At 39.7% G+C, this 57671-nt stretch carries 54 protein-coding genes and 1 riboswitch (1 of these 55 only partly in view); of the genes, 22 read left to right on the top strand and 32 right to left on the bottom strand.

What is annotated here, in order from left to right:
- Positions 1-106 precede the first annotated feature (106 nt).
- From BVH02_RS07375 to BVH02_RS07385, 3 genes are all read right to left on the bottom strand, one after another.
- Complete coding sequence (locus tag BVH02_RS07375) at positions 107-1678, bottom strand: Rne/Rng family ribonuclease (protein ID WP_086500764.1); 1572 nt, start codon at positions 1676-1678, stop codon at positions 107-109.
- Positions 1679-1859: 181 nt separating this feature from the next.
- The gene (locus BVH02_RS07380; RefSeq protein ID WP_086500765.1) at positions 1860-2687 is read right to left on the bottom strand and encodes a tetratricopeptide repeat protein; all 828 of its coding nucleotides are present in this window, start codon (positions 2685-2687) and stop codon (positions 1860-1862) included.
- An 18-nt stretch (positions 2688-2705) separates the two neighbouring features.
- The gene (locus BVH02_RS07385) at positions 2706-3014 is read right to left on the bottom strand and encodes an HU family DNA-binding protein (RefSeq protein ID WP_086500766.1); all 309 of its coding nucleotides are present in this window, start codon (positions 3012-3014) and stop codon (positions 2706-2708) included.
- Positions 3015-3159: 145 nt separating this feature from the next.
- Between BVH02_RS07385 and mutY the strand changes: the two genes are divergently transcribed.
- The 5 genes from mutY (at position 3160) to BVH02_RS07410 (ending at position 12533) form a co-directional block, all read left to right on the top strand.
- Positions 3160-4233: an A/G-specific adenine glycosylase gene (mutY, locus tag BVH02_RS07390; RefSeq protein ID WP_086500767.1), complete on the top strand. Its 1074-nt coding sequence runs from the start codon at positions 3160-3162 to the stop codon at positions 4231-4233.
- Between the two features lie 47 nt (positions 4234-4280).
- Positions 4281-4748, top strand: coding sequence for a single-stranded DNA-binding protein (locus BVH02_RS07395; RefSeq protein WP_086500768.1), 468 nt, complete (start codon positions 4281-4283; stop codon positions 4746-4748).
- 70 nt (positions 4749-4818) lie between these two features.
- Positions 4819-6168: a gliding motility-associated protein GldE gene (gene gldE, locus BVH02_RS07400; protein WP_086500769.1), complete on the top strand. Its 1350-nt coding sequence runs from the start codon at positions 4819-4821 to the stop codon at positions 6166-6168.
- 394 nt (positions 6169-6562) lie between these two features.
- Positions 6563-11053 (top strand): glutamate synthase large subunit, encoded by a 4491-nt coding sequence (gene gltB / locus BVH02_RS07405; RefSeq protein WP_086500770.1) that lies wholly within the window; start codon positions 6563-6565, stop codon positions 11051-11053.
- 1 nt (position 11054) lies between these two features.
- Positions 11055-12533, top strand: coding sequence for a glutamate synthase subunit beta (locus tag BVH02_RS07410; protein WP_086500771.1), 1479 nt, complete (start codon positions 11055-11057; stop codon positions 12531-12533).
- Between the two features lie 235 nt (positions 12534-12768).
- Here BVH02_RS07410 and nhaA read toward each other — a convergent pair whose 3' ends face one another.
- The 3 genes from nhaA to BVH02_RS07425 all read right to left on the bottom strand — a co-directional run bounded on the left by nhaA (position 12769) and on the right by BVH02_RS07425 (position 16565).
- Positions 12769-14094, bottom strand: a complete 1326-nt coding sequence (gene nhaA / locus BVH02_RS07415) for a Na+/H+ antiporter NhaA (protein WP_086500772.1) — start codon at positions 14092-14094, stop codon at positions 12769-12771.
- 623 nt (positions 14095-14717) lie between these two features.
- Positions 14718-15140: a DUF4890 domain-containing protein gene (locus BVH02_RS07420; protein ID WP_086500773.1), complete on the bottom strand. Its 423-nt coding sequence runs from the start codon at positions 15138-15140 to the stop codon at positions 14718-14720.
- A 93-nt stretch (positions 15141-15233) separates the two neighbouring features.
- Positions 15234-16565: an NAD(P)/FAD-dependent oxidoreductase gene (locus tag BVH02_RS07425; RefSeq protein ID WP_086500774.1), complete on the bottom strand. Its 1332-nt coding sequence runs from the start codon at positions 16563-16565 to the stop codon at positions 15234-15236.
- 134 nt (positions 16566-16699) lie between these two features.
- On the opposite strand from BVH02_RS07425, the gene BVH02_RS07430 reads away from it, so the two are divergent.
- Together BVH02_RS07430 and yjjX are read left to right on the top strand one after the other, a co-directional pair.
- On the top strand, positions 16700-17407 hold the full coding sequence (locus BVH02_RS07430; RefSeq protein ID WP_086500775.1) for a YebC/PmpR family DNA-binding transcriptional regulator: 708 nt from the start codon (positions 16700-16702) through the stop codon (positions 17405-17407).
- Positions 17408-17432: 25 nt separating this feature from the next.
- Positions 17433-17999 (top strand): inosine/xanthosine triphosphatase, encoded by a 567-nt coding sequence (gene yjjX / locus BVH02_RS07435; protein ID WP_086500776.1) that lies wholly within the window; start codon positions 17433-17435, stop codon positions 17997-17999.
- A 201-nt stretch (positions 18000-18200) separates the two neighbouring features.
- Here the strand turns inward: yjjX and BVH02_RS07440 are convergent, their stop codons facing one another.
- A complete protein-coding gene (locus tag BVH02_RS07440) occupies positions 18201-19187 on the bottom strand; it encodes an NTPase (protein WP_086500870.1) in 987 nt (328 codons plus the stop codon).
- Positions 19188-19256: 69 nt separating this feature from the next.
- Here BVH02_RS07440 and BVH02_RS07445 point away from each other — a divergent pair, with 69 nt between their 5' ends.
- Together BVH02_RS07445 and BVH02_RS07450 are read left to right on the top strand one after the other, a co-directional pair.
- A complete protein-coding gene (locus BVH02_RS07445; RefSeq protein WP_086500777.1) occupies positions 19257-20186 on the top strand; it encodes a M28 family peptidase in 930 nt (309 codons plus the stop codon).
- Positions 20187-20302: 116 nt separating this feature from the next.
- Complete coding sequence (locus BVH02_RS07450) at positions 20303-22030, top strand: chloride channel protein (RefSeq protein WP_223271838.1); 1728 nt, start codon at positions 20303-20305, stop codon at positions 22028-22030.
- A gap of 432 nt (positions 22031-22462) precedes the next feature.
- Here the strand turns inward: BVH02_RS07450 and mtgA are convergent, their stop codons facing one another.
- Both mtgA and BVH02_RS07460 read right to left on the bottom strand, forming a co-directional pair.
- Complete coding sequence (gene mtgA / locus BVH02_RS07455) at positions 22463-23164, bottom strand: monofunctional biosynthetic peptidoglycan transglycosylase (protein WP_086500779.1); 702 nt, start codon at positions 23162-23164, stop codon at positions 22463-22465.
- A gap of 9 nt (positions 23165-23173) precedes the next feature.
- Positions 23174-23968, bottom strand: a complete 795-nt coding sequence (locus tag BVH02_RS07460; RefSeq protein WP_086500780.1) for a class I SAM-dependent methyltransferase — start codon at positions 23966-23968, stop codon at positions 23174-23176.
- A 263-nt stretch (positions 23969-24231) separates the two neighbouring features.
- On the opposite strand from BVH02_RS07460, the gene BVH02_RS07465 reads away from it, so the two are divergent.
- Positions 24232-24696: a MaoC family dehydratase gene (locus BVH02_RS07465; RefSeq protein ID WP_086500781.1), complete on the top strand. Its 465-nt coding sequence runs from the start codon at positions 24232-24234 to the stop codon at positions 24694-24696.
- Between the two features lie 72 nt (positions 24697-24768).
- On the opposite strand, the gene BVH02_RS07470 is transcribed toward BVH02_RS07465, so the two are convergent.
- The 6 genes from BVH02_RS07470 to BVH02_RS07495 form a co-directional block, all read right to left on the bottom strand.
- On the bottom strand, positions 24769-25050 hold the full coding sequence (locus tag BVH02_RS07470; protein WP_086500782.1) for a hypothetical protein: 282 nt from the start codon (positions 25048-25050) through the stop codon (positions 24769-24771).
- A complete protein-coding gene (locus tag BVH02_RS07475) occupies positions 25047-26087 on the bottom strand; it encodes a serine hydrolase domain-containing protein (RefSeq protein WP_086500783.1) in 1041 nt (346 codons plus the stop codon). The genes BVH02_RS07470 and BVH02_RS07475 overlap by 4 nt, the downstream gene beginning before the upstream one ends.
- 72 nt (positions 26088-26159) lie before the next feature.
- Positions 26160-28592: a TonB-dependent receptor domain-containing protein gene (locus BVH02_RS07480; RefSeq protein WP_086500871.1), complete on the bottom strand. Its 2433-nt coding sequence runs from the start codon at positions 28590-28592 to the stop codon at positions 26160-26162.
- 206 nt (positions 28593-28798) lie between these two features.
- Complete coding sequence (locus BVH02_RS07485; RefSeq protein ID WP_086500784.1) at positions 28799-29410, bottom strand: superoxide dismutase; 612 nt, start codon at positions 29408-29410, stop codon at positions 28799-28801.
- Positions 29411-29514: 104 nt separating this feature from the next.
- The gene (locus BVH02_RS07490; RefSeq protein WP_086500872.1) at positions 29515-29958 is read right to left on the bottom strand and encodes a nucleoside deaminase; all 444 of its coding nucleotides are present in this window, start codon (positions 29956-29958) and stop codon (positions 29515-29517) included.
- A 12-nt stretch (positions 29959-29970) separates the two neighbouring features.
- Positions 29971-31101, bottom strand: coding sequence for a hypothetical protein (locus BVH02_RS07495; RefSeq protein WP_086500785.1), 1131 nt, complete (start codon positions 31099-31101; stop codon positions 29971-29973).
- 239 nt (positions 31102-31340) lie between these two features.
- Between BVH02_RS07495 and BVH02_RS07500 the strand changes: the two genes are divergently transcribed.
- Positions 31341-32450, top strand: a complete 1110-nt coding sequence (locus tag BVH02_RS07500) for a Na/Pi symporter (RefSeq protein ID WP_086500786.1) — start codon at positions 31341-31343, stop codon at positions 32448-32450.
- Here BVH02_RS07500 and deoC read toward each other — a convergent pair.
- Both deoC and BVH02_RS07510 read right to left on the bottom strand, forming a co-directional pair.
- The gene (deoC, locus tag BVH02_RS07505) at positions 32447-33106 is read right to left on the bottom strand and encodes a deoxyribose-phosphate aldolase (protein ID WP_086500787.1); all 660 of its coding nucleotides are present in this window, start codon (positions 33104-33106) and stop codon (positions 32447-32449) included. The two genes, BVH02_RS07500 and deoC, sit on opposite strands and share 4 nt — an antisense overlap.
- Positions 33099-34307: an NAD(P)-dependent oxidoreductase gene (locus BVH02_RS07510; protein ID WP_086500788.1), complete on the bottom strand. Its 1209-nt coding sequence runs from the start codon at positions 34305-34307 to the stop codon at positions 33099-33101. Before BVH02_RS07510 ends, deoC begins: the two co-directional genes overlap by 8 nt.
- A 128-nt stretch (positions 34308-34435) precedes the next feature.
- Here BVH02_RS07510 and BVH02_RS07515 point away from each other — a divergent pair, with 128 nt between their 5' ends.
- A complete protein-coding gene (locus BVH02_RS07515) occupies positions 34436-35014 on the top strand; it encodes a methyltransferase family protein (RefSeq protein WP_086500789.1) in 579 nt (192 codons plus the stop codon).
- Between the two features lie 42 nt (positions 35015-35056).
- Here the strand turns inward: BVH02_RS07515 and BVH02_RS07520 are convergent, their stop codons facing one another.
- From BVH02_RS07520 to BVH02_RS07530, 3 genes are all read right to left on the bottom strand, one after another.
- Complete coding sequence (locus BVH02_RS07520; protein ID WP_086500790.1) at positions 35057-35659, bottom strand: trimeric intracellular cation channel family protein; 603 nt, start codon at positions 35657-35659, stop codon at positions 35057-35059.
- 177 nt (positions 35660-35836) lie between these two features.
- Positions 35837-36454, bottom strand: a complete 618-nt coding sequence (locus BVH02_RS07525) for a class I SAM-dependent methyltransferase (protein ID WP_086500791.1) — start codon at positions 36452-36454, stop codon at positions 35837-35839.
- Positions 36441-37343: a patatin-like phospholipase family protein gene (locus BVH02_RS07530; RefSeq protein WP_086500792.1), complete on the bottom strand. Its 903-nt coding sequence runs from the start codon at positions 37341-37343 to the stop codon at positions 36441-36443. The genes BVH02_RS07525 and BVH02_RS07530 overlap by 14 nt, the downstream gene beginning before the upstream one ends.
- Positions 37344-37403: 60 nt before the next feature.
- Between BVH02_RS07530 and BVH02_RS07535 the strand changes: the two genes are divergently transcribed.
- The 7 genes from BVH02_RS07535 (at position 37404) to BVH02_RS07560 (ending at position 42330) form a co-directional block, all read left to right on the top strand.
- Positions 37404-37826, top strand: a complete 423-nt coding sequence (locus BVH02_RS07535) for a VOC family protein (protein WP_086500793.1) — start codon at positions 37404-37406, stop codon at positions 37824-37826.
- A 10-nt stretch (positions 37827-37836) separates the two neighbouring features.
- Complete coding sequence (locus BVH02_RS07540; protein WP_086500794.1) at positions 37837-38898, top strand: aminotransferase class I/II-fold pyridoxal phosphate-dependent enzyme; 1062 nt, start codon at positions 37837-37839, stop codon at positions 38896-38898.
- A 286-nt stretch (positions 38899-39184) separates the two neighbouring features.
- Positions 39185-39328: a hypothetical protein gene (locus tag BVH02_RS21375; RefSeq protein WP_158093865.1), complete on the top strand. Its 144-nt coding sequence runs from the start codon at positions 39185-39187 to the stop codon at positions 39326-39328.
- 42 nt (positions 39329-39370) lie between these two features.
- Positions 39371-39643: a hypothetical protein gene (locus tag BVH02_RS07545; RefSeq protein ID WP_086500795.1), complete on the top strand. Its 273-nt coding sequence runs from the start codon at positions 39371-39373 to the stop codon at positions 39641-39643.
- A gap of 33 nt (positions 39644-39676) precedes the next feature.
- Positions 39677-39943, top strand: a complete 267-nt coding sequence (locus BVH02_RS07550; protein WP_143244190.1) for a hypothetical protein — start codon at positions 39677-39679, stop codon at positions 39941-39943.
- A 33-nt stretch (positions 39944-39976) separates the two neighbouring features.
- Positions 39977-40909 (top strand): polysaccharide deacetylase family protein, encoded by a 933-nt coding sequence (locus BVH02_RS07555; protein ID WP_086500797.1) that lies wholly within the window; start codon positions 39977-39979, stop codon positions 40907-40909.
- A 23-nt stretch (positions 40910-40932) separates the two neighbouring features.
- The gene (locus BVH02_RS07560) at positions 40933-42330 is read left to right on the top strand and encodes a hypothetical protein (protein ID WP_086500798.1); all 1398 of its coding nucleotides are present in this window, start codon (positions 40933-40935) and stop codon (positions 42328-42330) included.
- Here the strand turns inward: BVH02_RS07560 and BVH02_RS07565 are convergent.
- The 5 genes from BVH02_RS07565 to BVH02_RS07585 form a co-directional block, all read right to left on the bottom strand.
- Entirely contained in the window at positions 42327-44615 is a 2289-nt protein-coding gene (locus tag BVH02_RS07565) for a DUF5916 domain-containing protein (RefSeq protein WP_223271837.1), read from the bottom strand. The two genes, BVH02_RS07560 and BVH02_RS07565, sit on opposite strands and share 4 nt — an antisense overlap.
- A gap of 7 nt (positions 44616-44622) precedes the next feature.
- Complete coding sequence (locus BVH02_RS07570) at positions 44623-45054, bottom strand: secondary thiamine-phosphate synthase enzyme YjbQ (protein WP_086500799.1); 432 nt, start codon at positions 45052-45054, stop codon at positions 44623-44625.
- 46 nt (positions 45055-45100) lie between these two features.
- Entirely contained in the window at positions 45101-45511 is a 411-nt protein-coding gene (locus tag BVH02_RS07575; protein WP_086500800.1) for a hypothetical protein, read from the bottom strand.
- Positions 45512-45582: 71 nt separating this feature from the next.
- A complete protein-coding gene (locus tag BVH02_RS07580) occupies positions 45583-45951 on the bottom strand; it encodes a TfoX/Sxy family protein (RefSeq protein ID WP_086500801.1) in 369 nt (122 codons plus the stop codon).
- A gap of 246 nt (positions 45952-46197) precedes the next feature.
- Complete coding sequence (locus BVH02_RS07585; RefSeq protein WP_086500802.1) at positions 46198-47043, bottom strand: fumarylacetoacetate hydrolase family protein; 846 nt, start codon at positions 47041-47043, stop codon at positions 46198-46200.
- Between the two features lie 160 nt (positions 47044-47203).
- Positions 47204-47300, top strand: a riboswitch (TPP riboswitch).
- Positions 47301-47436: 136 nt separating this feature from the next.
- On the opposite strand from BVH02_RS07585, the gene BVH02_RS07590 reads away from it, so the two are divergent.
- The 3 genes from BVH02_RS07590 (at position 47437) to BVH02_RS07600 (ending at position 50520) form a co-directional block, all read left to right on the top strand.
- Complete coding sequence (locus tag BVH02_RS07590) at positions 47437-49824, top strand: TonB-dependent receptor (RefSeq protein ID WP_086500803.1); 2388 nt, start codon at positions 47437-47439, stop codon at positions 49822-49824.
- A 172-nt stretch (positions 49825-49996) separates the two neighbouring features.
- Positions 49997-50248: a hypothetical protein gene (locus tag BVH02_RS07595; RefSeq protein WP_086500804.1), complete on the top strand. Its 252-nt coding sequence runs from the start codon at positions 49997-49999 to the stop codon at positions 50246-50248.
- Complete coding sequence (locus BVH02_RS07600; RefSeq protein WP_086500805.1) at positions 50245-50520, top strand: Txe/YoeB family addiction module toxin; 276 nt, start codon at positions 50245-50247, stop codon at positions 50518-50520. The genes BVH02_RS07595 and BVH02_RS07600 overlap by 4 nt, the downstream gene beginning before the upstream one ends.
- A 51-nt stretch (positions 50521-50571) precedes the next feature.
- Here the strand turns inward: BVH02_RS07600 and BVH02_RS07605 are convergent, their stop codons facing one another.
- From BVH02_RS07605 to BVH02_RS07635, 7 genes are all read right to left on the bottom strand, one after another.
- The gene (locus BVH02_RS07605; protein ID WP_086500806.1) at positions 50572-51057 is read right to left on the bottom strand and encodes a hypothetical protein; all 486 of its coding nucleotides are present in this window, start codon (positions 51055-51057) and stop codon (positions 50572-50574) included.
- Between the two features lie 43 nt (positions 51058-51100).
- A complete protein-coding gene (locus BVH02_RS07610; RefSeq protein WP_086500807.1) occupies positions 51101-51733 on the bottom strand; it encodes a YceI family protein in 633 nt (210 codons plus the stop codon).
- Positions 51726-52346: a dioxygenase family protein gene (locus BVH02_RS07615; RefSeq protein ID WP_086500808.1), complete on the bottom strand. Its 621-nt coding sequence runs from the start codon at positions 52344-52346 to the stop codon at positions 51726-51728. Before BVH02_RS07615 ends, BVH02_RS07610 begins: the two co-directional genes overlap by 8 nt.
- 75 nt (positions 52347-52421) lie before the next feature.
- On the bottom strand, positions 52422-53243 hold the full coding sequence (locus BVH02_RS07620; RefSeq protein ID WP_086500809.1) for a LytR/AlgR family response regulator transcription factor: 822 nt from the start codon (positions 53241-53243) through the stop codon (positions 52422-52424).
- A gap of 5 nt (positions 53244-53248) precedes the next feature.
- Entirely contained in the window at positions 53249-54316 is a 1068-nt protein-coding gene (locus BVH02_RS07625; protein ID WP_086500810.1) for a Fic family protein, read from the bottom strand.
- Between the two features lie 248 nt (positions 54317-54564).
- Positions 54565-55701 (bottom strand): amidohydrolase family protein, encoded by a 1137-nt coding sequence (locus tag BVH02_RS07630; protein ID WP_394363982.1) that lies wholly within the window; start codon positions 55699-55701, stop codon positions 54565-54567.
- Between the two features lie 89 nt (positions 55702-55790).
- Positions 55791-57671: the 3' portion of a M14 family zinc carboxypeptidase gene (locus tag BVH02_RS07635; protein WP_086500875.1), read on the bottom strand. Its footprint extends 675 nt past the window's final position; the window shows 1881 of its 2556 coding nt (coding positions 676-2556); the start codon falls outside the window, past its right edge; it ends in the stop codon at positions 55791-55793.

Consider the following 57671-nt stretch of genomic DNA (forward strand, 5'->3'; position numbering starts at 1 on the left):
CAAAAATCTAGGCAAATTCACAAGTCAAATAAAACGCTGCAACTATAAGTAAACTTTGTGAGCTTTGCGGTTAAAAACCTTTTATAAAGCACAAAAAAAAGCGAGACTATTCAGTCTCGCTTTTTACTAGTAGTTCGATTTCTTCTCCAGATTCATCTAAGAATCTGTATTCCGTCACGGGTAGAGAAGAATCTTTGATCAGTTTTACCCACTTATTATACTTGAAAAACCACTTAACTCTTCGGCTAAATACGCCTGTAGTGAAGTATGCGTGCAGGTAGGGATGCAGCCCAATTTGTATTTTACTCAAATTCTGGATAGTAGCCATGTGATCCAGATCTTTTTCCAGCTTGTCGGCTACCAGGATAGAAGCCTGGATTTTGCCGGTGCCGTTGCATGAAGGGCAAGTTTCTTTGGTCACGATATTGACCTCAGGCCTTACTCGCTGTCTAGTGATCTGCATGAGCCCAAATTTGCTCAGGGGCAAGACAGTATGCTTCGATCTGTCAAATTTAAGCTCGTGATTCATCGCTTCGAATATGGCTTTTTTATTCTCTGCCTTTTTCATGTCGATAAAATCGACCACGATGATTCCTCCCATATCTCGGAGGCGGAGCTGTCTACCAATTTCTTTAGCAGCAACCAGATTGGTTTTTAAAGCCGTTGATTCCTGGTCACTTTCCTGATTGGACTTATTACCACTGTTCACGTCAATGACGTGCAGGGCTTCTGTATGCTCGATGATCACATACCCTCCTTGCGGAAGGCTGACCGTCTGTCCAAATAGGCTTTTGATCTGCTTTTCTATTCCAAAACTTTCAAATAGCTTAGCTTTACCGTTGTGAAGCTTGACAATTTTTTCTTTTTCAGGAGCTATTGTCCTGATGTAGGATCTGATCTGATCGTAAGTAGATTCTTCTTCTACGGTGATTGCGTCGAATGATTCGTTGAGCAGGTCTCTCACAAGTGAGGAAGCCATACTCATCTCTCCGATAATTTTGTCGCGACTCTTGGCTTTCATCAATTTCCCCATGCCTTCTTCCCAACTGCTGAGAAGATTGCGAAGGTCTTTATCTAAGTCACTAACGGACTGACCTTCTGCCACTGTACGGATAATTACTCCGAAATTGGCTGGTTTGATAGAATTGATGAGTCTCAAGAGACGTTTTCTTTCCTCGTTGCTTCTGATTTTCTTGGATACGTTGACCGAATCCGAAAAAGGAACCAATACGAGGTAGCGACCTGGCAGAGAGAGCTCACAGGATAGTCGAGGCCCCTTCGTAGAGATGGGTTCTTTAACGACCTGAACCAGTATTTGCTGGTTTTTCGCCAGCGGATTGGAGATTTTTCCAATCTTGTCGATTTCAGATTCGTTCTCAAAACCCTTCAAATTATAATTGCCGTAGTTATTGTTGCGCACCATTTTGGTGAACTTCGTCAGGCTGTTGAAATTTGCCCCGAGGTCCTGGTAATGAAGAAAGGCGTCTTTCTCATAACCTACGTCAATGAAAGCTGCATTGAGCCCATTGACGATTTTGCGGACCGTACCGAGATAAATATCTCCAACTTTGAACTGATTGTCCATTCCTTCGGAATGCAACTCAACCAGACTTTTATCTTGAAGGAGGGCAATTCGACTTCCGTTTTGAGCAGAATCGATTAACAATTCCGTACTCAAAATTTCGTCTTATTATTATGTAAATGAACGTGTACTCAAATGACAATAAGAAGAAGTGTATTACTTCTTCTTATGTCTGTTTTTTCTTAGTCTCTTCTTACGCTTGTGCGTAGCGATCTTATGTCTTTTTCTTTTCTTTCCGCAAGGCATAGTCTTTGGATTTAGTAGTGATACAAATAAATTATAGCTTGTTGAGATAGCTTTCGATGCTTTCTAGGACGATTTCATCTTCGGTCATCAATTTCACTTTCTCAAACTGGGCTTTCGCTTTGTTGTTTTGTTTGGCTTCGAAATAGCTAATAGCTAGATAAAACTGCCCCTGAAAATTATTCGGATGATATTTAATCAATTCCTCGAATCGCTCAGCGGCACGTTTGTACTGGCCTGATTGCATAGATAGCAGCCCCATGTTAAATAGCCCATCCTGATTCTGAGGATCCTGCTCCAAGACTTCTCGTAGCATAGTGATTCCCTGCATAGGGTTGGGCGAAGAAACATAAGTCATCGCTATTTTGGTTTTCAAATCCAATCGGGTGGGATCTTTATCCAACACCAGGTTTAAATACTTTCGGGTCTGTTCGGCAGTATTAGATACTTTCTCCGGATCTAGCGCAAAACTGAATGCTTCATAATAAGCTTTTCCTGCCTGCTCTGCTAGCTCCATGTCTGACTGCTGATCAGCTGCCAAACTTAGATAATATCCTGCACTATCGTACTTCCCAAGTTCTTGATAGATCGCAGAAATTTCTTCCGTGGAAGATTTTACTTCTTCTTTTGAAGAATTCTCAGCGATCTGAAGCTTCAGTGTATTTATCTGCAGCCTTTGATCAGGACTTAACTCAGCATCATGCATCGCTATTGCGTCTGTGGAAGAAACGGAGCTAGATTCATTTTCCTGAGAAACTGTATCCGCCTTACTTTCATTATCCACCACCACAGTAGGAAGGACATACAATCCTACGACTGTAATTAACCCTAGTACAATAAGAATGAGTTGAGATCTTTTCATTTCAAAAACTCTTCAGGATTAGTCTTGATGAGCTAGTTCCTTGATTTTTTTACTGTTTTTGATCTTCTCTACAAACACCTTAGACGGCTTGAAGGCCGGAATATAGTGCTCGTCGATAACGATAGCTGTGTTTTTGGAGATGTTTCGGGCGATTTTTTTAGCTCTCTTCTTATTGATGAAGCTACCAAATCCTCTCACGTAGATATTGTCTCCGTCTGCCATGGAATCCTTCACTACTTTGAAGAATGCCTCAATGGCTTGTGTAACATCATCCTTTTGGATGCCTGTTTTGTCCGAAATCTTAGTGATTACTTCTGCTTTTGTCACTGTAATATTAATTTAGAAATTACGAAATAAGCTTAACAACCTATTAACCAAGTGTTTTTGGGACTGCAAATGTAAGACAACCATTGTAATTAAAAAACTTATTCATAAAAATTAGCGTGATTTGTATGATAGATTTAAATTGACTATGGAGCTCAAAACCACTGAATATCAGGCATTTTCGCATCAAATAATAACTTGGTACAAAGAAAATCCAAGAGAATTACCTTGGAGAGGAACGCTTGATCCATACAAAATTTGGCTCTCAGAAATCATTCTTCAGCAGACTCGCGTCGCCCAAGGCTTACCTTATTATTATGCTTTTGTAGAGACTTACCCTACGGTAAAAGATCTCGCTTTGGCTACAGAAGAAGAAGTTCTACGGCTTTGGCAAGGTTTGGGCTATTATAGCCGAGCTAGAAATCTGCATGCTTGCGCAAAAAGTATCTGGTTCGAAATGAACGGAGAATTTCCTAAAACCTATGATGAACTACTCAAATTAAAAGGAGTAGGTAGCTATACCGCGTCGGCAATTGCAAGTTTCGCCTACGGTGAAGTAAAAGCGGTGGTAGATGGAAATGTGTTTCGCGTACTAGCCCGATACTTTGGCATTGAAACCGATATTGCTAGTTCTAAAGCAAAGAAGGAATTCGAATCCTTAGCAAATCAAATCATCCCTCCTGACCAACCCGGAGAGTTTAACCAAGCAATGATGGATTTTGGTGCCCGATTATGCACTCCCAAAAATCCAGGATGTGAATTTTGCCCTTTGAACAAATCTTGTTTTGCTTTGACACATACTATGGTTTCGGATCTACCACTTAAAATCAATAAGGTGAAAATTAGAGAGCGACATTTCCACTATTATGTAATTAAGTGTGGAGAGAAGTCGGTGTGGAAAAGAAGAACTGCTGGTGATATCTGGGAAGGCTTATTTGATTTTCCTCAAATCGAAACTCTTGCTGACCAAACAAGCCAATCGCTTCATATCCCACTTAAAAATCCAGAACGTATTCATGCACATCCCAAGAAATACCGACATATTCTGTCGCACCAACGATTAAATGCTGTATTCTCAGAGGTTGAAATAAATGAGGAAAATTTGGATAAACTTGAGGAATGGTGCGAAAATGAAGGCTTTATGTTGGTGGCAGAAGACAAAATTGAATATTTGGCAAAGCCAAAGTTGATTGTGAACTTTTTGAACGATCAAGGGATTTGAGTACCTTCAAGTTGTCGGATTTTTTCAAACTTTAAACAAACAAAACTATGGCAGGAGTAAATAAAGTAATCTTAGTGGGAAATCTTGGATCAGATCCAGAGATTAAGTATTTGGAAGGTGACAATGCTGTGGCCAATTTCAGCATTGCTACTACTGAAGCATATAAAAATCGAAATGGCGAACGCGTAGAGCAAACGGAATGGCATGACTTAGAAATGTGGGGAGCGCAAGCCAAAATCGCAGAACAGTACCTAAAGAAAGGCAGCCAGATCTATGTAGAAGGTAAACTCAAAACTGATAAATGGCAAGATGAGCAAGGTCAAAATCGCTACCGTACTAAGATCAGAGTGTTGAGTTTCACCATGCTGGGCGGCAAACCTGATGGAGCAACAAGCGGAAGTCCAAGTGCTACACCGCAAGCTACTCAACAAAAGCCAGCCTCAGCAGCACCTACCGCAGCGCCAAAAGCACAAGAAATGGTAACAGATGCAGAAGATGATGATCTTCCATTTTAATAATCCATTCCCCTGGAAGGTACTTTCAGGGGAATTTTTTAATTTTGCGATAACCTTTGCGGTTTAATACATGGACGATCCCTATCCGAGTTACCATTTACTCGCTCAAATTAGCTCACCCTCGGTAAGCTATCTGATTTTAAATGGATTGCTTTTTATATTATTATTGTTAGGCTCTGCACTAGTTTCTGGTTCAGAAGTTGCATTTTTTTCCCTATCAAATGAAGACCTAGGGAGAATCGAAGAGGAGAATACACCCCGCGGCAAAAAAGTTTTAGGCCTCGTTGAGTCGCCAAAAAAACTTCTCAGCACCATCCTCATATTGAATAACCTAATCAATATTGGAATAGTCACACTTACTACGTTTGTGGCCTGGTCAATTTTTGGAGCAAATGCCACTGGAATTGTTATAATCTTAGTTCAGACGATAGGAATTACTTTTGCCATTGTATTCTTTGGAGAAATTGTACCAAAAGTCTACGCCAACAAAGCAAAAGTCGAATTCAGCCTTATCATGGCACCTACTATCACTTTTTTCAGCACATTACTAAAACCTTTCTCACTATTCTTAATGGCTTTCAGTAATCTTCTAGAAAAGCGTATAGAAAAGAAAGGATACTCTCTTTCTGTAAATGAGCTTAATCAAGCCTTGGATTTAAGTACTGAAGACGCTCCAAATGAAGAACGCGAGATTCTTCGGGGTATCGTAAACTTCGGAACTCTTACTGTGAAGCAAGTCATGCAAAGTCGTATGGATATCACTGCGATAGATATGGAAATGGATTTTCACGAGTTGATGGATAAAATCAATAAAAGTGGCTACTCCAGAATTCCTGTATATGCAGAGACTATTGACAGCATTCAAGGCATATTGTATATTAAAGATCTTCTACCATTCATAGAGCGGGATGAAGATTTCGCATGGAATGAATTAATCCGAAAAAGTTTTTTTGTCCCTGAAAACAAAAAAGTAGACACCTTATTAAAAGACTTCCAGCTAAAACGCGTACACATGGCGATCGTAGTGGATGAGTACGGAGGTACTTCAGGATTGGTCACATTGGAGGATTTAATCGAAGAGATCATCGGCGAGATCAACGACGAGTTTGATGATCACGATGATATTTTCTTTCAGGAAATTGATCCCTCCACATTTATTTTTGAAGGTAAAGTCTCTTTGAATGATTTCTGCAAAAAGCTAGAATTAGACTCTCAGTTATTTGAAGATGTGAAAGGAGAAAGCGAATCTCTAGGAGGCCTGCTACTAGAGCTCAATACCAAATTTCCTAAGAACGGCACAAAAATTATGTTTCAAGATTTCGTATTTACTATTCTAGCTGTGGACGCTCGTAGGATCAAAAAAGTTAAAGTTCACATATACTCTTTGGATAAGGATGCGCTAGGTCCTCATACGGATTGAAACTAAGTAGAATTATTTTCTATTTAATTTTTAGTAATTTTCAGAATAATATTCTTCTCCTTAGATTTTAAGTAACATATAAAAGAGGAATGACTAGAATTCACGAAAAAAAATAATTTTTTTTTAAAAATAATTTTCCCTAATCCGAAAATTACAAAAACCACAGATTTTTTTTAAGTTTTACCTAGAAAAACACCCTATTTCTTCAGATACTGCTATAATTTTTAAGGGGCAGTTATATTTTTCACACCAAAATGGCTATTGCCAAAATTATAAAAAAGTCAAATTTCATAAAAAATAAGGCATTAAAGTAGCTGTTTTGTTGCCGAAATTTTAATAGGACAAAATTTTTCTGTAATTTTTGGAAAATTTGAACCTAATAAATTCTATAAAAATGCAAGAAGGATTGTATCGATCGGAGTTCGAACATGACTCCTGCGGTATAGGTGCAGTTGTCGATCTGAGTGCAGTTCCATCTCACGAGACGATTAGTGATGCCTTATATATGCTAAGTAATATGGAGCACCGTGGTGGTCGTGGATCTGATCCTAAGACTGGCGATGGAGCTGGCGTATTAATTCAGGTACCGCATCAATTTCTAAAGGACATAACGGCACGCACAGAAATCGAGCTTCCTGAAGCTGGATCCTATGGTGTAGGAATGACCTTTTTCCCAAAGAATAAGCAATTATTTCAACGCTCAAGAGAGCTTCTCAATCAGCTGATTGAAGAACTTGACTTTGAATTGATCGGCTATAGATCAGTACCAGTGGATGAAACAGTGCCTGGCTCTGGAGCATTAGAGGTGATGCCCAATATTGAGCAACTCTTTGTCAAGCACAAAAAAGGACTCACGGGAATTGAACTGGAGCGTAAGCTCTATGTACTTAGAAACTACTCAACTTCGGAAATCAATACGAAAATTCCGGGTGTGAATCAGTCCTTCTATTTTGCAAGTTTGAGCAGCCAGACACTTATTTATAAAGGACAGTTGCGAACTGATCAGGTTTTAGCTTTTTACAAAGACCTTCAGAATTCGAAAATTGAGTCTGCATTTGCCATAGTTCACTCCCGATTCTCTACCAATACATTTCCTAACTGGAGATTAGCTCAGCCTTTCCGTTTTCTTTCCCATAATGGTGAGATAAACACGATAAAAGGAAATCTGAATAAAATGAAGTCGAAGGAAAACCTCATGAAATCTAAGTATTTCACAGATGAGGAGCTTTCCCGATTGATGCCTATCACCGATAAGTATAAGTCGGATTCAGCGAATCTTGATGCGATGGTAGAGTTATTGACTCTGAGCGGAAGATCTCTTCCTCACGCCATGATGATGCTCGTGCCAGAGGCTTGGCAGGATAATGAAGTGATGGATCGGGATAGAAAGTCTTTCTATAAATTCCACGCATCGCTCGTGGAGCCATGGGATGGCCCTGCTGCTTTGTTATTTACAGATGGGAAATCTGTAGGTGCTACTCTGGATAGGAACGGTCTTAGACCACTGAGGTATTTTATCACGCAGGATAAGCGACTTATTCTTTCTTCAGAAGCTGGAGCTTTGCCGATTAGAGAAGCTACGATTATAGAAAAAGGCAGAATTAGCCCAGGTCGAATGATATGGGCAGATTTGGAAAAAGGCCGCGTATTATTTGATGAAGAAGTAAAAGGGGAAATCTGCAGCAAGCAGCCCTATGAGCAATGGGTAGCAGATCAGCGAATTAAACTTCGCCTAGAGGACGCACCTAAAAAGCTGACTCATCCCTATTCTACCAAGCAAATAAAAAAACAGCAAACCATATTTGGATACACATCCGAGGAGCTGAAAGTAGTATTGAGCCCGATGGGAAATACTGCATATGAAGCAATTGGCTCTATGGGAGCGGATACTCCACTGGCCGTTCTTTCTAAAGAAAGCCAGCATATCGCTAATTACTTCAAGCAGCTATTTGCACAGGTAAGTAATCCCCCGATTGATCCTATCCGAGAGAGATTAGTGATGTCACTTTTCACCCGACTAGGTCAAGGATACAATATCCTAGAGGAAAGTCCAAAACATACGCGTCAAATCCATATTTCCCAACCAGTTCTTCTCAATGAAGACTTGGAAAAGATTACTAATATGGAAGGGCAAGGGTATAGATGCGCTACGCTCTCAAGTCTTTTCACAGCAGACCACAAGCCTGGAAGGCTTCTGGAAGCACTTGACAAGATCTGCGATGAAGCAGAAAAAGCGATATCAGAGGGAAAAAATATTATCATTATTTCTGACCGAAATAGCACAGTAGAAAATGCACCAATCCCATCACTACTAGCGATAGGAGCGGTCCACCATCACTTAGTCAAAAAGAAAATTAGAACGAGTGCAGGTTTAGTGCTGGAATCCGGAGATATCCGTGAAACACATCATTTCGCTACAGCAATTGGTTATGGAGCATCGGCTATCAATCCTTACATGGCCTTGGAGTCTCTTCTCGATTTGTTTGAGCAGGGCAAGTTGCCAAATGCCACAAACCAGCATGACCTATTCGAAAATTATCAATCTGCAATCGGCAAGGGACTATTAAAAGTTCTTTCCAAAATGGGAATCAGCACACTTCAGTCTTATCAAAGTGCTCAGATTTTTGAAGCCCTGGGATTAGGTCCTGAGGTCATTGATAGATGTTTCAAGGGTACAATTTCTAGAATATCTGGTATTTCCTTTGACGAATTGGCCGAAGAGGTTTTAATACGTCATAGAGCAGCATACGCCACGGATTCACCTATCCTAGAGCAAGGAGGCGTATACCAGTGGAAAAGAAAAGGAGAAAAACACCTTTTCAATCCTGAAACAATCCACCTACTTCAGAAGTCAACACGTCTGAATGATTTCGGTATGTATAAAAGATTTGCATCCAAAATCAACGAACAGAGTAAAGACGCGCTGACTTTGAGAGGCTTATTTGAATTCAAAAAAAGGATCTCAGTTCCAATAGATGAAGTAGAGCCAGCATCTTCCATCATGCGTAGATTTGCTACTGGTGCGATGTCCTTTGGTTCGATTTCTCACGAAGCACATTCTACTTTGGCGATAGCCATGAACAGAATAGGAGCTAAAAGTAACTCTGGAGAAGGAGGAGAAGATGAGATACGATTTGCCAAAAAAGAAAATGGAGATTGGGAGCGCTCAGCAATAAAGCAAGTAGCTTCCGGTAGATTCGGCGTGACGAGTAATTACCTCACGAATGCCGCAGAACTACAAATAAAAATGGCACAGGGAGCTAAGCCTGGCGAGGGTGGACAGCTTCCAGGGCATAAAGTAGATGACTGGATAGGCAGAGTAAGACATTCCACTCCAGGAGTTGGGCTTATCTCACCTCCACCTCACCACGATATTTATTCAATTGAGGATCTGGCACAGCTAATTTTCGATCTGAAAAATGCAAATAGAAAAGCTAGAATCAACGTAAAACTTGTATCTCAAGCAGGTGTAGGAACTGTGGCAGCAGGTGTGGCAAAAGCGATGGCTGATGTGATCCTCATCTCAGGAGCTGACGGTGGTACCGGAGCATCTCCATTGAGTTCTATTCGTCATGCAGGTTTGCCTTGGGAGCTTGGGCTTTCTGAAGCACATCAGACACTAGTAAAGAACAACCTACGTAGCCGAGTAACTCTCCAAACCGATGGACAACTTCGAACTGGACGTGATCTTGCGATTGCGACACTTTTGGGAGCGGAAGAATGGGGAATTTCTACTGCCGCATTGGTAGTGGAAGGATGTATAATGATGAGAAAATGCCACTTGAACACCTGTCCAGTGGGTATTGCTACTCAAAATCCAGACTTGAGAGCGCTATTTACAGGAGATCCAGATCACGTAGTGAATTACTTCCACTTCTTAGTTCAAGACCTGCGAGAGATCATGGCTTCATTGGGATTCCGGACCATAGATGAAATGGTAGGACAAAGCAACGTACTACAATCCACCGGCCATTTGAATCACTGGAAGTGGGACAAGGTCGATTTGAGCCCTATTTTCCATAAAGTAGAAGTACCTGATCATGTAGGAATTCACAAGCAAATCGATCAGGAATTTGAGCTGAAGAGAGTATTGGACCGTCAGTTGATCAAAGCAGCGCTTCCATCATTGGAGCAGGCATTGGCATCCTCAGGCAGTTTCCAAATCAAAAATATAGATAGATCTGTGGGAGCAATGCTTTCCAATGAGATCTCAAAAATTTACGGAAGTCCAGGATTGCCAGATGATACGATTAATTTCAAATTCACTGGATCTGCCGGACAGACTTTCGGAGGATTCCTTACCAAAGGAGTAAACTTCGAACTGGAAGGTGAGGCTAATGATTACTTTGGTAAAGGCCTATCTGGTGGAAAATTAATTGTCTATCCTAGCAGAAATGCGAAGTTCGTTCCTGAAGAAAATATCATAATCGGTAACGTAGCATTCTATGGCGCGACTTCTGGCGAAGCATATATCAATGGAAAAGGTGGTGAACGTTTCTGTGTTAGAAACTCCGGTGTACAAACCGTAGTGGAAGGAATTGGCGATCACGGCTGTGAGTATATGACTGGTGGATTGGTAGTGAATCTTGGAGAAATCGGAAGAAACTTTGCTGCAGGAATGAGCGGAGGAATCGCCTACATTCTAAAAGATTACATAACTGAAGTCAATCCAGAATTGGTAGATATAGATATCCTAGAAAATGAGGATTTCAATACAATCAAAACATTCCTAAAAAGACACGTGAAACTTACGAAGTCTGGCCTAGGAGCTAAATTCCTTGAGGATTGGGATAAATCCAAAGAGAAATTTATTAAAGTAATCCCGAGAGATTACAAGGCAGTTTTAGAGAAAAGAGCATTAGAACAATCAAAATCATTGGTGTAAGATGGCAGCGAAAGACGGATTTTTAAAATTTAATAGAGAAACACCTAGTAGTCGCGAAACAAAAGTACGTGTCAGCGACTTCAAGGAAATATATGAGCCTTTTGCAGCAGAAAAGCTAAACAATCAAGCAGCTCGCTGCATGGATTGTGGAGTGCCTTTTTGCCACAATGGCTGTCCATTAGGAAATGTAATACCAGATTTCAACGAAGCGGTATACAACAACGAATGGGAGCAAGCGATCAATATATTAAGAAGTACCAACAACTTCCCGGAGTTTACGGGGAGGATTTGTCCAGCTCCATGCGAGGCAAGTTGTGTTTTAGGAATCAATAAAGATCCTGTTACGATCGAATTGATTGAGAAGAGCATTGCTGAAAAGGCCTATGAACTAGATTTGATCAAAGCAAATCCTCCAAAAACAAGGACTGGTAAATCAGTAGCCGTTATCGGTTCTGGTCCAGCAGGACTTGCTGCGGCAGATCAGCTTAATCAAGCAGGTCATGAGGTCACCCTCTTCGAAAAAGATTCCAAACCAGGCGGTCTTCTTCGATATGGAATCCCAGATTTCAAATTGGAGAAATGGGTTATTGATCGCCGAATCGAATTCATGAAACAAGAAGGAGTAATCTTCTCTTGCGGTACTGAGATTGGATTTAATATCAAAGCTGAAAATATCCTCAAGAACTTCAATGCGGTAGTACTTTCTACTGGTGCTGGGCAGCCAAGAGGATTAAATATCAATGGCTCAGACGCCACAGGAGTTCACTTTGCAATGGAATTCCTAGGTGAACAGAATAAAGTAGTTTCTGGTGAGATCACAGAAAATCCTATCTCAGCAAAGGGCAAGCATGTGATTGTAATCGGCGGTGGAGATACTGGAAGTGACTGTATAGGAACTTCCAATCGACATGGTGCAGCTTCGATTACCCAACTTGAGCTGTTACCAAAGCCACCTCAGCTTAGAAATACCCTTAACCCATGGCCAGAATGGCCTATGACACTGAGGACTTCAAGTTCTCATGATGAAGGTGCCGACCGAGTTTTCTCTGTACTTACGAAAGAGTTCACAGTGAATGCAGCAGGTCAAGTGACCGGATTGAGTCTGGTGGATCTGGAATGGGTACATAAAGATGGCCGTATGGTTTTCGAGGAAATTGAAGGCACCGAACGTACCGTCCCATGTGACTTGGCATTTTTGGCTATTGGCTATACAGGCCCTGCTCAAAATGGGTTGCTTGAGGCATTCGGTGTAGAAACTATGGAGAACACACTTCCAAAGTCTAAAAATTATAGTAGCACAAATTCAAAAGTTTTTCTAGCTGGAGATATGCGCAGAGGCCAATCCTTGGTTGTTTGGGCGATATCTGAAGGCAGAGAAGCTGCGGTAAAAGTAGATGAATACCTGATGGGAGAGTCAACACTACCCTGTAAAGATGAATCATTCTTCCTAGTAGAAGAGGAAATTGCTGAGAATGAGTAGGAGCTAGTACTGATTCTATTCCAAAACATAAGTAACAAAAAGCCTTCCCGGTAACTCAGGAAGGCTTTTTTGGTTTAGGTCAATAGACGATGGACGATTAACCCCAAATTTAAGATTCGAATGCTAACCTCACTTTTCTATTATGTTAATCAATTTAAGTTTAATGACTGATTCATTTAGATAAGGTTTCTCACTTACTTATTCTCCTGTGATACCAGCAAGGACTTGTATTCTATCATTCCTTCTTCTCACTATTCAAAATCATATATCCTATAATCCCCCCAATAAGGGATGCAGCAAAAATTCCAATTTTGGCTTGAAGCATGTATTCTTCGTCCGAAAATGCTAGAGATGTAATGAATAGGGACATTGTAAAGCCAATAGAAGCTAAAAACCCTAGCCCAAACAGGTTTTTAACATTCATACCAGATGGAAAGGCAGCTACTTTAAGCTTCACGAGTAACAAAGTAAATCCAACAACACCAATAATTTTTCCTACCAAAAGTCCTATTGCTACGCCCGAGGCTACATTGTTACTAAACAACTGATCCATATCAATCGCAATGGAAATACCTGCATTTGCAAACGCGAAAATTGGAATAATCAGAAAACTAACAAATGGATGCATCGAATGCTCCAAGCGCTGTAAAGGTGGAATCAGTTCATTGGTATTATCACGTACTTCATTCAAAGCATGAAATTGATCACTGGTTAACTGAGGAATTTCATCATTTGGATCAATTGCTTTGAATTTCGTCATGAAGTTTTGAATCTTAATAACATAGGCACTTTCTCCTATTCTCATGTCAGCTGGAATAGTGAATGCAGCTAGAACGGCCGCTATCGTGGCATGAACGCCTGACAGTAAGAAAGCTGTCCAAACTCCTACAATTCCAAGAATGGCATAAAATAAAATGTTTCTAACTCCCATCTTATTACCAACATACATGATGAACACAAATCCCAAACCAATGGAAAGACTTATCATAGATATGTCCGATGTGTAGAAGAATGCAATTACCAACACTGCTACCAAATCGTCCACAATTGCCAGAGCAGTTAAAAACACTTTTAATGACAATGGAATCTTATCACCTAGCAGGTAAAGTACACCCAATGCAAATGCAATGTCAGTAGCCATCGGAATCCCCCAGCCATTACTTGCTTCTCCAACCGGATTCATTACGATGTAAATAAGTGCTGGAACGATAACTCCACCAAGCGCGGCACCAATAGGCAATAATGCTTTCCTTGGGTTTGAAAGTTCTCCACCGACAATTTCTCTTTTCAATTCTAATCCGAGAACGAAAAAGAAAATCGCCATTAATCCATCATTGATCCAATGAAGGATGCTATAATTTAAAAGTGGTTTTCCATTAAGATGTAGCCCTATTTTATTTTGAAAAAATTGAAAATATTGATCCGACCAAGGTGAATTTGCGAAAATCAAAGCAAGAATAACACATATTCCCAGTACAATTCCACCGGATTTTGATTGATGTATAAATTTCTGAATAGGAGATGTAACTCTGTCGATAGGATACTGCTTTTTTGATTCCATTCTTTTTTAAATTTCTTTATTAAATATATTAGAATCCATTCCTACAATTTACCTTAATCTGCATAGACAATAGTGCAGAGAACATTGTAGGAACTTAAGACTCTTTTCTAATTATGGACGTAATTAACCTGTACGCTGCTTACCAAACTTCGTGAATTCTCGAACAAAAGCATTGTAATTAATGTGATACAAGACCTTTCCAAGTGATGAGGGAAAATTGTCAATGATTAAATTACCCTAAAAAAATTAGTGGTTATTCGTCTTCAAAACACACGTAAAGCGACCCTAAATCGTACTTTGAATTACTTTTAAATCAAAACACTCGGTTTGCTTTCAGATTACTGCACTAAGGATTTTTTAAGTCTATAAAAGTAAATTTAGGAAAAAAGGAGTAAATCCCTTCTCATCTCCAATTGCCAAACTCATATATTCTTACAAAAGAATGAAATAGACAATCTTAAAATTATTGATTTAACGCAGTGAAGCTCTTTGAGATTATTTCTAATACTGCGATTTAAAAAATAATATGGCTTGAACTGTTAACCTTAGCATACCTATTATCAACAATTTAATACCACTATTTAAGAAGCCTTCCGCATCAATTGCAGAAGGCTTCTTTAGAATTAATTTTCTCTCGACTTACGCCCTTTTCGTGGATCTGTTTCGATCTGGGCATTTGGTCTGCCTTTCCTGTGATCATTTATTTTTTCAGCTTTGAGTTCAGTCCACTTAGCCCTCTGCTCCTCAGTCAACACAGATTGAATTTTATTATCTTGCTCCTTAGATTTTGCTTTTCTAGCTTCCATCTCTGCTTTGCGGGCCTCCATTTCAGCTTTTCTTTCAGCCTCATTCTTTTTAGCAAACTCTAAATTGATGTCTAACACTTGCTGCTTCTGAGTATCTGTAAGTGCTAATTGCTCTGCCATTTTTTCTGTATTTCTAGTGGCTATTTCTTCTGCACTTGGTCTTTCTCCTCCTTTTTTCTGTGCAAAAGTGCTCGCGCTGATCATCATCATCAAGCCTGTCGCATAAATCCATTTCTTCATGATTTCCGTTTTTTAGTTACATGAATTAGACGGAGCTGGAATGCATCGGTTTAATCCGATTTCAACAAGTTTATGTTAACAAATCTAAAACACTTACCTCTCCTCGGTCAGTTGCTTCCTTTCACTTGGTCTTACAGCCTTCGGCTTTATGAGCAATCTGAGGCTTGGGTCAAAGCTCAGGTAGTTCCATGACCAATCGAGGAATATGAATACTTTGTTTTTCACGCCCAGAATTGCCATCAAGTGAACAAAAAGCCAGGTGAACCAAGCCAACACGCCCTGAAATTTAATAAATGGTAAGTCAACCACTGCTAGCTTTCTTCCTACAGTAGCCATAGATCCTAAGTCTTTATATCTAAAAGCTTTTTGTACTTTCCCCTCAGCGATTTTTTGAAAATTCTGAGCCAATTTAACTGCTTGCTGAATAGCCACTTGAGCGACTTGCGGATGGCCTTTCGGATACTTTTCCTGAACCATTAAACTAATATCTCCCAAGGCATAGACTCCCGGACAACCTTTAATTTCCGAAAAATCATCGACAAAAATCCGCCCATTGGGGGCATACATATTGTCCTCAAGCCCTCCGATCCTGTTCGGTTTTATTCCTGCAGCCCACAGTAATGTCTCTGTCTGAATTGGTTCTTTATCGGCGAGAATCACCTCGTGACCATCATAGTTTTTCACTAGTGTCTTCAGCATAACCTCAACACCCAGATCTTGAAGATATCTTAACGCACTTTGCTTAGCCTTAGTAGACATAGAGCTAAGTAATTCAGGTCCAGCTTCAATGAGTACAATCTTCATGTTTTGAAAATTCAGTTCCGGATAATCTTTCGGAAGCACTGAATTCCTAAGATCGGCCATTGCGCCCGCCAACTCCACGCCCGTAGGACCTCCACCCACAATTACGACATTCATCAATGATTTGCGATCCTCAACTTTCTCAATGTTTATTGCTCGCTCGTAATTCGAGATTATTTTATTCCGTATGTAAAGTGCCTCAGACACCGTCTTCATAGGGGAGGAATTTTCCTCTATAGTCATATTTCCAAAATAATTGGTGTCTGCTCCCATAGCCATCACGAGGTAGGAATAATCGAGATAGCCCATATCTGTATAAATTCGCTTGATTTTCGGATCAAAATGATCTACTTCCGCCATACGGTACGTCACATTTTTTGATCCATGAAAAATTTTGCGAAGCGGAAAGGAAATAGCACTCGGCTCCAAGCCAGCGGTGGCAACTTGATAAAAGAGAGGTTGAAATTGGTGATAGTTATGTTTATCTAGTAAAATCACCTGAAACTCCTTTTTCATTAGCTTCATTGCCAATTTGAGACCTCCAAAGCCAGCTCCGACGATGACTACTTTTGGGAAATCTGATTTAGGAATATTTGGTAGGGCATGGGAATGAAATTCCGACATTGTAAAAGTGTTTTAGTGCTTTAGATTTAAGAGCTATTGTAAGCAGATTTCTTAGATAAACTTTGACGGTAATTCTCCATTTCCGAGCCTAAACAAAAAGAATTGCTAATTTTACCAGCCTAATATTTATAACCATGGGAAGAGCTTTTGAATTCAGAAAAGAGAGAAAATTCAAGCGTTGGGACAAAATGTCCAAAGTTTTTACGCGTCTAGGAAAAGAAATCGTGATGGCGGTAAAATCCGCAGGCCCTGACCCCGCGTCGAATCCCAGGCTGCGTACAATAATCCAGAATGCCAAAGGTGCACAAATGCCTAAGGATAGGATAGAAGCCGCGATAAAACGTGCATCTAATAAGGATGAGAAAGATTACGAGGAAGTAGTATATGAAGGATATGGCCCTTACGGAATTGCGGTAGTAATAGAAACCTCTACTGATAACATCAATAGAACCGTAGCTAACGTGCGAAGCTACTTCTCCAAAGCGGGAGGCTCATTAGGCACCTCCGGGTCGGTAGTTTTTATGTTTGACAGAAAAGCTGTTTTCCGCTTTGCTAAAGCTGACTTTGACTTAGAAGAATTAGAGTTCGAATTAATTGATTTCGGTTTAGTAGATATTGATGAAAATGAAGGTGAAATCTTCGTTTATACCGAATTTGAAGACTTCGGAACCATGCAAAAAGTACTTGAAGAGAAAAATATTGACGTGATCAGCGCAGACTTTCAGCGCTTTCCAACTACACTTACTGAGCTAGATGAAGAGCAGGAAGAGATTATCCATAAGATGATCGAAAAGATGGAAGAAGATGAAGACGTAAACCAAATTTTCACAAACATGGCCTAGGCATCCGCCTAGGCTTTTTTATTCTATGAATTTTCCAAAAAGACAAAATTTTCAGGCTATAGAAAAGCCATTAGTAATAGTAGGTAGTAAAAACCCTATAAAAATCGCCTGCACTGATACCGCTTTTTCGGAAGCATTTTCACAAGGATTCATAGTAGATGGTATCAATTCAGCTTCACAAGTATCTGAACAACCAATAGGCGATGAAGAAACCTACCTGGGAGCAAAAAATAGAGTTTTTAACTCTAGGAATGCATTTCCAGAAGCTGATTATTGGGTGGGAATTGAGGGGGGAATTGAAGAAGATGCACACGGTATGTATGCCTTCGCTTGGATCTATATTGAAAACAAGTTTGGGCTATCCGGCAAATCAAAAACAGGAACATTCTACCTTCCAGACGCTATCAAAAAACTAATTCACTCAGGAATGGAGCTTGGCGCAGCAGACGATCAATTGTTTGCACAAGAAAATTCTAAGCAACAAGGGGGTTCTGTGGGAATTCTGACTCATGGAGCTGTATCTAGACAAAACTATTATAATCAGGCAATTATATTGGCTTTGATTCCTTTTCTAAATAAAGAGTTGTATTAAGCGCAATTATTTTTAACATTTTTTCACCTAAGTATCTTTTAATCGAAAATATTTTGATTATTATTGAATAATTGAAATTTAAAACTTTGATTTATCCAATAGGCTGAGAATATTACAATATCCTTTTGGAAATCAATGGAAGTAGAAGTTGCTTAAATCACCCCTATCATTAAGTAGCTATAGGCCTCTCAATTGAGAGGCCTATTTTTTTAAGTTCTGCAGAAAATTGTTTAGTGCAACTTTCCAATCAGGGTCAGCATCCCATTCAGGACCGATATATAATTCATCTCGCACTAGAAGTTTGATATAATATTTTACTACAATTTGTGAAGACGATGGATCAAGCTTTGGCTCAAGCCCCATACTTTTCATTAAATCTGCCTCTCTTCCTTCAACTTTCACCAAAAGAAATTGCACTCTATCTCGAATCAGTACCTGCTCAGATTTTGCTTCTGTTAGCCACGCTATCTCATGTGGATATTCCTGCTTTAACACTTGCTCTATTCCAGCTTTCTGTGCTGCCTGCTCCGAAAGAATTGCTTCGGGAGATTTACCATACATATCATACCTAAAATAGCTTAATAACCCAGTCTCACCGGATGAACCTTCTATAGTAATCCCCAATTTGAATACATTTAAATTTAGAGGGTTAGTCGTCAAAAATTTCTGACTAGAGGAAGTCTCTGAGGAGCTGATTTTAAGAAACTCCGGTACATCCAAGACCAGAAGGTTCTGCGTTGGTTGATTCTCTCCTATCTGGCCAAACTGACTGGTAACTGCTCCAATATTTTCTCCTGTCACACCGAATAATGCTGTAGAAGGAATAATTTGATCATTTCCGGAAAAAGGACCAACATGAATGCTCATTTGATTTTTTTGTCGTGTGACTAGAATTATATTTTTTACAATCCGCTGCTGGAACGATTTAGCGTAATCTGCCTGAACTGCCTCTGATAGTGCAACTTTCTCCAGTTCAAAATAGGCAACAGGATCAGCTCCCGCTTTGACAAGAGCATTATGTACGCTATCTGCCACTTCTATCCATGTCATTACTGGTCTGGCGCTAGGATCTATAGAGACAAATACTACTGATTTTCCATTAAAAAATGTATGAGGCAATGTCCCTTGTGCCAACGCAACGGATATATTACTTAAAAGAATAATAGAAAGAAGGCTATAATATTTCATGAATTCAGAGGTGTGATCCACCAAGCTTATTAATTTTACCAATATACATAACGCAAAATACTACCCTTGATGCAGCTCTCAATCAAATACACGCTAAGTTGTCTATTCTTTCTAGTACTTCTAGAAACTAATGGGCAAAGTATAAATAGCAAGACTCTACTTGAAAATATAGAATACTTGTCAGGTGATGAATTAAAAGGAAGAAAAACAGGCACTGAAGGTAACGCAGTGGCTCGATCTTTTATTCTTAACGAGTTCAAAAGTATTGCTTTAGATACTCAGTATCCTGATTTTCAGCAAAAATTTACATTTGAAAATAGAAGGGAAAATAAAACCTATGAGAATGCAGTAAATATCGTGGGCTTTGTGGCCGGAAGTGAATCTTCGAAATTAATTGTGATTACTGCACATTATGATCACGTAGGCGTAGGCAGGCCAAATACGGAAGGCGATACCATTTATAATGGTGCGGATGACAATGCTTCTGGCACAGCTGCTGTGATAGAACTGGCGAAGTATTTCAAGAAGAATAGACCGCAGCACTCTATGATATTCGCTGCTTTGGATGGAGAAGAAATGGGTTTGCAAGGTGCAAAAGCCTTAGTGAAAGATTTCCCATTTCCACTGGAGCAAATTGTATTGAATATTAACATGGATATGATTTCCAGAAATAAAAATGGTGAGCTTTATGCTTCTGGCACCTACTACAATCCTTCCTTAAAAACAATCTTAGAGAAAGCCACTGCTGGATCCACCCCGAAATTGCTATTTGGCCATGATGAGCCAAACACAGGAGGTGATAACTGGACACAATCCTCAGATCATGGCCCTTTTTTTACGGCAAATGTCCCACATATTTATTTTGGAGTAGAAGATCACCCCGATTATCATAAGCCTAGCGATTCATTTCAAAATATAGATCAGGAATTTTATGTCAATGCAGTAAATCTTATCCTGAAAAGTATCTTAGCACTGGATGCTGAATTACCTAAAGAGTAGGTTATTCCTTTTCATTTCATACATCTTGCTTACCTTAGAATTTAAAGCACGCTACTTGCGAAATTTTGGCTAAAACAGACTTCATAACCAAACTCTTAATTTGGAGGCTCAGACACATGAGCAATCAAACCTTTATCCTTATTCTCAGTGGGATAATCGGGGTGCTTTCTGGTCTTGCGGCAGTGATTTTAAAGCATAGCGTACATGCTATTCAGCATTTTCTTACGGAAGGTTTTTACAAAGAATACGCCAATTTCCTTTACATACTTTATCCACTAATAGGTATTTCAGCGGCTTACCTTCTAGGAAAATTTATTTTTAGAGATGTAGGGGGACATGGTATACCAGACATCTTATTTACCATATCCAAAAAGCAAAGTATTATCAAAAAAGTAAAGACCTACAGCCGGATATTTACTTCAGCAATCACCGTGGGCTTTGGCGGATCTGTAGGTTTAGAAGCACCTATGCTGGTAACTGGATCTGCCATTGGTTCTAATGTAGGTTCCTTGGTTCATCTAAATGCCAAAAAGAGAACCCTATTGCTAGGCTGTGGTGCTGCAGCTGCTATATCGGCCATTTTCGGTGCTCCTATTGGCGCGGTGATATTTGTGATTGAGGTAATATTGATGGAAATCAGTACAGCAAGCTTTATTCCCTTGCTGATAGCCTCCGTGACTGGCTCATTGACTTCTATGATTCTTATTGGTAAAGATTCTGTTTTCAATTTCAAATTGACAGAGAATTTCGAAGCCTCACACATGCCTTATTACCTACTTCTAGGTATAGCTTGCGGTTTGGTCTCTCTATATTTTAGCAGGGCAGTGAAAAGCACTGAGTCACTAATGGAAAGTCTAGATAGCCAAGCATTGAGAATTCTGTACGGCGGAGCTATCCTGGGAATCATGGTATTCTTTCTTCCACCAATTTACGGGGAAGGATATGAAACACTGAATACACTAATAGAAGGAAATTCCAATCAATTACTCGAGCGGAGTCCGTTCTTCTCGATCATTGAGCATCCTTCAGTAATAATTGTCTTCCTTACATTTGTTATCTTAATTAAGCCAATCGCATCGGCGGTTACACTCAGTGCTGGTGGTAGCGGAGGAATTTTTGCCCCCTCACTTTATGTAGGAGGGATATTAGGATTTCTCTTCGCTTATTCGAGCAATCTTTTTGGATTCACAATTCCACTTCCACTGGCTCATTTCACTTTGGTGGCAATGTGTGGTGTCATGGCAGGAGTTCAACATGCACCTCTTTCAGCTATATTCTTGATAGCAGAACTTACTGGAGGCTATGAGCTTTTTGTTCCGTTGATGTTCGTTTCTGCAATTTCATACGTAACAAAAACGGCCTATGAAAAAGACAGTCTTTATACCACACAGCTGAAAGAAAAAGGGAGACATCTACCAGACTCAAAAGATCAGGAATTGCTAGAACTCATAACTATTACTCATGTGATTGAGCGCGACTTGTTGCCAATTCACCCTGATGCAAAATTGAAAGATTTGATTAGCCTGGTCAAGATATCTAAGCGAAATATATTCCCGGTGGTAGATGAGCATAAGGCTTTGCGAGGCATTGTAACTTTGGACGATATCCGTGATATCATGTTTGATAAGGAAAAACAAGAAGTGACCCTCATAAAGGAACTGATGCACAGTCCTCCTGAAATCCTATTGGCCACTGAGAATATGCAAAAAGCCATGGAAAAGTTTGAGCTTTCTGGAGCTTGGAACCTCCCTGTAATCGAAGAAGGGAAATATTTAGGCTTTGTCTCCAAGTCTAGAATCTTCAATGCGTATCGAAAACGCCTAATCAAACAAAAGCAAGATTAATCGAATTAAGAATAATATTTGGAAGAGGCATTTATCCACTTTTTTGTTATGACGATTTTACTCCTTTTTTTAAGTTAGCCTCTTTTATCCACAAAATTCCCTTTAGAAATTAGCGGATATATTACTAATTATCAGTGCATTAGAGCAGTTAAATTTGTGAGTGTGGATAAATAATCCAAAATGTGGATAAAAATAACTTGCTTATTTTAAAACTCAAATCAAGCCTCTAAACAAGGTCTTTAACATTCTGTTACTTACTGAGAAATTAAAATCCAACTTATTTCAAATGTCATATTTCTCCTAATTCAAATAGAAAATTTTGTGTCACTCATAGTATTCTGTGATATGTCATAAAAATCGCTCTCTTAAAAAAGGTGCTTTTATCTAGCTTCGTATTTTAACATCAAATAATCACATTTCCGGAAAGAATATTCATGGGTTTACCCCCATTCCAATCGGGGGGAGATTATTCATTTGTCTAAGAATCCAGCCTTGTCGGCCAATAATGTAACCTGATGGTTTGGCTGGAGACCATCTTCTTGGATTAGGGAGGACAGCAGCAATCAGCGCAGCTTGATTTCGTGTGAGTTTGGACGCAGGTTTATTGAAATACACTTGAGAGGCAGCTTCAATTCCATAGATACCATCACCCATTTCTATCACGTTCAGATAAACTTCCATAATCCTGTGCTTTGGCCAGATCAGTTCTACCAAAACAGTGAAGTACGCCTCAAGACCTTTCCTTAAATAAGTTCTTGATTGCCATAAAAATACATTCTTCACGGTCTGCTGAGTGATAGTACTTGCACCTTTTATCCGCTTTCCCTTTTTATTATTTTCCCAAGCTTTTTCCATTGCCTCAATATCGAAGCCTTTGTGATCCATAAATTTTTGATCCTCTGCCGCATATACTGCCTGAGGTGCATTCTTCGAAATCTCACTTAATGAAACCCAGTCCTTATTTAATCGAACTTCTTTCTCGGAATCAAATGCCTGTTCAAAAACACGTATTACCATCAAGGGAGTAATAGGTACAGGCACGAAGCGATAGACCACAGTTAACCCAACTGAAATAATCAAAAACCACATTGCAGTTTTCCAGATCAACCTCCATAACCTCTTAATAAGCTTCATAATTATAAATTAAACTGTAGCACTTATTTGTACAAAATGATAGAAAAAGACGGCATTCTCATCCTCTGCAATTAGATCTAAGTCTTTTTCCATAGCCAGCAAATCACCTTGAGTAATCAATCCAGCAGTGATCATACCTGACCCAGCACTTTTCATCAAACCCTTCCAATACTGAGTGATCTTTTTAAGCTCATCAGAGTTTCTCTGATCCAAATGAAACCCTCCATGAAACAATTCTATTTGGCTATATCCGGCTTGCAATAACAGATTTCCAAGGTTTGCACCAATATCAGGATTCCCTCCCAAGGATCTCTGAAATTCATTATAGGCGACATAGTAATTAGACAATCCTGCCAGCGGTGGATTGAAGTAAAAACTGGAATTGAAAACCTCAGTAAACCACAATTTTGCATCAGACAGCAAATATGGCTTTATAGCGTCTAAAACTAGATTAGAATTGGGGATATGCTCCAAAGCCCAGCAAATAAATACCGAATCGTATTTCTCTTCCAAAATGAGCTCCTTCGCATCTTGACAGACAAAACTTACCCGATCTCCAGCATAAGCCAAATTCTGCTTAGCTCGATCCAGTTGACTTTGGGAATAATCTACACAGGTAATCTGCAGATCAGGAAATAATCTTAACAAAGTCTCCGTTTGCGCACCTACTCCCGACCCGATTTCGAGGAGTTTTTTGCATCCACCAAAATCAATCCGAGGATATATGAGAGAACCCAGCACTCCTGCTTGATCCATCAGTCGCTGTTGCTCTTCAGGAATAAAACCATGTAAATATGCTGTCATATGCTAGAGTATTTGGATTCGAAATTATCAATAAAAAACCTGTTCCAACAAATCCTAGTAAAGGATTTACAAATGAGCAGTCTCACTCTGTAGAAGTTGGGTAATTGATGCAAATTATTTAGCAACTGGTTATCCATATTAAACAACCACAGTACCTGACTTCACAACTTTCTATCCTTATTTACTAGGCTTACGCTCACTAATACACTTGTAAATCCCACTAAAACTTCCCTAATTTGGTTTTTTACCAAAAAAAATAACACATGTCCCCTGTAATCATTGGTAGTTTTGAAGAGTTCGAACAACATAACGGACAAAGTCTAGGCACATCTGAATATTTCCATATCACTCAGGAACAGATAAATATATTCGCAAAAGCTACGCATGATCACCAGTGGATTCACACCGATCCTGAGCGAGCTAAGGTAGAAGGAGCATTTGGAAACACCATTGCACACGGTTACCTCACACTGAGTATTGTCCCTCATCTTTGGGAGCAAATCGTAGACGTGAGAAATCTAAAAATGATGATCAATTACGGAATCGAATCCTTAAGATTTGCTACTCCAGTATTGGTAGATAGTGAAGTTCGACTTGCGGCTAAGCTCAAAAACGTAGCAAACTTGCGAGGAACAGTGAAAGCTGAGGTAGAAGTGAAACTCGAAATCAAAGATCAAAAAAAGCCAGCTTTTACCGGAGTTCTGATCTTTTTATATCACTTCCAGTAGCTAAAAAATCATATCCTTTTAAAGAACTATAAAAACATAAAAATAGCCAGGCGATCACCTGGCTATTTTTGATTATTTTCTTTTGAAAGCAATTGAAGCACCTCCTTGTTTCAGTGTCATTTCGGCTTTTTCCGGAGCGAATTCAAAGTTTGCACCCACCATCGAAAACTCAAATCGATGTTCCCCTTTTGCTTCCAAAGGTGCATCCGGCTGACCAGTAGGTTTGGCAACGAGCACATTCCCATCCCGTACAAATGTAATCACCAAAGGAATCTGCTCGGAAGCATACTCTCCTACATATTGATCCAGCTCTTCTTCAGTCAATGCGACACTGGTAAAATTTGGAATATTCACCTCATTACCAAGTAACCATGCAGCATAGCTACGGCTATATCATTACTATTATAGTTTAGACCATTTGAGAGACTTACAAGTGTCAGCTTTTCTTCAGGGAAAAAGCTCAATTGAGAACGAAAACCATCGATGCCTCCTGAATGGCCATAAAATTTCTTCTCATCATAAGGGTACTGGAACATTCCTCTTCCATATCCATCTTTAATCTCCATCATCAGCTTCAAACTTTCGTCTGTGATGATTTTTCCGGAAAACAGCCCTTCAATGAACTTAGCCAGATCAGCGGTAGTAGACACGATCGCTCCTGCTCCAGCGGGAACTGACATATTGGTATACGGCTCAAACACCCATTTTCCTTCTTTAAATTGATAAGACTTAGCCTCTTCCTTTACGGGAGCTTTACCTACATAAGTATTCTTCAACTGTAACGGTGAAGCGATGTATTCTTTGATCAGATCAGCGTAGGATTGCTTATTGACTTTCTCCAAAATATAAGTCAGCAGCACAAAATTAGAATTGGAGTAGTCTCCCTTGCTATCTGGCTCAAAATCATTCCCGCCGGCGATGATTTTCTCTATCATAAACTCCTCGGTTTGAGGGTCAAGATAATAAGTCATGTAGACTTCATCATTGGTGAAATTGTGAATTCCGCTCCGATGCTGAAGCAGGTTGCTGATCGTGTCCTTCTCTGCATTTTTTACCTCAGGATAAAAGTCAGAAAGAGGCTGATTAAGATTTAATGTTCTTTCCTCCACACTTTTCATTACCAAAGATGCAGTGAACATTTTGGTGATAGAGCCCACACGGAAACGAGATGTGCTAGTCAATTCCTCTTCAGTCTCAGTATCCTGGAAGCCAATTGAACGCTCATAAATTACCTGGCCATCTCGCTCAAGCAGGAGATTTCCCATGAACTTTTCATGAGTTTCCAAAGAGTCCAAAAACTGGTCGAGCTTGGAAAAATCCTGGGCTGTTGCAACCCCAGTGAATCCTGCGAACATGCCTACTAGGATTCCAAAGAATATATTTTTCTTCATAGTCTATATTTTAGTAAATCTTAAATAACATAGAAAGCACCTCCCTTATTAGAGAAGTGCTCATTCTACCATCTAATCCAATCTATTTCGCTCTTCAGAACTTCCTGAGTTACTTTTTACTCGGAAGCTTTCTCCTTTGGAGAAATTATATTTCAGTGTAAATCGTACTCCCTGATTACTTCTATACTGTCGGAAATTGGTATCTATAGCTGCAAAGTCAATTTTGGCTTTAATCACCTGAGTTCGGAAAATATCAGTACCATTGACGGAGAGCGTGATTTTATCCTTCAATATAGACTTGGTCACACCGGCGTCTACCCAGCCGAAGCCTGAGATCTCCCCCTGTCCCCAAATCTGCGGACCTAGATAAATTCCCATTACTTCAGCCTTGAAGCCCATTGGCAAGGTAAAGTTATGCTGCGAGCGTACCATAAATGAAGTGTTGGCATTGTTAAGGTAATCATCGCCAATCTGAGATTTGTATTGGTTATAATTTACCTGCACCATATTGGATACAGCCCACCATTCTTTGATATCTACCGGAATAATTGCTCTGAAATTGGCATTTCTTGTTTTGTCGAAATTATCAGTGAAAGTAGTCGTCGTGCGTTCATCTTCATTTTGCATAAATACCTGCATAAATGCATCTTCCGTCTCGCTATAGCCGAGGGTAAATTGGTACATACCTTTCACCACATGGTTCATTTCGAAGTTATTAGAATACTGTGGTTTCAGATTAGGATTACCTGTTTCGGTAGTCAGTGGATCTATGTAGTACACAAAAGGATTCAGCAAACGATAATTCGGTCTGGTTATCCTACGATTGACATTATAGACGATTTGATAATTGTCACTTATTTTATGCTGGATGAAAGCACTTGGGAATAAGTTGAAATACTTCTGATTCTTCACCTGATTCAGCGTAACCGAATTACCTGTGATATCAGAATGCTCGCCTCTCAAGCCTACTTGATAGGAAAGCTTATCAGAGAATTTCCCTTTGTAAGAGATATAAGCAGCAAGCACATTCTCATTGTAAATAAAGCTATTGCTAGATGGATCTGGGATAAATGGACCTTCCTCTTGAGATTTATTTAAGTTCAGGTTATTGTCAGATTTCACCCAGCTACCTTTTACTCCAGTTTCGATGGTATTTCCTTTTCCTACAGGTTTTACAAAGTCAACCTTTGCAGTGAAGATATTGTAGTACATGTCATTCAGGGTCAGAATTTTACTATTCAGTATCTGAGAAGTATTTTCTCCCACCCATTGCATATTAGTCAGTAATGATTCACTGTCAGAATTCATCCTCGTAAAATCAATGTCTGAGCTGATCTTGGTACCCAATGTGTCTAGCTTCGCATCATAGTGAAGGTTAGCAAAAATTCGATTTCCAGTTCCTCTAGAGTCATTTCGAGAATCCAAATAGCTAACATCAGACAGGCCAGGAGTGATAATGTCTGTCAATGACTTACTATCATCACTATCATCTGAGCCGGAAGCTTGGACATTTATCGCAATATTTTGATTCGCATTTATCTCGTAATTGGCAGCGCCATTGAAAAACAGATTCTTGTTTCTGGTAGTGATCCTGGAGTCTTGACTGAATTTTGAAATCCCTTCCGGCAAGCTGAAGTTTCTATTAATCTCCAAATCATTGAAGTTTCCAAAGTGATTATAATTCAAATTAGCATTCGTGCTCCACTTACCTTTTTTCACATTCAGTGCTACGCCACTATTCGGCAGCCATTGTCCATTATACAATGAACCAGCCTGAATATTTCCAAACATACCATCTACTGTATTTTTTTTCAGCTTGATATTAATCACCCCAGCAGAACCTTCTGCATCGAATCGAGCGGATGGATTATTGATCACTTCTATGCTCTTGATATTATCGGCTGGCATAGCACGAAGGAAGTTGGCAAGATCAGTGGCACTCATGTAGGTAGGTCGGTCATTGATCATCACAGTAGCACCTGTACGCCCGTTTAAATTGATTATCCCATCTTGATCCACATATATCCCGGGAGATCTCCCGATCACGTCCAGTGCATTTGAGCCTTCCGCCATTACAGTTCCCTCCACATTGATAGTGGTCTTATCCGCTTCTATGATGATTTCCGGACGCGTAGATTTCACTGTGACCTCATCTAATCCAGTCATTTCGTCTTGAACAGAAACTGCCCCGAAAGCCTTGATTAATCCTGGAGCCAGAGCAAATACTTCCGATTCAAAAGAGGTAAAACCTATAGAAGAAACCACCAATTTCACCTTGGCAGTCTTCGTAGATTCGATGAGAAAAACTCCATTTTCATCAGATACGGCTCCGTCCACCAGATGGCCGCTGACAGCATCTATCAATGCCACATTTGCATAAGGCACTGCTTGTTCATTTTGGTCGATGATTTTACCGGTAATCCGGCTGACATCTTTTGCCGCCAAATTACTTAGCCCAAATAGGTAAGTGAAAAGCGTTAAAAATAGTAGGTTGGTAGTTTTCATTTCAATATTACTTTGTGTGTCGTTCTGTGCCACGTATTGAAAAAGAAATGCCAAGGCTTGAAAAGCGCCTAAATTAGCTCTAGGAGTGACTTTTCAAAGTCTACTTAAAAAAGACTGTATCGAAATCGTACAGTAAAATTTCAGCTTTGGACAAAAAAAATCCCCGAACAAGTTGCCCGAGGATCTTATAATTTTTCTTATAAAGCTTATTTTTTCAAAGCTTCAGCGTAGTTCGCGTTTGCCTGATCCCAATTGATCACATTCCAGAAAGCTGCAATGTAACTAGGACGCAAATTCTGATAATTCAAGTAATATGCATGCTCCCATACATCAAGTCCGATGATTGGAGTTCCTTTGACCTCAGCCACATCCATTAATGGATTATCCTGATTTGCTGTGGAAACTACTTCTAGCTTACCTTCAGCTGTCAAAATCAACCATGCCCAGCCAGAACCAAATCTAGTTGCTGCTGCTTTGTTGAACTCTTCCTTGAAAGCATCGAAATTGTCAAATTTAGAATTGATAGCGTCAGCCAACTCTCCAGATGGTTCACCTCCACCAGTTGGTGACATGATTTTCCAGAAAAGACTGTGGTTATAGTGACCACCACCGTTGTTTCTAACTGCAGTATTTGAGCCTGCGATTTGAAGCAATTCTTCTAGAGATTTGTTTTCTAAGTCAGTACCCGCAATTGCGTTGTTAAGATTAGTTACATATCCATTGTGATGCTTACCATGGTGGATTTCCATAGTTTTTGCGTCAATGTGTGGTTCTAAAGCCGTAGTGGCATAAGGTAAAGCTGGAAGTTCGAAAGCCATTTTATTTAAATTTTATGGTTAAAAGATTGATTAAAAATTCTACAAATAATCTGCCTTAGCAACCAAGGCAAATTGAAAAAGGTTCTCGATTGATGAATTTCCTTTTATTTTCTCAGTTTTTTAAAAAATTCCAACAAAAGCTGCTCTGACTCTATGGCAAGACTACCCGAATAGACTTTAGTTTTTGGGTGCAAAATACCAGGATTGCTTTGCAAATATCCTCTTCTGGGATCAGATGCTCCATAATGGATTTCCCCTATTTGAGACCAAAAAAGTGCACCGCCACACATTACGCATGGCTCGAGCGTCACATAAAGTCTACAATCATTCAAGTATTTTGCTCCCATGTAATTCGCCGCAGAAGTGATCGCAAGCATTTCTGCATGGGCAGTTACATCATTGAGCTTCTCTGTTTGATTGTAGGCTTTTGCAATAATTCTATTCTTAGACACGATCACGGCACCCACAGGAATTTCCCCCTCTTCGAAAGCATTTTTTGCTTGCTTCAAGGCTTCATTCATGAAGTACTCGTGACTATATAGCTCTATTTCCAGCACTACTTAGAAAAAGGCTAAAATTTCTTTTCTCACACCTTCGTTGATAATGACTGCCATGATTAACGAAATAATTAAACCAATAAAAGCCTTATAAATATCTTTTCGTGCTAATTTGAAAGCTCTAAAAAGCCATGTATTTCTCTTTTCTGCTTTGGCATGTTTTCCAAGTGCGATGGCAATCTCTCTACCTCCAAGTAACCCGATAAATACCCAAGTGGTACTCATAGGTACATTGTTGTACATTTTGAAATATAATAGAATTATCGCATAGACAAAATCGACAATCGTTGCAGCACGTACATCTGTCACATTTGTTTTCTCATTGACCACGCTCTGAATCTTATCTCCTTTCATGTAGAAAAGGAATCCCAATCCCAAAAATATAAACCCTGCAAAACCTGCGAATTCTATGGCATTTAATTGCCTAGGGAGAAAAACAGCAATATTAGCGGCATCCTGCATGATCCATACAGCCCAAAGAGTACCGGAAGTAATCCACTGTAAATAAATCCAATAAGGAGCAGGCTTGCCTTTAAGGTAATTTTTAACAAATCGTTCCAGTGTAAACCAAACAATCATTGCTAAAGCAAATGCCAATAGATAACCCACAAAACTCTTGAACATAACACTCACAATAGTCCCTGCTTTGTAAGTAAAGACATTCAGCAAAAGAAAAGTGGTAGAAACAGGCATTCTCATCCTAGTCATTATGATAAGAACAATAGGAGCTGCGAGCTGAAGAAAAACAAAACCGGTAGGCGCCCTATCTAGACCAGGTACGCTCAAACGCTGATTACTCACATCTCCATCAAAAACAATCCAACTGTAACTCACTGTCGCTACAAAGATAATTCCCATAAACAGCCAGAGCCAATACCACTTCTTACTGTGGTTAGAAGCGATGAAAGTACCAATGGTCTGAATACTATCATTTGCAATCGCAGAATAAGCGGCCAAGGCAAAGCCAAACCACATTGCAGCATAGGTGTAGGGGGTGATTACAGCAGCAGTTGTTACCAGGACAAGGATTACAATCAGGAATGGTTTCTCTTTCTTGGTAAAATCGAACAGAGAATAGGCTCCCTTAGAGAGTTTATCCTGATTTATGTTTTGATCTATTTTTTTCTTGGCCATGTTTTGCCGTTTGGACGGTAGCCCAAAATTAAAGAAGTTATCTTTCTATCCATGTTATCAAATTGTTAAGTAAGCACAAATCCGTCTCTGAAAGATAGTTTCGTCTTGTTTTCCGCAAAAAAATTTCAAATTTTGCTCAATATTTTATCAAAAATTTGGATGATAGGCTTCTGCCCACCGAATTTGAATTGCTGAATTTTGAGATAAAGTAGAAAACTGATTAATTCTGAATCTAATAAATGGAGAACTTAGAGCTGGAAAACAATAAAGTAAATAAGGCTAAGAGTTATCTCATGATGATGTTGGCTCTGATGCTTTTCATCTTCGCAATTGATTTGCTTACGGTGGCAATGAGCCACCTAAACAATGAGATTGCTGAAAACATCCTTCAAGCCACAAGAAATCCTTTTATCAGCCTCTTCATTGGGCTACTTATGACTGCACTAATCCAGAGCAGTTCCACTGTCACCGCCAGTGTAGTGGCAGTAGTAGCATCAGGAAATATGGCGCTCGAGCAGGCTGTCCCCATGGTGATGGGTGCAAACATCGGTACTACTCTTACCTCATCCTTAGTCTCTCTCTCTTATATCATGAATAAGAAGGAATTCAAAAGAGCCTTCTCTGCAGGTATGCTGCATGATATTTTTAACATTTGCACCGTTGTAATTTTGCTGCCTTTGGAAGTATATTTTGGTTTTTTATCCAAGATTTCAGTCGCAATAGCTCATTTTTTTATGCCTGACGAATCCTACTCTGGGCCTATAGTATATAATAAAGTGTTTACAAGGCCACTTTCAGAATGGATCTCTAATACCATAGATATCCCATTTTTGACGATGATACTTTCGATCTTTTTGGTTTTTTCCGCAATTAAAATCTTGTCCACTTCTGTTTACAAAGCATTTGTAGTCAATAGCTTTCAGGATATCAATAAACTAATATTCAAGAATACTTATATGGCATTTATTTATGGAATGTTCTTTACTGCAGCTGTACAGTCTAGTACCGTGACCACCTCCTTGGTAGTGCCATTAGTTGCCAAAAAGAAAGTATCTGTGCGAAAGGCTTTCCCATTCATCATAGGAGCTAACATAGGAACTACGATCACCGCGGCAATTGCTGCCATTTACAAAACAGAAGCTGCCATTGCACTGGCCATTGTTCACTTTCTTTTCAATTTTATAGGCGCATTGATATTCCTACCATTTCCTACGTTGAGAAATATCCCTGTGCTCTTGGCTATATATATGGGCAAGAGAACAGTTAAAAGTAGAATTCTTGGCTTTGTCTACATTCTGCTGACCTTCTTCGTAATTCCTTTTTTATTGATCTATTTCAGCAACGATTAAGAATTTCTCCAGGAATCCATCAGAGATTTAGCTGAGCTAGTACCTATTCTATCCGCACCAGCTTTGATCAGCTCGAGCGCAAAGTCTAATGTTTTGATTCCTCCACTTGCTTTGATACCTACAGATGAAGATAAATTCTCTCGCATCAGCTTAATATCTTCTACTTTTGCCCCAGTTGAAGCATAGCCAGTGGATGTTTTCACAAAGTCCACTCCAGCATCCTGACATATCAAGCACGCCCCTACAATTTGCTTGTCATCCAAATTAGCTGTTTCGATAATGACTTTGAGGATTCGCTCCTCTTCATGGCAAAGCTTTGCTATCTGTGCAATTTCAATCTTTTCCCAATTCATACCAGAGTGGAAAGCAGTCTGAGACCATACCAAATCCAACTCATCTGCACCTTGACGGATCGCTTCACGAGTTTCAAACACTTTTGTGGCTGTATCAGAATAGCCAAAAGGAAAACCTATTACAGTCACTAACTGTACATTCTCTTCCCCTAAGTCTCTTCGCACTTTTTTCACCCAAAAAGGTGGAATACAAACACCTACAAATTGCTCCTCAATAGCCTCTCGCACTAAAAAATCTACCTCTGAGCCAGTCATGGTAGGTTTCAAAAGCGTGGATTCAAGAAATCGATTCAGGTTATTCATGTTGATTAACAAAATCTGTCAAGTAAATAAACTCAATCGTCAAATCCCCGTCACGTGCAATAGTCGCGCGTTCTAGTAGTCCCGAGTTTTCTTCCAAAAGCGCAGGAATCACCCATTTCATCAATTGATTACCAAACTCCTGACTCGCTTCTCGAGGAAGTTCACAGGGCAAATTATCTATAGCCATTACGGAGATGCTTGTCTGACTGCCAAAAGCTGGTATTTTTTGTCCTGTAAATCGATCCACATCATAAACAGGATTAGCAATCGTGGTGGAAGAAATCGTGGTAGGAATGGGGCCTCCCACATCACAACTCACATCCGCTATCACTGAAAGCTGAAAATCATCAGGTGCGATATCTTTAATAGTAAATAGTCGAGGAGCATCTGGATTCCAATAGGCTCCAGAAATCATCAGCTCGCCCGCCTCTGCAAATTTCTGAAAATGGCTTTCATAAAGGCCTGGATTTGAATAAAACTCTTGTCTATCAAAACCCCCGTCTGATTTGCGTCTGTTATAATCAGGTGAACTCAACTTCACATAAACTGGCTCTTCAAAATATCCATGTAAGAAGTCATGTACCGAAACTTCACGAATCTTCAAAGAATTCAACACTTCCAATGCACCACCGCCCACACGACCTGAGCCAGTCAGAATAATTTTCACCGGCGGCAGCTGCACTTTAGCAAGCTCGCTATGAAGCTCTTTCAGATCTGCACATTCATTAGCTCGTTTGATATCAAATAAATCAGTCTTCTTGCCATAGGTCCAGAAAGCATTGTATGAACCAACTATGCCTGCCCATCTTCCGAAGGCGACCACACGATTACCGTCCTCGCCCTTTAAAACTTCATAATCTATCAATCGGATGTTTTTTTCCAAAACAGCTTGAAGTAGCTTTCTATTATAAGGTTGTTTTTTGAGTGTATGAGAAAAGAAAAAGTAAGTCTTCCCAGCTATCAACTGATCTATGGGCACCTCTTTCACTCCGAAAAGCACATCACAATCAGAAATATCATCGGACACCATTATTCCCGCATCTATAAATTCCTGGTCAGAAAAAGATCGTATAGAACTGGATTGTACCAGAATACTGAGCTTCCCTTCGTATTCCTTCTGAATAGATTTCAACTGAACAGGTGTAAATGGAACTCGTTTATCAGGCGTGTTTTTTCCTTCGCGGATTATTCCGATTTTCATGTGTTTATATTTGTTTTATTAAGGCCACATGGAATCTCGCATGGTAGGTAATCACCCCACCGTGCAACGTTCTTTGTCATGCTCGATTTCATAAAAATTTTAGTTACTCCGAAATTTAATATACACCAATGAATTATGTACTGCTAGCTCTCAGCTGGATGGTTTTCTACACCTTACATTCCATTTTAGCTGCTTCCAAGTTAAAAAAAATTATGGAGGGAAAATTGGGAAATTCTTATAAATGGTATCGCCTGATCTACACTTTGTTTTCACTCATCTTTTTTTTGGGTATCATGATCCAATCAGTGTTAATTCCCAAAACTGTACTGATTCCAAAAACTGATTTGACAGATTACTTGGGCTATATGTTTGCCGGTTTTGGAACAATCATCGCCACAAAGTCCAGCAAAAATTACTCCCTGAAGAAATTCATAGGTCTTAGGCCTTCAGCAAAAAAAGATGAATCATTAGTAACTTCTGGACTTTACTCCAAAATTCGTCATCCTCTTTATGCTGGTCTTGTGTTAATATTCCTTGGATATTTCTTGTTTGCTGGTTCTATGAGTGCTGCTATTCATCTTGGCTGTCTACTAGTATACTTACCCTTTGGGATCTATTTTGAGGAAAAGAACCTACTTAAACAATTTGGCGAGCAGTATCAAAAATACAAAGAAGAAGTCCCAGCCATTATACCCAAGTTGTGGTAAGATTAGAGAACTGAAATATGACTTAGACCATTGAAAATGCTACTATTTTAATTGTGGCAAGCTTAACTTGTATTTCATAGAAAGTAGTCTGATCACAATAATTACAACAATGGAAATTAGCAGATTAAGATCCCGAGCGATTTCTAAATGGTCGAGAATCAAATACACTATAGCTCCAGCCAAACAGGCAGAAGCATAAACTTCCTTGCGGAAAAGAATTGGAATTTGGTTGGTCAAAGTATCTCTGATCACTCCCCCCATTACTGCTGTGAACATACCCATGATAGCTGCTATCTCTGGCCTCATACCAAGACTTAAGGCTTTTTCCACGCCAAGTACCGTGAAAAATGCGATGCCAAGTGTATCAAATAGGAAGAATGTCTTACGTAGCCTGCTTAAAAAATTAGTGAATGTAAATGCCGCTAAAATTCCTGCCAAAATCGCATATAGAAAAACCACATCTCCAATCCATACCAGTGGATAACTATCCAGCAAGATGTCCCTAAGTGTACCTCCACCTATAGCAGTGATAAAACCCGTAAACCCAGCACCAAACATGTCGTGCTCTAGTTCCCGAATTGCCAAAGCACCCGATATGGCAAAAACAAAGGTTCCAACTAATTCTAATCCGTATTGTAAATCCATCTAAAAATAATGTTGACCTCTTATCTCACTTATACATAAGCTACTGCAAAGCTCTGCAATTATTCTGAATCATGAGACAAAATCACTGGTTTAAAAGAACGAAATGGTCCCGTGCGTAAGACACCAACGGTGGCGCAAATCTCTAATCTCTTTTCTCCACTCTCCTTCTTTAATCTCTCATATCGTCTTTTCCATCACAAAAACTCCCATTGTCCGCTGTCCATGAACCAGCACAGATTTGGGATGCTCCAGAAATCGTAATCCCCTTTCTTGCAACTTATTCACATGAGCTTCTGTCAGTAAAAACCGGCTTGATCCATCCGGAAGCAAGTATTTTCCTTCCCCAAGAGCTTGACTATTTTCCAATATTCCTCCAAAAGCTGTTGTCATCCGAAACCATAAAACTCCTCCTGGTTTTAGTACTCGGAGCATCTCGTCCATCATTTGCCAAAAATTAGTTTCGTCATTCGCAAAGTGTAACACGGCCGAGCAGATTACCGCATCAAATGCCTCTTTATGGAAAGGTATTTCTTCTAATCCTGCTACCTGAAATCTATGTGAATCATAGCTCTTGTCCAGACTCTTTGACATGTATCTACAGTACTGAATAGCCGTTTCGTTCTGATCAATGCCGAAAATTTGATATGCACCATTGACGAAATAAACAGCATTCCTTCCTTCTCCACAGCCTGCATCAAGGATTATCATTTCTGTAGAAAACCTGCCTTTCAGAATCTGATCAAGCAAGTAGATATCAATGTTGCCAAGTAATTTATTCAGTTCAGAGATGTTCATTTTCCCATTTATCTAAGGCTTGAATTGCTTTTTGTCTTCCTACTTCTATCATTTCCTCCGCACGGTGAAATTCTAACGTTCCTGCTTGATTCCTTGCCACTTGTATCGAAACATCAACCTCAAATTTTTCTATTAACAAGGCCGAAAAGCGATCTTGAAGTAAGTCAAAAGAACGGTTCATCAAACTGATAGAACTAAGAGAAGCAGGCTTTTCTTCTTTTACTTGCTCGGGAAAATACTGACGCATTTTTGTGCGGTAATCTGTTACCCAAGCAGGCATGGAAAGGTAGCTTTTGCCCGTAGGATCTTTTTTTGGAGGTAATATCAATTCAGAATCATTGGCATTCAATCCTACAACTACAATCATATTTTCTTCTGCTTGCTGTAATAGTGAAAGCGGGACAGGATTCAGCACGCCACCATCGATCAATTCATGGCGTTGGAATCGCGCGGGTTGAAAAACAGTAGGAATGCTTCCCGAAGCTCGAATGGCCGCATATAAACTCCCATCTCTAAAAACGACTTCTTTGGCATTGATATAATCCACAGCATTGCAATAAAATGGAATGTCCAAATCCTCAATTTGGCAATCCTTTACTACCTTTTTTAAGGCATTATAGACCTTTTCTCCTTTGATAAATCCCTTGCTGGAAAATGTAAAATCCATTAGCGAAAACACGTCAAGTCTATCCAAATGGCAAATCCAATCCTTAAATTCATCCATTTTACCCGCTGCATACATGCCTCCGACTAATGCTCCAGCTGAGCAACCTGCAATTTCAGCGATGTAATACCCACGTTTTTCCAGCTCTTCAATGACTCCCACGTGCGCTAATCCCCGCGCTCCACCGCTGCTCAAAACCAATGATACTGATTTCCTATTCTTCATAGTAGATTAGAAATTATCAACTAAATTTAAGCTGAAAAACCTTCAACGAAAGTACACAATATGAGCCAATTCAAACCCTTTCACCTGGCTTTCCCAATAAGGGACATCGCCGAAACCAGAGCATTCTATGGAGATCTTCTAGGCTGCGAAATTGGAAGAAGCACCGACAAATGGATAGATTTCAACTTCTTTGGACACCAACTCTCAGCACATATCAAACCTGAGGAATTAGCACTTGCCCACACGAATACCGTGGATGGAAAGTACGTTCCTGTTAGGCATTTTGGTGCGATATTACCTTGGGGCGAATGGCATGAATTAGCCGATAAACTGAAGTCACATGGAATTGAATTTGTGATCGAACCTTACATCCGTTTTCAAGGTGAAGTAGGAGAGCAGGCTACTATGTTTTTCCTTGATCCCTGCGGAAATGCTTTAGAATTCAAATCCTTTCAGGACGAATCTCAGATTTTCGCCAAATAAATTCTCTAATTTGAAACCTCACTACTTAGACTCTGGAATCGGTCGGACGATCACTATTGAAGGAAGAAATTATCTCTATTTCAGTGGAACTTCTTATCTGGGAATTGGCCAAGAAAAATCTTTTCTAAATCAACTATCGGAAAATCTATTTCGATTTGGAGCGAATCATGGCCAAAGTAGGATCAATTCTATTCGTCTTCAGGTTTTTGATGCGTTCGAAAATCAGTTTGCACAAAATGCTGGCGCAGAAGCTGCTGCAGTTCTGAGCTCAGGATATATCGCAGGAATCGCAGCATGGAAAGCTCTAGCGCAAGATGCTGTTGAAATCTGGATCGCTCCAGATAGCCACTCAGCTGTAGTACCAGACAATTTTTCCCCTTCCATCCAATTTAATTTTACACAATGGAAAAATCATTGTCTTGCACAGTCAGAAAGCCTTTCTCAAAGAAAAATATTATTAATCGGAAATGCCGTAGATCCCTTTGCCTGTGAAATTCATGACTACACGTGGGTAAAGGAAATCGCTCAAAAACACGAGGTTAGTCTCTTGATCGATGACAGTCATGCCTTCGGAGCCATTGGAAATAGCATCTATGGAACTTACAAAAAATGGGCTGACTCAGCTTATAACTTGCTGGTGTCAGGTTCGCTTGGAAAAGGATTGAGCTTGCCTGCTGGAATAATTTTGGGAGAAGAATCTCAGATATATAAAATCAAAGCCACGCCACTTTTCGGAGGTGCATCGCCTGGATCACCAGCTCATCTGAAGACTTTCTTAGACATGGAGAAACTCTACCTGAAAAAGAAAAAATGGTTAGAAGATGCTTGTGGCATTTTTGCACAAGAGACAACACACATTCCGCAAATCCATGGAAGTCGGGATTTCCCAGTATTTGTGTGCAATGATGCTAGTTGGACCAAAGAATTCGAAAAAGCTGGAATCATTACTTCTTCATTTCCTTACCCGACCGCGGAAAGTCCTACTGTAAACAGAATCGTACTATCTGCTTATCATGAACTGGAAGACTTGATGTATCTCAATCAGGTGATTCGTGATCTAGCAAAATCATAAAAAGATCTAGTTTGTAAAATGGATAAACTAGAATATGATTATCCGCAATCCTGCCAGTACCATTATTTTCTTTGCTCAACAGGCTGGAAGACCGATGACGGGTGACCGAAGTAGCCTCATTTCCAGTGTTTAACATTAAATTAATCCTTATTTTATATTTTAATACTGAAAATGCGGATATACACAAAATAGTATGATACAGAAGAAATAACCTCCCATCTACCGCTCTATTCTTAATTTTTACTTCATTTTAATTCTGCCGACTTCTATACTAACTATCATTGCTATGGCATTTTTCAATGATGAACCTATCACATTGGATCAGCTGAAAAGTCCAAAACTGTGGCTTGGTTTCATTGCTTTCCAGTTAGTATTTGGAACTTGTATGTACTTTTGGGATTACAAATCTCGATCTAAGGAATTTAGATAAAATGCCTAATCGTAATACTAACAACCAAATTCAAATAAACTAATGGAAATACAGGAAGACACAGACAGAAATTCTAAGAAGAAAACTCCATTTGTTTATCGCTCATTTTTTAACTTCTGGCTGGCAGTCTTATTACCGGGAAGTATTATTATTACGATGGGAGGCCAGTTTTTCAAAAGTGACCCACTTTGGGCTGACTTTTTAAAATTGCCTTCAACCTATGCTAGAATCTTAATATTCCAATTGATATTGGGGATTTGGTTGTATTATAAAGAGTATAAGCCGAAGTCAGCTAAATTTAAAGAAGATGCCTGATTGGAATTCCAGGATGCAAATTCAACTTTCACTATGAAAAAACATAATATCAAGCGTACAACTACCAAAAAGCCAACGCCTTTTATTTATAGATCATTTCTCAACTTCTGGCTAATAGTTATCCTTCCAGCAACTTTAGCAGCGCTGACTATCTCCAAGCTTTATTACAATAACACAATCAATTTCGAGCCTCTAAAAGAACCAAACACCTGGCTATACTTCGTTATACTTCAGGTTTTTTTAACTTTTTTCACCTATCTCTGGGTTTACCGAATTAAATCGAAAGTGTATAAGAGTTAAGAATATTTATCTTAGGCTAAACAACAACCTAAAATGAAAACCATACGCTACTTCCTATTTCTTTTGGCTTTTTTGCCAACCCTCACTTTTTCCCAAAACCTAGCTGAAAAGCTCGGATATGCCAAAGATGCGAAGCTACTCATCATTCATGGAGATGATGTGGGCGTCTCGCATTCACAGACCAAAGCGACTTTCGATGCAATGAAGAATGGTGTTGTGAACTCCACTAGTATGATGGTGCCTACAGGTTGGTCAGCAGAAGTAGGGGAAATGGCAAAAGAAATGCCTAATGCAGATATCGGAATTCATATTACGCTAACGAATGAGTGGCTGAATTTCAACTGGGGACCAGAAGCTGGAAGAACAGCGGTTCCTGGTTTAGCAAATGAAAAAGGGCACATGTTCCCTGATTGTGAACAAGTGACTGCGAATGCAAGTCCTGAGGAAGTGGAGAAAGAAATTCGTGCACAAATCAAAGCTGCTAATCTAATGGGGATCACGCCAACTCATCTTGATTCTCACATGGGCTGTATCTTCTATGGCCGCCCGGAGTATTTAGCTTCTTACCTCAAGATTGCTCAGGAGCTAAAAATACCTGCAATGATTAATCAACAAATGGTAGATGGGATTGTAAAGCCCAATTCAGCATTATTCTCAGGAATAAATGTGGATAAGTTCCCTGTGGTCGATCAGCTTTTTATGGCTGAGCCAAAAGATTACGAGGCTGGCATGGAAGCTTATTATACAAATTCGCTTAATAATCTGACATCAGGATTGAATGTGATTTTGATTCATCTGGCTTTTGATGATGAAGAAATGAATGCGGTAACAAAAGATCATGACACCTATCATGCGCCATGGAGACAAGCAGATTATGACTTCTTCACCAGTGAAAAAGCCAGAGAACTATTAAAGATGAATAAGGTGCAATTGGTGACTTGGAGAGAAGTAGGTAAAACGATGTAGTTTTGTAGGCAAATTCAGTTTCCATGAAATACTCTATTCTCACAATTCCGATAGTCCTTTTTATTTCTCTATCCTGCCAAGGCCCGCAATCCGAGGAAGCAATGCTTTTTGATAGTTTAGAGAAATTACCTTCGGTACCCGTCAATGAAGCAACTAGCTTTTCTTTAGGAAGTGAGAATATTTTGATCAGTGGAAAGCAGCAAAAAATTACCTTAAAAACCATTCAACTATGGAGTGGTTCTACCGCTGCTATTCAAACTGGAACGGAGACAATTTGCTTAGATAATTCAAGTGATTTCAATAAATATCCTTTTGCATCCAAACAGATTTTTCAGCTGAACAATTCTGGATTAGAAGTAAGCCAGCTCCAATTTATCAGCAAAGATAAGCCGGGAATCACCCTTTTATATTCCATCAAGAATGTGGATAACTCAGCAAAAAGCATTCGCTTTAAGTTTCAACCAAATGTAGATCTGAAGCCTAGTTTGCTGATGGATAGCACATTTGGAAGCAATGCTGCAGATCAGATTATTTATGACGAGTTGACTGGAATCTTCACCGCAAAAGATCAAGATAATAACTGGTACGCGGCATGGGGAACTTCAACTGATTTCAATATGAGTCCTACTATTTCTGATTGCACACAAGAAATCTCAGAATCCGGAGCAAGTGCTGGATTTGAAATTTCATTAGAGTTAGCAGCTAACGAAGAGCGTGTAATTCCAATTTTTATCGCAGGTTCAGATCTGGGAGAATTTACCGCGATGGAGATCTTGGCTGATCTGAGAAAGGATCTTTACACGGATTGGGATGAGAATTTTGCGCTGGTAGATTCATTGAGAAAAACAGCAAAGATTACCATTCCAGATCAAGAACTTCACACGGCCTACGACTGGGCAAAATATAAAGTGGGCTCATATAAATTTGATAAGTACCAGGGACCGGCAAGCCCCATCGAAGATCCTGATGAAATTCACAGATTTCTAAAAGAGCTTACTAAAGAGTTTACTGCTCAAGTGGATGAAGCGCTATTTTTCTTTGATAAAAATAAACCACGGCATATTGCACCAGGTTGGGACCTGATTCAACCTACGACCTTATTGTTGATGGGGATTCATGGCGATGCAGTCAATCGAGTGACGTACATCCGGCCAAATTTGCCTAAAGACTGGAAGGATATATCTGTTGATAATCTATGGATCGAGGACAACAAAATCAACATTAGCATCCGCTCGGATGAAGATCAAATAACAGTAGAGGTGACTCAAACCCAAAAGAAAGTTGGAATATCTATCGAGCTTCCTGAAGAGTTCTCTAAAGTGAAAGTGCTAGGAAAGGAAGTGAGTAACGACACAAAAGATGGTTTTCGCAGGATTCTGATGACTGGAGATCATGTTAAGATTGAAGCTTTAAAGAATTAAAGATTCAGCCAATAATTCAGCTTCAGGACTAATGAACGCTGTTTTGGCATAAAATCACTTGGATAATAATTATCCGTATAGACCAAAAAGAAGTCGGAAACTGGAGCAAATCTCCATTGAAGTCGCGTATTGATATTTAAGTTGTCAATCTGGTTATTGTATTGAATAAAAGTAGTCCAGAATAAGCTTTTGGTAAACGTCAAGTCAAACCTTGGGCCTATCAAGTATAAATCGGCATCCTCCTGAGGAGCTGGAAGTCTGATTCGGTTGTAGGTGAAATTCATGGATATATTAGCAAAATACCCTAGCCTCAATCCCATCTCACTAGCAAAACTCACTCTATTGCCAGTAAAATACTCTCCAACCTCGCCATTGACAGATATATTTAAAGCCTTCCTTGGATTAGTCTGAAACTTATATCCAATGAAATCATTTCTATAAGATGACCCAGCAAGTAAGGGCTCTCCCCCAGTTCGAGTAGGATCAAAATCTCTGAACAGATAGATGTATCTATTTTGATAATAAAAAGCTGAGGAAGCTAAGGATTGAAATTGAACCTTATAACTGAGCGTAAGATCCTGATCAGTACTTCCCAGCTCTTCGTTCCACTTCAATTCGTACTCAATCTTCGGCTCATGACGATTGATTATTCTCGATTTAGGAAAGAATACGTAGGAGATTTCTGGATTCAGTCTCTTAAAATCGGTTCGAGGGGCATATCCAACTAGCGGGTTATAGCTTTCCCCTATATCGAGATAACTCACACTCCAACTCCAATGCAGATCATCGTAATTGATAAAGGCATTAAACACACCCGGGTTTTCTCCATTATCCTGTTCAAATGTTCTGTGATAAAATGTCTTTCCAGTCCATTTATTATTGGCAGAGGCAAGGTTATACTCCAGTCCCAGCAATTTATTGGAGGCTGAGGGGTCAAAGAAATTATCAGGGTTTTCTGGTGTCATAGATTCACGATCTACGAATATGATTCCAATATTAGAGCGAGCAAATACTTTCTTTTGAACCGCCATGACCGAAAAGTTTTTTCCTGATATTCCAGCTGATTCATCCGTGGCTGTTTGCATATTCATCATTCCTATTCTCCAATCATCGGTAATTTTCCCACTGATCCTTGCACCGTAGATGATCTTATTCTGAATATTCTGTCCCGTATTTTCATCTCTTGCTATGCCTATTCTGCGGGAAAAAAATGGTCGGGCAGACGGATGTCCAAAACTTGCAAATAGGTCACCATTTTCCAGAAAGAACTGCCTCCTTTCTGGAAAGAAGAGTTCAAATCGGTCCAAGTTTGTAACCTGAGCATCTACCTCAACCTGAGAGAAATCTGGGTTGAACGTAAGATCCAAATTTAGTGCTGGACCAAGTCCAATTTTGGCATCTCCACCCACTGCTGGAGTAGGTTTTTCTTGAGTGCCATCGATATAATTCCGTTGCGTTCGTCCTGCGACATAAGGTATCAAAGAGATATTGGCAGATTTTTTTTCAAGTGGTTCTTCAAAAAGCAACTTCCTATTGAATGCCAGTGAAATAATAGAAAAATTTCGAGGAATCGGTGCCCAAGTACTTCGCTCACCTTGATCACTATCAATTCGATAGAAATTTACATTCCATGCATTTCCACCATCTTTAAATCTCAAGGTTGAAAGAGGAATCACGGCCTCTACCTGCCAGCTATCTTCTAGGATCATTGCCTTTGCATACCATTTATTGTCCCATGCCAAACTCAAATCTTCTCCCACCTGCCCTCCGTTAGAAACGAGCCCCTCACGCTGCACACCATAGGGATTTATACCAAACTGAAATGCACTGGTTTTATCATTGAACGTATCAAAAACAAAGGTAATCCCGTCATTTGCTTCACCCCGATAATCTCTTCTAAGAGAAGTCGAGACATATTTCCTAGGTCCCTTATTCTCCATTTTCGCAGCGATGTAGATAGCAACATCATCGTACACAATTTTGATTCTCGTTTGCACCTTGGCTCGGGAAGTGTCGGAGGGGAAATACTGCATGAAATCTGTATTCCAACCAGCTGTATCCTGCCAGATAAGCTCATTTAGTTCACCATCTAATTCAATTGGGTTTTTTAATTTATAAGCAAATGCGCTTTTGTTAGGCTTTGATTGACCGAAGGCCACATTTAAACTGACCAGAAATAAGCAAATAAATAAAATATAGTTTTGCATAGAGCGATAATACCAAACAAAAATATCGCTCATCTGCACACTTAGAACTTTTATTATACCAATGGTAAGCTTAGCCATCTATTGCTCAGTTCAACTCCCCAAAAGCGGTTAAAATCAAATTCCTACTACCTCCATTTCTTCGAAATTCACACAGGTAAATCCCCTGCCATATTCCTAAGCTAAGTTCTCCACCGGTTATAGGAATTTGGAGATTTGAATTAAAAAAACTGGCTTTAATATGCGCAGGCATATCGTCAGCCCCTTCGTACGTGTGGATAAACCGTGGATAAGATTCTGGAATTAACTCATTTACGAAGGTTTGAAAGTCCTTTCTGACCGTAGGATCCGCATTTTCATTGATGGTCAAGGCAGCAGAAGTATGCTGAATGAAAACCTGCAAAAATCCCGTTTTAATCTGCGCTATTTCTGGAATTGCATTTTTAATTTCTTCAGTGATCAAATGATATCCTGACGGAAAAGAGCGCAAGCGAAGTTTGTGTTGGAAAAATTGAGTCATATACAAAAATAGGATTCACGCAATCAGGGTAAAACTCTCCCTCAAACTATTGCTTATTGAAATACAATTTGGTCCCATTGCAAGCATCCCAAGTGCCTGTGAGCTGCCCTTGACTATTTAAAAAGTACTCCTCTTTATCGTTATTACAACTATGGATCAGTGCGGCATCTGCACTTTCATACTCAAATAGATATTTTTTTAAGCCATCCTCAAAACGCTCACTATAAGATCCAGTAATCACTTTCTTCCCAATAGTTTTTCTGAATGTACCATTCGATGAAAGAAAATAGACATAAGAAGAATCTCGAACGGTGGTATAGCTGGAGTTAGAGACTCCACCTTCCTGATAACCAGCAATTACCCACTTTAGAACACTTTCTTTAGGTTCAGGTTGATCATTAAAATCACACGAAAATACTGTAGCTATAAAAATAAAGAAGAGGATAAGGTTTTTCATAGAATCAAATGTTTGCTACATGCTCGGGTAACACTTTAAGATCCAATTACTTTGCCAAAATCCTAAATGAATTATTCTACTTTGTATTTTTTACTTCTTTTAGCAACAGGATTGTATTCCAAAGCCTTTTCTACCCAAAATTCCCAGTCATCATCCATATCAAACCCCTCAGGATCAACATAAACAAATCCTTTCATGGGTCTGCCAGTGAATTCCATCGTGCGGCATCCTGCCCTTTTCATACACAAATCTTGAGCAAATTCCCCTACCCGAACCATTAAGCGGTCATTATTGGTATTTTTATCCCGATTTAGACCGATGCACATTTTTTCATCTACCATAAATAGTAATCCTCCCATCATCTTTTGGGAAGTAAAATCTACATTCCTTCGCTTAAAACTCGTAGCTAGTCGCTCAGCTAAATATTCATCGTAGGCCATAATTCCATTTATGTGTTTGTTTTACTAGTGATGAAAAAGCGGCCAAGTTGAAGACCTTTGTGCTTCAGTTAAACTATGAATTCTAAACCATCTGTATTTGTAATCACGTCTAACATAATGAGGTTAAGGAATTGTGTCGGGTTATATCGAAGTCCAAAATGTATTGAATACTTCTTTGGTCATTGTGTCGTTCTACAATTACTGCTAACAGTTGTGCTTACGAAGGTAGTTGCGGGTATATCTGATTTATATTTTTTCCACCACATTCTCCAGCGCCCCGATCTCGTCGATACTGATTCTCACTTTGTCACCTTCAGCAAGCGTGAAATCATCCGGCACGATCCCCGTTCCTGTCATCATAAAACATCCAATCGGGAAGGTATCTGCTCGAAAAAGCCAACCAGCCAATTCCTGTGGCTTGCGCTTCAGCTGAGTCAAAGCAGTTTCACCGCTAAAAGCTAACACGTCATCTCTATAGATTTCTAATTTGATAGTTGCGGTTTCTTCAATGGCTTTATCCGTAATCAGAAGACAAGGCCCAATCGCCGCGCAACCTGCATAAACCTTTGCCTGCGGTAAATAAAGCGGATTTTCTCCCTCAATACTTCTGCTGCTCATGTCATTCCCGCAAGTATATCCCTGTATTTTTCCAGAAGGAGAAATAACCAAAGTCAATTCTGGCTCGGGCACATCCCAAGTAGAATCTTTGCGGATATTCACAGGAGCTCCCGGAGCAGAAACCCGGCTGGCGGTTGCTTTGAAAAATAGCTCGGGACGATCCGCATTGTAAACTTTATCATAGAAATCCGCTCCCCCGGCATCCTGAGATTCTTCCATTCTGGCAGTTCGGCTACGGTAGTAAGTCACTCCAGCTGCCCAGATTTCCTGATTTCCCATAGGGGACAAAATACCTTTAGAAAGTATGTCGTCAGCTTCCTCCTGCGAAAAAGACTTCCAGGATTTAGATTCTGAGCTTAGGTGATCTTTCAAGTTTTCCTTAGCCAATAAAGCATCCCAATCTAACGTGGGTCCAAAAAATGCTTGGTTTTCAGTCTGTAAAAGTGTGCCTGAAGGCAGTTTGTAGATTTTCATAAGTTGATAAGGTTTGATTAGAAATTTAGGGAAAAGATTTGAGAGATGGGTATAGATATAGTAGGAAAGGCTTGTATCAAAATCAACAAATTCAGATTTGACAAAATTAATTTTCTAATCGACAGATTTGCTAAGCAACTTTTCCCCATTACCTTTGCTCATAGATCATAGGGGGTGCCTTAACAAAACGGGCTGAGATCAAACCCATATTACCTGATCCGGATAATGCCGGTGTAGGGAAATGAACAAACGGAGCAACAAACAAAATCAACTATTCGAAGCGGTACCCTTCTGGATTTTAGATTTTGTCTATGCGACAGGGTAAACAATAAAGGGGGGCTTCCCTAGAGCTTTCTCATGTTTCACTCAATGACCCGAAAGGGAATTTTACACATGAAAAAAGTATTTCTTGGCTTGGCTCTATGCCTAGTCGCAATCTCAAGCTGGGCTCAGCAAAGCCTCAGCGGAAAAGTGCTAGATGCCGAATCTGGCGAAGCATTAATAGGTGCCTCAGTCTGGGCAGAAAATCAGGGAAAAGGTGGAGTAACAAACGAAAATGGCCTTTTCACTATCAACAAATTACAATCGGGAGATGTTGAACTTCGCGTTTCCTACATAGGATACAGCGCGGTCAAACAGACCTTAGAATTGCCTTATTCTGGTGAACTAACCATAAAACTCCAGCCAAAAGACCTGATGACGGAGGAGTTCATCGTCTCAGCTACCCGGGCTTCGCAAAGTACGCCAACCACTTTTCAAGAGATCAGTAAAGAAGAGCTGGCGAAGCGAAATCTTGGTCAGGACATGCCCCAACTGCTGAATTTTACTCCATCAGTGGTGACGTATTCGGATGCAGGATCGGGCATAGGCTATACTGGAATGCGGATAAGAGGTTCGGATCAAAGTAGAATCAACGTCACTGTGAATGGTATTCCTATGAATGATGCCGAATCACATGGTGTCTTCTGGGTGAATATGCCCGACTTCGCCTCTTCTGTGGATAACCTGCAGATTCAGCGTGGAGTAGGAACCTCCACCAATGGTGCAGCTACTTTTGGCGCAAGCCTAAACTTCCAAACGGATACAAGAACCGATGAAGCATACGCGCAAATTGACAACTCAGCTGGTTCATTTAATTCTTTCAAACACACTTTCAAAGTTGGTTCTGGACTGCTGAATAATCGATTTGCAGTGGATGCCCGACTTTCTAAAATTACCTCAGATGGCTTTGTGGACAGAGCTTCTTCAGACCTGAGTTCATATTTCGTCTCAGGGGGTTATTTTGGTGAAAATCATGTGGTAAAACTGAATGTCTTTTCCGGAAAAGAAAAAACATACCAAAGCTGGTATGGTCTTCCAGAATCTAAGCTGGAGGATGATAGAACTTACAACTACTACACCTACGATAACGAAACTGATAACTACCAGCAGGATCATTACCAGCTGATTTATGCAGGGAAAATTGGTAGCAATTGGAAAGCAAATGGTGCCCTTCATTATACATATGGTCGCGGCTATTACGAGCAATATCGGAACGATGATGTTTACTCAAATTATAGATTGCCTAATGTGACTATCGGTGATTCCACGATTACAAACACAGATATCATTAGAAGACTTTGGTTGGATAACGACTTCTACGGTGGGGTAGCTTCTCTTAATTATGTGTCAAATGATGGCCGATGGGATGTAGTTTTCGGTGGTGGAGCAAACCGCTACGATGGAGATCACTATGGAGAAATCATCTGGGCAAGAATAGCTGGAGATACAGAAATCCGTGATAAATATTACAACAATAACGCGGTGAAAGATGATCGGAATATTTATTTGAAAGCCACTCGTGAACTTGCCACAGGGCTGAGTTTATACGGTGATCTTCAGTTACGTTTTATCGATTACTCTTTCTCCGGAATGAATGATGATGGAAGGATCTTGGATGATAAAGAAAACTACAATTTCTTCAACCCGAAAGTAGGAATCAGCTATGAAAAGTCTGGTAGGACTTGGTACGCAAGTTATGCCGTAGCGAATAGAGAACCGAAAAGAGCTGATTTCACAGATAATGAGATTGTGGAAATTCCAAAACCAGAGCGATTGAACAACATCGAAGCAGGTCTCCGATCTCAAAGCGGCAGTTTCACTTACAATGCGAATATTTACCTCATGGACTACAAAAATCAGCTGATTCCTACTGGGCAAATCAACAATGTAGGAGCATATATTCGTGAAAATGTAGCAAATTCTTATCGTGCTGGTATTGAATTGGATGCGGCCTATCAGCTGTCAAAGTCTTGGACATTCGGCGCCAATCTTGCACTTAGCCAAAATAGAATCAAGGAATTTACAGAGTATGTGGATGACTATAGCACAGCAGAATTCACCCAAGAGTCTTTCACTTATTCAGATACCGACATCGCATTATCGCCTAATGCTGTGGCATCTGCGATGATCGAGTTTAAGCCAGTGAAAAACCTCTCGCTAAATTGGCTGAGTAAGTATGTGGCCAAGCAGTTCTTGGACAACAGCAGTTCTGATGCAAGGTCGTTGGATGCTTTCTTTACCAATGACATCCGCATCAGCTACTCTGTGCAGCCTCGTTTTTTCAAAAGTGTGGAGCTAAATCTTCTGGTGAACAATATCTTCAATGAGATGTACGAGCCAAATGGCTATACCTTCAGCTACTTCGTTCCTGGCGAAAGTCAAAAAGAACTAGTAACTGAGAATTACTATTACCCGATGGCTGGAACCAACTTTATGCTGGGTCTGAGTTTGAGGTTTTAAGGATATATAATCATGTAGGGGCGAAAGATTTTTCGCCCTTATTTTTTCAAATCCCCAAACCCTCCTTTAATTCCTCCAAAGGCTCAACTGCATCTTTTTCCTTAATAAAATCAAGAGCCAAGAACTTGGTGCCAAATGAATCTGTCCAACCGATAATCCGTATATTGGAACTATGAAAACAATTGAGATCCAAACAGATAATGAGGAAATATTTGAAGCCTTTAAAAATCTTGCGAAGGCTTTCAAAGTTGACTTCTTAGAAAAGGATATAGCTACAGGCGATTCGAGTCCCTCTCCAAGTAATGACCCTTATTTCGATAACCCAAAAAATCTTGCTGAAATTGATGCTGGAATAATTGATGTGAAAGAAGGGAGGGTAGTAAAATTGGATCGAATGGAGAGGAAAAAGTTACTCCACTCATGACCTTTGAAATTTACTTTACCCAAAAAGCTCTCAAAGACATAGAGAAAATTAAGAAGTCTGGAAATAAAAAGCTTTTAACAAAATTGGAAGGTTTGTTACAAGAGCTCGAAGAACATCCATATTCTGGAACGGGGAAACCGGAATTATTAAAAAACAATTATTCTGGTTTATGGTCTAGAAGACTAAGCTTAGAACACCGTCTCATTTACTCAGTTAACGGACAAACGATAACGGTGACACTTATATCAGCTTTTGGTCATTATACAGAATAAAAAAAAATTCTGAGTAAGTTATCTAATTTCCTTTAGTTCAATTTCTATTTTTCAAATCCCCAAGCCCTCCTTTAATTCCTCTAAAGCCAGAGCGGCATGTTTTTCATTGTTATAATCAAGGGCTAAAAATTTCCTTCCATCAGTAAGAAGCACAACTTTGTGGATGGTCACTTGACCAGACATGGTAGGAGTAATCCCATTTGGAACGAATGTTCTGCGAAAACTATGCTGGACTATTTCTGCCTGGTTGACTGAAGGCAAATTCATCCAATCACCCATTTTGTACCAAAGTATAGTTTGATATTCCTTGTATTTTTTCCTGTCAAAATCGATAAGGATTCGTGACTTCATAGAACTCATAATTAGCCCAATAAGAAACGCTCCTCCGCCAACTATAGCGATTTTTAGAGGATCAGTTTCCATATCAAATAACAAAGCCACAAGTATTACCAATATCCCTGCACCAAGTAATATCTGCCCAAGAAGTCTAGGACCCTTGGTTCCATCATTTTGATTTCTGTAAATAAATTGTTGCACCGAAGTTGGAATTATATCTACCTAAATAAAAGAAAACATTCGCTCATTTACCTACTAATTCCACACGAAGATCTATTTCACGATCGACTAATGTGCGATCCACCCAACTTCCACTATATGCAATATCCCATTCAAAGCGATCAATTTGTAGGCTTGTTTGGAAATGATTTATACCCAACTTTTCTATTTCAAAGGAAACAGGATTAGAAATTCCTTTGATCGTGAGAGAGGCATGGACCAGCAAATTGTTGTTTTGTAATTTTTCAATTGAGAGAAAATTTAGATTCGAAATGGGGTACTTATCCACATCAAAAAAGTCAGTGCTTTTAAGGTGATTAGTGAGATTTCGGATTGGAATCGGGTCAGTGGCAGGAATATCTGTTACTGTGATGCTTCTCATATCCACGCTAATTTCGCCTCCAGTTAGGATCTCGTCTTGAACGAGTAAATATCCTTTTTGAATTGATATCTCTCCTTCGTGACTTCCCAATCCCATCATTTTTGTTCCCTTCCACTTGATTGAAGACCTATTCAAATCGATGTGAAGCGTATCCAAGCTATCGTTTGAAAAATTTCCTACAGGATGAAATGGAAACTTTGTAATTCGCTCTGTAGGGTTTTTCTTTTCCCCACAAATGAAAAGGAATAAAAATCCAATTAAGAAAAGCTTATTCATAGTCGGGGATATTAAAACCCAAAATCAAATCACGCTCAATCAACCAAATCCCATTTTCCAGCTTTGGCTTAACAATCCCAGAACCTCCACGATTTGTTAGTATTGTTCTTTTCTCAGAAGTCAAAATAGGATCATCCTCAAAAACATATTCATCTAAATAATAGGCAGATTTACCAAGTTCTTTTACAGTCAGATGAATATGCTCGGGCTCGGTTCTGTCGGGATAAGAAGCAGGTCGAAAGGTGTAAAAAGTATATTGTCCGGCTTGATCAGTTATCGTCCAACCACGAATAAACCCATGCCTTTTCGCCCAGCCTTTTTCATCTCCTACTTTGGGATAAATACCAGTTCGGTCGGTATGGTATATGTAAAGGATCACATCAGATGCTGGAGTTTTCCCATCATTTTGAAATACGATCCCAGTGATTTTTAGCTTGGGTTCGTTTTCCAAAAAGAGCGGAAGCGTATCAATTGCATTGAGCTTCTCATCTCCATACTCGAAGATTGCCTCACAGCCTTCGCAAGATCCTCCGACAACTTTATCAGCGGATAGTGTTTGCGCTTGACAAGAAAAACAGCCCATTAGCAGCAGAAATAGAACGGGTTTGTTCATGATCGTTTTTTCTAAAAGGTTGATAAAAGTTCTTTTGGGAAAAAATCGAATAGGCTAAGCCGTTGAAAAAGTAGGTCAAGACGATTGAAGTGTTGAGAATCTACTTTTAAAGTTATCCACAAAATTTCTGCTCAATCGAAGTTCCTGCTGATTGGAAAGCTGAATATCATAGTCTCCATTTAGACGAGATTTGTATGAAAAGACTTTACTGAGATTTATTATGGTGGATTTATGGATTCGCACAAATTTTTCCGAATCTAGCTGAGCTAATATCGATTTTAGGGTGGCCGTATGCAGATGTTTTTTGTCTGTCGTATGAATTGCGATGTAAGGAGCCTCAGCTGCGATGTATAAAATGTCTGAAGTTCTAATCGCAGTTTTTGTCCTTGCAGAACCCACTACTATCTGGTTTAAGTATTTTGATTTAAGAACTGCTTCTCTTATCGGCCTCTTTTTTCGGATCAGCACCAACGCAATCACCGAATAGATCAACAAGTATTTGTATAAATCCTCTGAAACAGTAAACCTCAAATTCCTGAAGAAAGTAAAGGTATGCTCATAGAAGAGTGCTGAAATCAGATGCACCAAACCCGCAAAAAGCAGAATGTGAACTAGGGATGCAAGCAATACAAAAAGGAATCTCTTTACCATCAAAACAGGAATATTGGAGAATGCCGAAACCTTAGTGAAAACACCATTCAGGATGAGCGCGACTGGCAGAATCAAAATCCAGAACAAATTGAAAAGAAAGGACTCGGAGGCATAAAACGAGTAATCGTTGTACCGAGAACTTAAGAAATCCTGAAAAATCGTCACCAGCAATACCAGAACCAAGACGACGAGATACTTCAGCGTTGCCTTGATTCTTGGTTTCTTTTGCTGGATTTCTTTGCTCATAGGATCTAAATTCTTAGAGTAAGCAGCGCATATAATTTCTCGTTAACATAGTAATTTCCCGTACCCAATTTTTCCTTTCGAAGAACACCATCTTCAGCGAGTTTATTGAGGTAGTTCGCAGCAGTGATTCTTGATACGCCCATATCCCGCACAATAAATTCGATCTTGGTATAAGGATGCTTGAACAAATTATTCAGCAGCTCCTGAGAATAAAACTTGTAATTGTCACGCAGCTGAATCTTCATTTCAGCCATCAATACTTTCAAATTTTCTATCAAAATGATGGTTTCCCTAGCGGTATTTTCCACTCCTGTGATCATATAAGATAACCAATTTTCCCAATCTCCATTCTCTCGCACGCCCTGAAGCAATCTGTAATAATCCGCTTTGTTTCGAATGATATGGCTACTCAGGTAGAGAATTGGAAGCTTTTGAAGGCCTCCCAAAATCAAGTACAAAATATTGATAATCCTTCCCGTCCGACCATTGCCGTCATAGAATGGGTTGATACTCTCAAACTGAAAGTGAATGAGCGCCATCTTCACCAGCGGATCAAAATCGCTCAGTTCTGGACGATTGATAAATTGCTCCAGATTGGACATCAACTCAAGAATCTCATTTGGATCTTGTGGAGGAAGATAGACAGTCTCGCCCGTCTGTGCATTTTTCAGTGCGGTGCTTGGAAGTTTGCGAAAACCTGCATTATTCCCTTCCAAAGTCTCTTGAATCTCTAGAATGATCTGATTAGTCAGCAATCCCTTCTTAATTACCAACTCAAATCCTCGCTTCATCGCCGCCAAATAATTCTGAACTTCCATAATCGCAGGAGTCATGGATTCAAATTCCAGATCTGACTTGAATAGCTCGTCATGCGTGGTGATGATATTCTCCACGGCTGAGCTATCCTTGGCTTCTTGAATCGCCAGTGTATTCAGCAAAATCTCATGATTAGGAATAGAATACACCAATCCTTTCAGCTCTGCCAAGGCTGCATGCGCAGTAGGAAGCTGTTTGAGAATTGTTCTTGTTTCCAATTCTACGTCGTAAGGCAAAGGAGTTAGTACCCAAGACATATGTAAAGATTTTGCAATTTTCTTTACAAAGGTAGATCCTTATGTAAAGAAAGCAAGGGTTTCCTTTACATATGGCAATCTATATGTAAAGATTTTTCGATTTTCTTTACATATAAATGAGCTTATGTAAAGCGACTTTATATATAGTTTTGGAAAATGTAGGGGCGAAAGATTTTTCGCACTACGAAATCGGTTTATTTGGGCGAATAAATATTCGCCCTAAAAATGCGATTCGTCTGGGCAAAAGATCAATCTGGAAAAATGCTTTTGTCCATTCCTGGCACAATACGTAAAGCATTCTTATAATAGAGCTTTTTCAACACCTCATCAGAAAGTCCCAAACCATACATTGACCAGTAGGCATGGTACTTTTTGTAATATGGGAAATACTCATCCTCGGTCTCCAGCACTCGGAAGTAGGTATAAAATTCCTCCTTGTTATAGGCATCTTTGCCAAAAAGAACCCGATCCTGATATTTTTCGAAGAATTCCTTAGCGCGTCTTGGCTGACGGCCAAACTCAGCGATCACTGCACCGATTCCAAAGTTCACGTTTGGATACTTTTCCAAGTGTGCACTGGCAGCGTCTAGGTCATTGGCCATCCAACCCATGTGTGCATTGATAAATGTGGTCTCTGGATGCTTCGCAAAAATATCATGCTGCTCAGCCATGATCTGCTCAAAAGGTGCAGGATTATCATCACCTCTTCTTCTGTTAGGATTAATTTTCAGTTCTAGCCAACGCTCGTTATTAGCATCCATCGGGTCCCAAAACTGTGCAGGATCAGCCGAGTGAATGATTACCGGAATTCCAAGTTCTCCAGCTTTTGCCCATACCGCATCTAAAGCCGGGTGATTAACCGGTACTCGTTTTCCATTGATATCTGTCACACTTAGTCCTAGACTTTTAAAAATCTTCAAGCCACTTGCACCTGCAGCCACATCTTCTTCTAGCTCCTTAACGGCAATTCTAGTCCAGTTTTCATCACCAAAACCTGCAAAATTGAGATTTGTGAAAACCATAAATCTTCCTGGAGCATGGGTACTGAACTCCTTAATCATCCCATTGATGTAATCCTGTTGGGAATTGCTATCTCCGCGACCGAAACCTCTACCACTCAAATTGACCAAAACGCCCATATTGATTTCGTCCATCTCTGAGATCAACAGATCTATTTTCTCCTTATTTACTCCCCCTTGATGAGAGTGAATATCCACAAAGGGAAATTTCGCTCGCTTCAGCGGATGCTCAGGTACTTTCAGTGTGGATGGTGGGTTGTATTCCTCAAAACTCATTTCCTGGCCCACTGCAGAAAGACTGAAAATTGAGAAAACTGAAACAAATAGAGCTCTCGTAGAAATATTCATAGTGCTTTTAATATTCATAAGGGTTGCTTTCGCAAAAAAGTATGTACCCATACTTGATGTAAATAAGAAAATCCCGAGCCTAAACCCGAGATTTGAAATGTATGTAATTACCTCGCTGTACCTCCTTGGATGACCTGCCCAAAGAAGATTGCATTCATATAAAGCTTGTTCGTACCAAACCAAAACGCTCTGAAGTTCATATTATCGGCAAAAGCTACGACACGACCTGCGCCCACTCCAGCTATCTGAATCACAGATCCATTCTGAATGCCTGAAAGGTTGGAAGGGTGAAAATATCCTGACGCCAAAGGCTTATCTGTATAAACTAGTGGATTTGCGTATGGATTATTTGATGGCTCCATAAACAAATTATCATTTCTGAATGTGTGAATTTCTGAGTTGATATAGCCATAGCCGATTGGATGGGTCAGATCCAGTTTGGCATTGAAAATCGCACCACCAGTGACTCTAGCTCCTCTTTCATTTTCATAGTCTCCATAGCTTTTTTGCAAAGCAGAATCTGATTTGGCACCTTCTCGAAACTTAAAGTTTCCAATTTCATTTTGATTTAGGAATTGAATTGCACCACCCTTAGCTAGTAGCGTACCTCCACCAGAAATCCAAGATTTGAGTGTAGCCGCTCCAGACTTCCCTAGGCTGTTATACCCGCCATCCGGCATTAAAATCACATTGTATCTATTTAGTGTACTTCCACTGATTCTATCCATCGGCAACAATGTAATTGCCATCTCGTAGCGCTGATCAAGCAAATGCCAGATTTCACCGGCCTCATAGCTATCCACGCCTCCTTCTACCAGCAAAGCTATTTCTGGCTTTTCAAGTATTTCCATAGACGGAGATCCTAAGTTAAATCCTCCCGTATTCCCTGTGGCCAAACCATAAATATCTACTGTAGATACTTTAGCTATTTCAGATAGTTTGTTGAAAAATGCCTGATCCTCCAAGCCGCTGTCTCCTTTGCTGATCAGCAAGGTGCCTCGCCCATATTCTTTTCCATCTGCAGTTGTAAATCCGCCTGTAGATACCCTGACCTGAAAATCTGCCTCCATCAATTTGTAAGCTGCTTTTGGAGCATAGTAATCAGTCCATTCCATGGCATATTGGTAAGCACCAGCTTCACCAATTACTCTTCCTGGAGCTAGTTCGATAGTGTTTTTAGTGATTTCATTTACACTTGCTAGATTCAGAATCTGACTATTCAGTGCTACGTAATCCAAGTTGAAAGCCATAGGATAAGTCCATGCCGATATATCGTAAAACAAGCTGTCCTTGAATGTATTTCTGGTCTCAAACATTGCTTTGATCAATCTATACTGCGGTTGATCAGCAGGCACGATATAGGAATTTTTGCTCTGGAATTCCTTTCCATTTACCGTGATGTCATCGTTCAGACTAAACACTTTGATATCATGCTGCAAGATCAAGTCCGCCAGATGATAGCTTCTCGCATCATCTTCTTTACTTCCAAATATGTATGCCTTGTTCACATCTGAATCAACTTCCTTTTTGATGCCTGTATAGAAATCTTTCATAAACTGATTCAATTCCTGACGCATTTCCTTCGCTGCCTGAAATGATGAGAGATTTGCGGTAAATTGATTTCGGATCGTAAAAGGGAAACTCAACATACCATTTACACTTTCCTGCAAATGACCTCTAGAGCTGGCCTGCTCAAATAAAATACCTATAGAACCCTGTACATCTGGATAGGTAGAACCTTTTCCATAATAATAATCATCAAAGCTCTCCTCGCTGTAATACGTCGATCCAATTTTATCAAAAGCTTTCGCATGATATGTCCCAATTTTCTTAGTCAGTTCATAGTTCTTGACTGGAGTAAGAGGGTGATTTCTATCAGGCACTCCTGGCTGAAAAAAGAACGTGCTATTTGTACCCATTTCGTGAAAATCCAAATGAATATTTGGAAGCCACTCTTGGAAAATTCGTACTCGATTTCTAGACTCTGG

The organism is Algoriphagus ratkowskyi (assembly GCF_002150505.1).
Lineage (GTDB): Bacteria > Bacteroidota > Bacteroidia > Cytophagales > Cyclobacteriaceae > Algoriphagus > Algoriphagus ratkowskyi.

Excerpts from the sequence above, each read along its gene's own strand:
- BVH02_RS21375 (WP_158093865.1), top strand. The coding sequence starts at position 39,185 with ATGGCATTTTTCAATGATGAACCTATCACATTGGATCAGCTGAAAAGT.
- BVH02_RS07480 (WP_086500871.1), bottom strand. The coding sequence starts at position 28,592 with ATGAAAACTACCAACCTACTATTTTTAACGCTTTTCACTTACCTATTT.
- BVH02_RS07585 (WP_086500802.1), bottom strand. The coding sequence starts at position 47,043 with ATGAAAATCTACAAACTGCCTTCAGGCACACTTTTACAGACTGAAAAC.
- BVH02_RS07555 (WP_086500797.1), top strand. The coding sequence starts at position 39,977 with ATGAAAACCATACGCTACTTCCTATTTCTTTTGGCTTTTTTGCCAACC.
- gldE (WP_086500769.1), top strand. The coding sequence starts at position 4,819 with ATGGACGATCCCTATCCGAGTTACCATTTACTCGCTCAAATTAGCTCA.
- BVH02_RS07500 (WP_086500786.1), top strand. The coding sequence starts at position 31,341 with ATGGAGAACTTAGAGCTGGAAAACAATAAAGTAAATAAGGCTAAGAGT.
- mutY (WP_086500767.1), top strand. The coding sequence starts at position 3,160 with ATGGAGCTCAAAACCACTGAATATCAGGCATTTTCGCATCAAATAATA.
- BVH02_RS07615 (WP_086500808.1), bottom strand. The coding sequence starts at position 52,346 with ATGAACAAACCCGTTCTATTTCTGCTGCTAATGGGCTGTTTTTCTTGT.
- BVH02_RS07495 (WP_086500785.1), bottom strand. The coding sequence starts at position 31,101 with ATGGCCAAGAAAAAAATAGATCAAAACATAAATCAGGATAAACTCTCT.
- BVH02_RS07485 (WP_086500784.1), bottom strand. The coding sequence starts at position 29,410 with ATGGCTTTCGAACTTCCAGCTTTACCTTATGCCACTACGGCTTTAGAA.
- BVH02_RS07575 (WP_086500800.1), bottom strand. The coding sequence starts at position 45,511 with ATGAAAAACCTTATCCTCTTCTTTATTTTTATAGCTACAGTATTTTCG.
- BVH02_RS07600 (WP_086500805.1), top strand. The coding sequence starts at position 50,245 with ATGACCTTTGAAATTTACTTTACCCAAAAAGCTCTCAAAGACATAGAG.
- BVH02_RS07595 (WP_086500804.1), top strand. The coding sequence starts at position 49,997 with ATGAAAACAATTGAGATCCAAACAGATAATGAGGAAATATTTGAAGCC.
- BVH02_RS07440 (WP_086500870.1), bottom strand. The coding sequence starts at position 19,187 with ATGAAATATTATAGCCTTCTTTCTATTATTCTTTTAAGTAATATATCC.
- BVH02_RS07580 (WP_086500801.1), bottom strand. The coding sequence starts at position 45,951 with ATGGCCTACGATGAATATTTAGCTGAGCGACTAGCTACGAGTTTTAAG.
- BVH02_RS07535 (WP_086500793.1), top strand. The coding sequence starts at position 37,404 with ATGAGCCAATTCAAACCCTTTCACCTGGCTTTCCCAATAAGGGACATC.
- BVH02_RS07570 (WP_086500799.1), bottom strand. The coding sequence starts at position 45,054 with ATGACTCAATTTTTCCAACACAAACTTCGCTTGCGCTCTTTTCCGTCA.
- BVH02_RS07630 (WP_394363982.1), bottom strand. The coding sequence starts at position 55,701 with ATGAATATTAAAAGCACTATGAATATTTCTACGAGAGCTCTATTTGTT.
- BVH02_RS07565 (WP_223271837.1), bottom strand. The coding sequence starts at position 44,615 with ATGGCTAAGCTTACCATTGGTATAATAAAAGTTCTAAGTGTGCAGATG.
- BVH02_RS07410 (WP_086500771.1), top strand. The coding sequence starts at position 11,055 with ATGGCAGCGAAAGACGGATTTTTAAAATTTAATAGAGAAACACCTAGT.
- BVH02_RS07560 (WP_086500798.1), top strand. The coding sequence starts at position 40,933 with ATGAAATACTCTATTCTCACAATTCCGATAGTCCTTTTTATTTCTCTA.
- BVH02_RS07445 (WP_086500777.1), top strand. The coding sequence starts at position 19,257 with ATGCAGCTCTCAATCAAATACACGCTAAGTTGTCTATTCTTTCTAGTA.
- BVH02_RS07590 (WP_086500803.1), top strand. The coding sequence starts at position 47,437 with ATGAAAAAAGTATTTCTTGGCTTGGCTCTATGCCTAGTCGCAATCTCA.
- BVH02_RS07510 (WP_086500788.1), bottom strand. The coding sequence starts at position 34,307 with ATGAAAATCGGAATAATCCGCGAAGGAAAAAACACGCCTGATAAACGA.
- BVH02_RS07380 (WP_086500765.1), bottom strand. The coding sequence starts at position 2,687 with ATGAAAAGATCTCAACTCATTCTTATTGTACTAGGGTTAATTACAGTC.
- BVH02_RS07515 (WP_086500789.1), top strand. The coding sequence starts at position 34,436 with ATGAATTATGTACTGCTAGCTCTCAGCTGGATGGTTTTCTACACCTTA.
- BVH02_RS07450 (WP_223271838.1), top strand. The coding sequence starts at position 20,303 with ATGAGCAATCAAACCTTTATCCTTATTCTCAGTGGGATAATCGGGGTG.
- deoC (WP_086500787.1), bottom strand. The coding sequence starts at position 33,106 with ATGAATAACCTGAATCGATTTCTTGAATCCACGCTTTTGAAACCTACC.
- BVH02_RS07430 (WP_086500775.1), top strand. The coding sequence starts at position 16,700 with ATGGGAAGAGCTTTTGAATTCAGAAAAGAGAGAAAATTCAAGCGTTGG.
- BVH02_RS07620 (WP_086500809.1), bottom strand. The coding sequence starts at position 53,243 with ATGAGCAAAGAAATCCAGCAAAAGAAACCAAGAATCAAGGCAACGCTG.
- BVH02_RS07475 (WP_086500783.1), bottom strand. The coding sequence starts at position 26,087 with ATGAAGAAAAATATATTCTTTGGAATCCTAGTAGGCATGTTCGCAGGA.
- BVH02_RS07395 (WP_086500768.1), top strand. The coding sequence starts at position 4,281 with ATGGCAGGAGTAAATAAAGTAATCTTAGTGGGAAATCTTGGATCAGAT.
- gltB (WP_086500770.1), top strand. The coding sequence starts at position 6,563 with ATGCAAGAAGGATTGTATCGATCGGAGTTCGAACATGACTCCTGCGGT.
- BVH02_RS07545 (WP_086500795.1), top strand. The coding sequence starts at position 39,371 with ATGGAAATACAGGAAGACACAGACAGAAATTCTAAGAAGAAAACTCCA.
- BVH02_RS07550 (WP_143244190.1), top strand. The coding sequence starts at position 39,677 with ATGAAAAAACATAATATCAAGCGTACAACTACCAAAAAGCCAACGCCT.
- nhaA (WP_086500772.1), bottom strand. The coding sequence starts at position 14,094 with ATGGAATCAAAAAAGCAGTATCCTATCGACAGAGTTACATCTCCTATT.
- BVH02_RS07530 (WP_086500792.1), bottom strand. The coding sequence starts at position 37,343 with ATGAAGAATAGGAAATCAGTATCATTGGTTTTGAGCAGCGGTGGAGCG.
- mtgA (WP_086500779.1), bottom strand. The coding sequence starts at position 23,164 with ATGAAGCTTATTAAGAGGTTATGGAGGTTGATCTGGAAAACTGCAATG.
- BVH02_RS07625 (WP_086500810.1), bottom strand. The coding sequence starts at position 54,316 with ATGTCTTGGGTACTAACTCCTTTGCCTTACGACGTAGAATTGGAAACA.
- BVH02_RS07520 (WP_086500790.1), bottom strand. The coding sequence starts at position 35,659 with ATGGATTTACAATACGGATTAGAATTAGTTGGAACCTTTGTTTTTGCC.
- yjjX (WP_086500776.1), top strand. The coding sequence starts at position 17,433 with ATGAATTTTCCAAAAAGACAAAATTTTCAGGCTATAGAAAAGCCATTA.
- BVH02_RS07460 (WP_086500780.1), bottom strand. The coding sequence starts at position 23,968 with ATGACAGCATATTTACATGGTTTTATTCCTGAAGAGCAACAGCGACTG.
- BVH02_RS07465 (WP_086500781.1), top strand. The coding sequence starts at position 24,232 with ATGTCCCCTGTAATCATTGGTAGTTTTGAAGAGTTCGAACAACATAAC.
- BVH02_RS07610 (WP_086500807.1), bottom strand. The coding sequence starts at position 51,733 with ATGAATAAGCTTTTCTTAATTGGATTTTTATTCCTTTTCATTTGTGGG.
- BVH02_RS07420 (WP_086500773.1), bottom strand. The coding sequence starts at position 15,140 with ATGAAGAAATGGATTTATGCGACAGGCTTGATGATGATGATCAGCGCG.
- BVH02_RS07425 (WP_086500774.1), bottom strand. The coding sequence starts at position 16,565 with ATGTCGGAATTTCATTCCCATGCCCTACCAAATATTCCTAAATCAGAT.
- BVH02_RS07525 (WP_086500791.1), bottom strand. The coding sequence starts at position 36,454 with ATGAACATCTCTGAACTGAATAAATTACTTGGCAACATTGATATCTAC.